General features: G+C 39.8%; 55 protein-coding genes (2 of these 55 running past the window's edge). 39 read left to right on the plus strand and 16 right to left on the minus strand.

Features of this window, described 5'->3' with window-relative positions; genetic code table 11:
• Window positions 1-268: the 5' end (the start) of a bifunctional response regulator/alkaline phosphatase family protein gene (locus B3600_RS24390; protein ID WP_070561696.1), read on the minus strand. The gene continues 1286 nt to the left of window position 1, outside the view; 268 of the gene's 1554 nt are visible here — the first part of the coding sequence; its start codon is at window positions 266-268; its stop codon lies off the left edge, out of view.
• Window positions 269-486: 218 nt separating this feature from the next.
• Between B3600_RS24390 and B3600_RS24395 the strand changes: the two genes are divergently transcribed.
• From B3600_RS24395 to B3600_RS24435, 9 genes are all read left to right on the plus strand, one after another.
• Window positions 487-1737, plus strand: coding sequence for an HD domain-containing protein (locus B3600_RS24395; protein WP_070561694.1), 1251 nt, complete (start codon window positions 487-489; stop codon window positions 1735-1737).
• Between the two features lie 33 nt (window positions 1738-1770).
• Window positions 1771-2811, plus strand: coding sequence for a UDP-3-O-(3-hydroxymyristoyl)glucosamine N-acyltransferase (gene lpxD / locus B3600_RS24400; protein ID WP_046674769.1), 1041 nt, complete (start codon window positions 1771-1773; stop codon window positions 2809-2811).
• A gap of 138 nt (window positions 2812-2949) precedes the next feature.
• Window positions 2950-4350, plus strand: a complete 1401-nt coding sequence (locus B3600_RS24405; protein WP_175441947.1) for a bifunctional UDP-3-O-[3-hydroxymyristoyl] N-acetylglucosamine deacetylase/3-hydroxyacyl-ACP dehydratase — start codon at window positions 2950-2952, stop codon at window positions 4348-4350.
• A 10-nt stretch (window positions 4351-4360) separates the two neighbouring features.
• Window positions 4361-5149 (plus strand): acyl-ACP--UDP-N-acetylglucosamine O-acyltransferase, encoded by a 789-nt coding sequence (gene lpxA, locus B3600_RS24410; RefSeq protein ID WP_286754761.1) that lies wholly within the window; start codon window positions 4361-4363, stop codon window positions 5147-5149.
• Between the two features lie 17 nt (window positions 5150-5166).
• On the plus strand, window positions 5167-5796 hold the full coding sequence (locus tag B3600_RS24415; protein WP_312524535.1) for an ABC transporter ATP-binding protein: 630 nt from the start codon (window positions 5167-5169) through the stop codon (window positions 5794-5796).
• Between the two features lie 258 nt (window positions 5797-6054).
• Window positions 6055-6615, plus strand: coding sequence for an elongation factor P (gene efp / locus B3600_RS24420; protein WP_046674772.1), 561 nt, complete (start codon window positions 6055-6057; stop codon window positions 6613-6615).
• Between the two features lie 257 nt (window positions 6616-6872).
• Window positions 6873-7454: a 5-formyltetrahydrofolate cyclo-ligase gene (locus tag B3600_RS24425; protein ID WP_286754763.1), complete on the plus strand. Its 582-nt coding sequence runs from the start codon at window positions 6873-6875 to the stop codon at window positions 7452-7454.
• A 77-nt stretch (window positions 7455-7531) separates the two neighbouring features.
• Window positions 7532-9274: a helix-turn-helix transcriptional regulator gene (locus B3600_RS24430; protein ID WP_147281992.1), complete on the plus strand. Its 1743-nt coding sequence runs from the start codon at window positions 7532-7534 to the stop codon at window positions 9272-9274.
• A 314-nt stretch (window positions 9275-9588) separates the two neighbouring features.
• Window positions 9589-10326: a hypothetical protein gene (locus B3600_RS24435; protein ID WP_286754764.1), complete on the plus strand. Its 738-nt coding sequence runs from the start codon at window positions 9589-9591 to the stop codon at window positions 10324-10326.
• A gap of 134 nt (window positions 10327-10460) precedes the next feature.
• On the opposite strand, the gene galE is transcribed toward B3600_RS24435, so the two are convergent.
• Together galE and B3600_RS24445 are read right to left on the minus strand one after the other, a co-directional pair.
• Window positions 10461-11492, minus strand: a complete 1032-nt coding sequence (gene galE, locus B3600_RS24440; RefSeq protein WP_046674775.1) for a UDP-glucose 4-epimerase GalE — start codon at window positions 11490-11492, stop codon at window positions 10461-10463.
• On the minus strand, window positions 11492-12484 hold the full coding sequence (locus tag B3600_RS24445; RefSeq protein WP_286754765.1) for a UDP-glucuronic acid decarboxylase family protein: 993 nt from the start codon (window positions 12482-12484) through the stop codon (window positions 11492-11494). Before B3600_RS24445 ends, galE begins: the two co-directional genes overlap by 1 nt.
• Window positions 12485-12549: 65 nt before the next feature.
• On the opposite strand from B3600_RS24445, the gene B3600_RS24450 reads away from it, so the two are divergent.
• Complete coding sequence (locus B3600_RS24450; RefSeq protein ID WP_112373973.1) at window positions 12550-13794, plus strand: 3-deoxy-D-manno-octulosonic acid transferase; 1245 nt, start codon at window positions 12550-12552, stop codon at window positions 13792-13794.
• 74 nt (window positions 13795-13868) lie between these two features.
• Here B3600_RS24450 and B3600_RS24455 read toward each other — a convergent pair whose 3' ends face one another.
• Both B3600_RS24455 and hemW read right to left on the minus strand, forming a co-directional pair.
• Complete coding sequence (locus B3600_RS24455) at window positions 13869-15317, minus strand: glyceraldehyde-3-phosphate dehydrogenase (RefSeq protein WP_286754766.1); 1449 nt, start codon at window positions 15315-15317, stop codon at window positions 13869-13871.
• 137 nt (window positions 15318-15454) lie between these two features.
• Window positions 15455-16582 (minus strand): radical SAM family heme chaperone HemW, encoded by a 1128-nt coding sequence (gene hemW, locus B3600_RS24460; RefSeq protein WP_286754767.1) that lies wholly within the window; start codon window positions 16580-16582, stop codon window positions 15455-15457.
• A 443-nt stretch (window positions 16583-17025) separates the two neighbouring features.
• On the opposite strand from hemW, the gene B3600_RS24465 reads away from it, so the two are divergent.
• Window positions 17026-18165 carry a glycoside hydrolase family protein gene (locus tag B3600_RS24465; protein ID WP_286754768.1) on the plus strand — a complete coding sequence of 380 codons (1140 nt, stop codon included), beginning with the start codon at window positions 17026-17028 and terminating at the stop codon, window positions 18163-18165.
• Between the two features lie 104 nt (window positions 18166-18269).
• Here the strand turns inward: B3600_RS24465 and B3600_RS24470 are convergent, their stop codons facing one another.
• Entirely contained in the window at window positions 18270-20147 is a 1878-nt protein-coding gene (locus B3600_RS24470) for a M1 family metallopeptidase (RefSeq protein WP_070561674.1), read from the minus strand.
• Between the two features lie 159 nt (window positions 20148-20306).
• Between B3600_RS24470 and B3600_RS24475 the strand changes: the two genes are divergently transcribed.
• Entirely contained in the window at window positions 20307-21164 is an 858-nt protein-coding gene (locus B3600_RS24475) for a hypothetical protein (RefSeq protein WP_286754769.1), read from the plus strand.
• A gap of 123 nt (window positions 21165-21287) precedes the next feature.
• Here the strand turns inward: B3600_RS24475 and B3600_RS24480 are convergent, their stop codons facing one another.
• From B3600_RS24480 to B3600_RS24505, 6 genes are all read right to left on the minus strand, one after another.
• Window positions 21288-22685 (minus strand): MBL fold metallo-hydrolase, encoded by a 1398-nt coding sequence (locus tag B3600_RS24480; RefSeq protein WP_286754770.1) that lies wholly within the window; start codon window positions 22683-22685, stop codon window positions 21288-21290.
• 11 nt (window positions 22686-22696) lie between these two features.
• Window positions 22697-23512, minus strand: coding sequence for a sulfite exporter TauE/SafE family protein (locus B3600_RS24485; protein WP_286754771.1), 816 nt, complete (start codon window positions 23510-23512; stop codon window positions 22697-22699).
• Between the two features lie 83 nt (window positions 23513-23595).
• Entirely contained in the window at window positions 23596-24009 is a 414-nt protein-coding gene (locus B3600_RS24490) for a DUF6691 family protein (protein ID WP_070561666.1), read from the minus strand.
• A complete protein-coding gene (locus tag B3600_RS24495) occupies window positions 24010-24570 on the minus strand; it encodes a YeeE/YedE family protein (protein WP_197084072.1) in 561 nt (186 codons plus the stop codon).
• 83 nt (window positions 24571-24653) lie between these two features.
• A complete protein-coding gene (locus B3600_RS24500) occupies window positions 24654-25094 on the minus strand; it encodes a hypothetical protein (protein ID WP_053003767.1) in 441 nt (146 codons plus the stop codon).
• Window positions 25084-26490, minus strand: a complete 1407-nt coding sequence (locus tag B3600_RS24505) for a WG repeat-containing protein (RefSeq protein ID WP_286754772.1) — start codon at window positions 26488-26490, stop codon at window positions 25084-25086. The genes B3600_RS24500 and B3600_RS24505 overlap by 11 nt, the downstream gene beginning before the upstream one ends.
• 401 nt (window positions 26491-26891) lie before the next feature.
• On the opposite strand from B3600_RS24505, the gene B3600_RS24510 reads away from it, so the two are divergent.
• The 26 genes from B3600_RS24510 to groL all read left to right on the plus strand — a co-directional run bounded on the left by B3600_RS24510 (window position 26892) and on the right by groL (window position 51279).
• The gene (locus B3600_RS24510; RefSeq protein WP_115046975.1) at window positions 26892-27572 is read left to right on the plus strand and encodes a response regulator transcription factor; all 681 of its coding nucleotides are present in this window, start codon (window positions 26892-26894) and stop codon (window positions 27570-27572) included.
• Complete coding sequence (locus tag B3600_RS24515) at window positions 27562-28944, plus strand: sensor histidine kinase (RefSeq protein WP_286754773.1); 1383 nt, start codon at window positions 27562-27564, stop codon at window positions 28942-28944. The genes B3600_RS24510 and B3600_RS24515 overlap by 11 nt, the downstream gene beginning before the upstream one ends.
• A 157-nt stretch (window positions 28945-29101) precedes the next feature.
• Window positions 29102-30292, plus strand: coding sequence for a porin (locus tag B3600_RS24520; RefSeq protein ID WP_115046979.1), 1191 nt, complete (start codon window positions 29102-29104; stop codon window positions 30290-30292).
• Between the two features lie 36 nt (window positions 30293-30328).
• On the plus strand, window positions 30329-30631 hold the full coding sequence (gene ureA, locus B3600_RS24525; RefSeq protein ID WP_046674789.1) for an urease subunit gamma: 303 nt from the start codon (window positions 30329-30331) through the stop codon (window positions 30629-30631).
• Window positions 30632-30646: 15 nt separating this feature from the next.
• Entirely contained in the window at window positions 30647-31018 is a 372-nt protein-coding gene (ureB, locus tag B3600_RS24530) for an urease subunit beta (protein WP_070561656.1), read from the plus strand.
• Window positions 31019-31020: 2 nt separating this feature from the next.
• Complete coding sequence (gene ureC, locus B3600_RS24535) at window positions 31021-32871, plus strand: urease subunit alpha (RefSeq protein WP_046674791.1); 1851 nt, start codon at window positions 31021-31023, stop codon at window positions 32869-32871.
• Between the two features lie 10 nt (window positions 32872-32881).
• Complete coding sequence (locus B3600_RS24540) at window positions 32882-33376, plus strand: urease accessory protein UreE (RefSeq protein WP_070561655.1); 495 nt, start codon at window positions 32882-32884, stop codon at window positions 33374-33376.
• A gap of 23 nt (window positions 33377-33399) precedes the next feature.
• Window positions 33400-34086, plus strand: a complete 687-nt coding sequence (locus tag B3600_RS24545) for an urease accessory protein UreF (protein WP_286754774.1) — start codon at window positions 33400-33402, stop codon at window positions 34084-34086.
• A 16-nt stretch (window positions 34087-34102) separates the two neighbouring features.
• Entirely contained in the window at window positions 34103-34723 is a 621-nt protein-coding gene (gene ureG, locus B3600_RS24550; RefSeq protein ID WP_046674969.1) for an urease accessory protein UreG, read from the plus strand.
• Between the two features lie 12 nt (window positions 34724-34735).
• The gene (locus tag B3600_RS24555) at window positions 34736-35677 is read left to right on the plus strand and encodes an urease accessory protein UreD (RefSeq protein WP_286754775.1); all 942 of its coding nucleotides are present in this window, start codon (window positions 34736-34738) and stop codon (window positions 35675-35677) included.
• Entirely contained in the window at window positions 35670-36152 is a 483-nt protein-coding gene (locus B3600_RS24560) for an urease accessory protein UreE (protein WP_286754776.1), read from the plus strand. Before B3600_RS24555 ends, B3600_RS24560 begins: the two co-directional genes overlap by 8 nt.
• Window positions 36153-36194: 42 nt before the next feature.
• On the plus strand, window positions 36195-37244 hold the full coding sequence (mutY, locus tag B3600_RS24565; RefSeq protein WP_070561649.1) for an A/G-specific adenine glycosylase: 1050 nt from the start codon (window positions 36195-36197) through the stop codon (window positions 37242-37244).
• 19 nt (window positions 37245-37263) lie between these two features.
• Window positions 37264-37722 (plus strand): single-stranded DNA-binding protein, encoded by a 459-nt coding sequence (locus B3600_RS24570; RefSeq protein ID WP_046674796.1) that lies wholly within the window; start codon window positions 37264-37266, stop codon window positions 37720-37722.
• Between the two features lie 236 nt (window positions 37723-37958).
• Window positions 37959-38999, plus strand: a complete 1041-nt coding sequence (gene pheS, locus B3600_RS24575) for a phenylalanine--tRNA ligase subunit alpha (protein ID WP_046674797.1) — start codon at window positions 37959-37961, stop codon at window positions 38997-38999.
• A 125-nt stretch (window positions 39000-39124) separates the two neighbouring features.
• On the plus strand, window positions 39125-39700 hold the full coding sequence (locus B3600_RS24580; RefSeq protein ID WP_286754777.1) for a TetR/AcrR family transcriptional regulator: 576 nt from the start codon (window positions 39125-39127) through the stop codon (window positions 39698-39700).
• A gap of 424 nt (window positions 39701-40124) precedes the next feature.
• A complete protein-coding gene (gene rlmD, locus B3600_RS24585; protein WP_286754778.1) occupies window positions 40125-41534 on the plus strand; it encodes a 23S rRNA (uracil(1939)-C(5))-methyltransferase RlmD in 1410 nt (469 codons plus the stop codon).
• Between the two features lie 11 nt (window positions 41535-41545).
• The gene (locus B3600_RS24590) at window positions 41546-41944 is read left to right on the plus strand and encodes a hypothetical protein (protein WP_070561647.1); all 399 of its coding nucleotides are present in this window, start codon (window positions 41546-41548) and stop codon (window positions 41942-41944) included.
• Window positions 41945-42149: 205 nt separating this feature from the next.
• Entirely contained in the window at window positions 42150-42902 is a 753-nt protein-coding gene (locus tag B3600_RS24595) for a hypothetical protein (protein WP_286754779.1), read from the plus strand.
• Window positions 42903-43113: 211 nt separating this feature from the next.
• Complete coding sequence (locus B3600_RS24600; RefSeq protein ID WP_172462318.1) at window positions 43114-43803, plus strand: OmpA family protein; 690 nt, start codon at window positions 43114-43116, stop codon at window positions 43801-43803.
• Window positions 43804-44117: 314 nt separating this feature from the next.
• On the plus strand, window positions 44118-45554 hold the full coding sequence (gene miaB, locus B3600_RS24605) for a tRNA (N6-isopentenyl adenosine(37)-C2)-methylthiotransferase MiaB (RefSeq protein WP_286754780.1): 1437 nt from the start codon (window positions 44118-44120) through the stop codon (window positions 45552-45554).
• Window positions 45555-45590: 36 nt separating this feature from the next.
• On the plus strand, window positions 45591-46865 hold the full coding sequence (locus B3600_RS24610; RefSeq protein WP_070561639.1) for a sigma-54 interaction domain-containing protein: 1275 nt from the start codon (window positions 45591-45593) through the stop codon (window positions 46863-46865).
• A 9-nt stretch (window positions 46866-46874) separates the two neighbouring features.
• Window positions 46875-47390 carry an LptE family protein gene (locus B3600_RS24615; RefSeq protein ID WP_070561637.1) on the plus strand — a complete coding sequence of 172 codons (516 nt, stop codon included), beginning with the start codon at window positions 46875-46877 and terminating at the stop codon, window positions 47388-47390.
• Window positions 47391-47403: 13 nt separating this feature from the next.
• Complete coding sequence (locus B3600_RS24620; protein ID WP_070561635.1) at window positions 47404-48474, plus strand: hypothetical protein; 1071 nt, start codon at window positions 47404-47406, stop codon at window positions 48472-48474.
• Between the two features lie 12 nt (window positions 48475-48486).
• A complete protein-coding gene (gene secG, locus B3600_RS24625; RefSeq protein ID WP_070561633.1) occupies window positions 48487-48900 on the plus strand; it encodes a preprotein translocase subunit SecG in 414 nt (137 codons plus the stop codon).
• A gap of 302 nt (window positions 48901-49202) precedes the next feature.
• The gene (locus B3600_RS24630) at window positions 49203-49478 is read left to right on the plus strand and encodes a co-chaperone GroES (protein WP_028070710.1); all 276 of its coding nucleotides are present in this window, start codon (window positions 49203-49205) and stop codon (window positions 49476-49478) included.
• Window positions 49479-49641: 163 nt separating this feature from the next.
• Entirely contained in the window at window positions 49642-51279 is a 1638-nt protein-coding gene (gene groL / locus B3600_RS24635; RefSeq protein WP_070561631.1) for a chaperonin GroEL, read from the plus strand.
• Between the two features lie 69 nt (window positions 51280-51348).
• Here groL and ggt read toward each other — a convergent pair whose 3' ends face one another.
• The 4 genes from ggt to B3600_RS24655 form a co-directional block, all read right to left on the minus strand.
• Window positions 51349-53049: a gamma-glutamyltransferase gene (ggt, locus tag B3600_RS24640; protein ID WP_286754781.1), complete on the minus strand. Its 1701-nt coding sequence runs from the start codon at window positions 53047-53049 to the stop codon at window positions 51349-51351.
• A 60-nt stretch (window positions 53050-53109) separates the two neighbouring features.
• Window positions 53110-53436, minus strand: a complete 327-nt coding sequence (locus B3600_RS24645; RefSeq protein ID WP_070561627.1) for a nucleotide pyrophosphohydrolase — start codon at window positions 53434-53436, stop codon at window positions 53110-53112.
• 18 nt (window positions 53437-53454) lie between these two features.
• The gene (gene dtd, locus B3600_RS24650) at window positions 53455-53913 is read right to left on the minus strand and encodes a D-aminoacyl-tRNA deacylase (protein WP_070561625.1); all 459 of its coding nucleotides are present in this window, start codon (window positions 53911-53913) and stop codon (window positions 53455-53457) included.
• Between the two features lie 209 nt (window positions 53914-54122).
• Window positions 54123-56558 carry a TonB-dependent receptor gene (locus tag B3600_RS24655; protein WP_286754782.1) on the minus strand — a complete coding sequence of 812 codons (2436 nt, stop codon included), beginning with the start codon at window positions 56556-56558 and terminating at the stop codon, window positions 54123-54125.
• A 408-nt stretch (window positions 56559-56966) separates the two neighbouring features.
• Here B3600_RS24655 and B3600_RS24660 point away from each other — a divergent pair, with 408 nt between their 5' ends.
• On the plus strand, window positions 56967-57671 hold the 5' portion of the coding sequence (locus tag B3600_RS24660; RefSeq protein ID WP_070561620.1) for an amidohydrolase family protein. 471 nt of this gene lie beyond the right edge of the window; 705 of the gene's 1176 nt are visible here — the first part of the coding sequence; it begins with the start codon at window positions 56967-56969; the stop codon falls past the right edge of the window.

Consider the following 57671-nt stretch of genomic DNA (forward strand, 5'->3'; position numbering starts at 1 on the left):
TGACATGTTCTTCTTCGTTTTTTGTAACCAGAACAACAGGGACAGTAGGGTTGATCGATTTGAGTATAGCAAGTGTTTCGAGCCCGGTTAGCCCAGGCATATTTTCGTCTAGGAAAACGAGGTGGAAAAAACCATTCTTAAAGGCTTCAACGGCATCATTTCCATTGTTGACCGTGTCAACTTTGTAACCTTTGCTTTCTAAAAATAAAATGTGTGGTTTTAGAAAGTCAATCTCATCGTCAGCCCAAAGGATATGTGTTTTTTGCATCTTGTTATTATATGTCTATTAGTAGAGGGGAGGATCGGATTTTCGATCTCATGCTAACATAAGCAAATATCGTGCTTTAGATTTTATTTTTAACATTTCTTAACGGTGAACTAACTATCTTTGTTTTAAGTTTATACTAGTGTTACCCAAGGCTTCGTAATTAAAGCGCTCGGTTTCATAATTTATAGTGTTGATGATCGTATTAATTTGTCGCCACGTTGAACAAAAATAAAATTATTAATGATCCGGTATATGGATTTGTCGCTATTCCTACAGGATTGGTCTTCGACTTAGTGCAACATCCTTATTTTCAAAGGCTCCGCTATATTAAGCAGGTGAGCATGACGCATCTTGTCTATCCCGGAGCTTTACATACTCGTTTTCAGCACGCCATAGGGGCGATGCATTTGATGTCAATGGCTTTGGAAACTTTGCGGAGTAAAGGTGTCATCATTTCTGCGGATGAAGAGGAGGCTGTTCTTTCGGCAATTTTGCTGCATGATATCGGTCATGGTCCTTTTTCCCATTCTTTGGAGCATAGTTTGATTGAAGGAGTTTCACATGAGTTATTGTCCTCCCTGTTGATGGATCGTATCAACCAGGATTTGGACGGAAGGTTAAGCTTGGCAATTACAATCTTTAACAATAAATATGAACGCAGATTTCTCCATCAATTGGTGTCGAGTCAATTGGACGTTGATCGAATGGATTACCTCAATAGAGATAGTTTTTTTACCGGTGTATCGGAAGGAGTGATCTCATTTGATCGTATCATAAAAATGCTCAATGTCGTGGCGGATGAAATCGTGGTGGAATATAAAGGGCTGTATTCTGTGGAGAAATTCCTGATTGCACGACGGCTCATGTATTGGCAAGTCTATTTACATAAGACCGTTATCGGTGCTGAACAATTATTGATTAAAATTCTGCAGCGGGCAAAATATTTAACGGCTACTGGTCATAAGCTCTTTTCTACCCCGGCTTTTCATTGGTTTTTAAGCCAGCAGGTCAACAAAACTAATTTTTTGGATGACCCGTTACATTTGGATTGGTTTACTCGTTTAGATGATACGGATATTATGTCTGCGATAAAAACATGGGAACATCATGAGGATTCTATTTTAAGTACAATGTGCCAGCGCGTTATGAAACGTAATCTATATCGCTCTGTCATGAGCAATAAACCATTCTCGCCAGCATATGTAGATTTAGTGAAATCGAAAGTACAAGCTGAGCTGGGTGTGGCTCAGGAGGATATTCATTATTATGTATTTATGCAGGAAATTCAAAACCGTGCCTATAATTCTTCCAAGGATCAAATAAAAATATTATTGAAATCCGGTGAGCTCGTGGATATAACAGAGGCTTCTGATCTAGGGAATTTAGAAGCACTATCGAAAAATGTGGCTAAATACGCCTTATGTTATCCAAAAGAGGTGGGATATGTTGCAATTACTTCCATCAAGTAGTTATTTTTTAATAAAAAAACATAGATTTGTACCATGCAATTTACTGCTCAACAAATAGGGACATTATTAGAAGGACGGATTGAAGGAAATCCAGAAGTTACTGTAGGTAACCTTGCCAAAATTGAGGAAGGTAAAAAAGGCGATCTTTCTTTTTTGTCAAATCCAAAATATGAGCATTTTATTTATACTACTGACGCCTCGATTGTAATTGTGAATGAAGATTTACAATTGACCCAAGCAACTAAGCCGACTTTAACGATCATACGGGTGAAGAATGCATATGCTGCTTTCTCTACTATTCTGAATATGTATAATGAGTTCCGTCTTGACAAAAGCGGACGTGAGGAGCCTCATTTTATACATACTGAAGCGGAGATCGGCCAAGGAGGTTATATCGGTGCATTTGTATATATTGGACGCGGAGCTTCCATTGGAGATAACGTGAAAATTTACCCACAGGTCTATATTGGCGATAAAGTAACGATTGGAGATAATACAACACTCTATCCAGGGGTGAAGATTTATCATGATTGTAAGATTGGGAAAAATGTCGTCGTACATTCTGGTGTTGTGATCGGATCGGATGGATTTGGATTTGCACCACAAGAAGACGGAACATATAAAAAAGTACCTCAGATTGGTTATGTGCAAGTGGAGGATAATGTTGAGATCGGCGCCAATACAGTAATCGATAGAGCAACAATGGGTGCTACAATCGTGCGTGATGGTGTTAAGTTGGATAATTTGATTCAAATTGCACATAATGTTGATATTGGAAAGAATACTGTAATCGCAGCGCAAACAGGTATTTCTGGTAGCTCAAAAATTGGAGAACATGTGGTTTTAGGAGGCCAGGTTGGGGTTGTTGGTCATATTGTTGTTGCAAAGGGCTCTCAAATCCAGGCGCAATCAGGAGTGAATAGATCGATTAAAGAAGAAGGTAAAAAGTGGGGCGGTACACCGGTGATGCCTTATCAGCCCCAATTGCGTTCTAATGTGATTTTTGCACGCCTCCCTGAGTTGGAAAAACGAATCCAAGAGTTAGAAAAGTTAGTAGAAAAAAAATTGAAATAATTATTTTTCATTGAAAATAAACTGTTCTTTAATGGTGATGAAATAAGCATTCCAGGCACGGCTATGGCAACATCGATGTAGCTTAAGGGATAAATGTTTTGTCAAAAGAAGTTTTGATTTAAAAATATGTTATTAGAAATGAATGTAAAACAGCGAACCATCAAAAACGAGGTTGAAATTTCGGGGGTAGGTCTTCATACAGGGAAAATTGTATCGATGACGATCAAGCCAGCTCCGGAAAATCACTGGTTTAAGTTCAGACGTGTAGATTTAGCGGGACAACCAGAAATTTTGGTTGATGCGGATAATGTGACGGATACCTCCAGAGGGACGACAATAACGCAGAATGGGGCAAGTGTGAGTACAATTGAACATTTGATGGCATCGTTAATTGGTTTACAAATCGATAATGTGCTGATTGATATTGATGGCCCTGAAATACCCATACTCGATGGTAGCTCAGCTATTTTTGTGAAGTTGCTGGAGGAAGCGGGATTTGAAGAACAAGATGCTGACCGGGATTATTATGAGATATCCAATAATATCCATTATGCAGAGCCAGATCGCAAAGTTGAAATACTGGGTATGCCGATGGACGGGTATCGTTTGACTTGTATGATCGATTTTAATTCGCCGGTGTTGGGAAGCCAACATGCCGCAATAACATCGATTGAGGACTTTAAATCAGAAATAGCCTCTTCACGTACGTTTTGTTTTTTACACGAATTGGAAATGTTGGTTGATCATGGCCTAATTAAAGGTGGTGATTTGAGTAATGCAATCGTTATTGTGGACAAGGAGACTTCTCCTGAGGAATTGCAGAAATTAGCGCATCTTTTTCATAAAGAAACCGTTGCAGTTGCTAAGGAAGGAATATTAAACAATAATCAATTGCGTTACCAAAATGAACCTGCTCGACATAAATTGTTGGACATGGTTGGAGATTTAGCACTTGTCGGAAGACCTTTGAAAGGGCATATTATGGCTGCACGACCAGGTCATGCAGCGAATGTGGCTTTTGCAAAAAAGATAAAGGAGCAGATCAAAAAAGATAAAACACGTAAAAAAATTAAAGTTTACGATCCCAATATGCCTGCATTATACGATACAGTAGAAATCATGAAGATTTTACCGCATCGTCAGCCCATGCTTATGGTCGATAAAATTCTTGAGTTGACGGAAACACATGTGGTGGGTTTGAAAAATGTTACCATGAACGAAGATCTATTTATGGGACATTTTCCTGGTGCGCCATTATTTCCCGGGGTTTTGCAGGTAGAGGCTATGGCACAGACAGGGGGAATTTTAGTGCTGAAGACGGTTCCTGATCCAGAGAATTGGCTGACCTTATTCCTTAAAATTGAAAATGCACGTTTTAAAGCGCAGGTAACTCCAGGGGATTCTGTTATTTTTAGATGCGACTTGATGGAGCCGATCCGAAGAGGTATCGCAAAAATGAAAGGTGTGGCTATGGTAGGAGAGAAAATTGTGTGCGAAGCGGAGCTTATGGCACAGATCGTAAGAGTAAATAACAACTAAAGTAGTATAGATGATACAGCCATTAGCTTATATTCATCCGGAGGCAAAAATTGCTAAAAATGTGGTCATCGAGCCATTTGTAACCATTTATAAAGATGTCGTCATTGGCGAAGGAACTTGGATAGGATCAAATGTGACGATCATGGATGGAGCTCGAATTGGAAAAAACTGTAAAATATATCCCGGTGCAGTAATCTCTGGCGAACCTCAAGATTTAAAATTTGATGGTGAGATTACGACAGCCGAAATTGGAGACAATACAACCATTCGTGAGTGTGTAACAATCAATAGAGGAACTAAGGATAGGTATAGAACGGTCATTGGAAAAAATTGTTTGATCCAAGCGTATAGTCATGTTGCACATGATTGTGAAGTAGGTGATAATTGTGTTTTTTCGAACAACAGTACACTTGCTGGACATATTACAGTGGGCGATTATGTTGTACTTGCTGGGATGGTCGCTGTTCACCAATTTGTTAAAATTGGTTCGCATGCATTTGTTACTGGTGGTTCATTGGTACGTAAGGATATTCCACCTTTTGTTAAGGCCGCGCGTGAACCGATTTCTTATGCGGGTATTAATTCTGTTGGATTGAGAAGAAGAGGATTTTCGGAAGAGCAAATTGCCGAGATTCAGAATCTTTATCGCATTCTTTTTGTTCAAAACAGAAATCTGGCTAAAGCAATAGAAATTATAGAAGCTGAATATCAGGCAACGGAAATCCGTGATGAAATTTTGGATTTTATTCGAAACTCAGGCCGGGGTATCATGAAAGGATTCAATAATAGAGCGATGTAGTCGCTTTGTCGATTCTAGTGAATTTGAAAATTACATTAAAAGATATTGGTAGGAGGTATAACAATGAATGGATTTTTAGGCATATAAACTATACCTTCGAGTCCGGCAAGAGTTATGCCATCCTTGGCCATAATGGTTCAGGGAAGTCCACTTTCTTAAAAGTGCTTTCAAGTAGTTTGACACCCTCAGCGGGTGAACTGATCTACACCGATGGAGACCAAGTCCTGGGTGTGGATACGATATATCAGCAGCTGTCTCTCGCAGCTCCTTATGTTGAACTGATCGAGGAATTTACCTTAAACGAGCTGATTGATTTTCATTTTAAATTTAAAAATTATCTTCCTTCTTTTGATAAAGCAACTGTTGTAAAGCTATTGGGATTGGAACATGCGCTTGACAGAGAGATCCGTTTTTTTTCATCAGGTATGCGTCAACGTGTCAAGCTAGCGCTAGCTTGTTGTTCTGCATCTGCCTTGGTTTTGTTGGATGAGCCTACAAGTAATTTGGATAGTGCGGGTGAACAATGGTATCTTCGTTTAATTGAGCGTACAAAATTGGAGTCTAGATTGTTTATCGTCTGTTCGAACCAAAAAAAAGAGTATGAATTCTGCGATGAAAGTATTTCTATAGTCGATTTTAAGTCTTAGGGAGATCAACAATTTGTTGCTATCACATCGAAAATAGGCGAAAAGTTCTTGTCCTGTATTAAAAATAGCTACTTTCAATAAAACCGTCAAGACTGTATCATCATGAGCAGCTACGAAAGTGAACTGAAGGTTCCCTCCGGCCAATAAAAACAAACAGGTTCAGAAAAAAAGTAGCGAATGAAATTTTAATAACACAATTAGTTTTTGTACTTTTGACGACTCAATAATGAGATAACCGTTTAAAGTTCAATTCAAAGAATGGCTAAGGCATCAGAGGTAAAATCAGGAAATATCTTAAGATTTAACGGAGAATTAGTATCCGTAGAAGAATATATACACCGCACACCAGGTAATTTACGCGCGTTTTATCAAGCGAGAATGCGTAATGTTAAAACTGGTAAGTTAGTTGAATACCGTTTTAGAGTTGACGAATCTGTAGAAATAGCGCGTGTAGAAACTAGCGATTATCAGTATTTGTATGAGGATGGAGATTTCTTCGTGGTAATGGATAACAATACCTACGAGCAATTCAATATTCCTAAATTTTTGTTCGGTGATTCAGCTCGTTTCTTGAAAGAGGGAATGACTGTAATTATTGCTTTTGAAAGTGATGAGCCTATCATGGCAGAAGCTCCAAAAAGTGTTGAGTTGGAAATTACATATACTGAACCGGCTGTAAAAGGAGATACTTCTACAAATGCATTGAAAAAAGCAACTGTAGAGACTGGTGTTGAAATTATGGTGCCGTTGTTCATTAATCAAGGTGAGAAAGTAAGAGTTGATACGCAAACAGGTAATTATATCGAACGCGTAAAATAATACAAAGATTTTAGGTTTAGGTTGATTATTCGGTCTTGTTAGCGCTCGCTACAAGGCCGTTTTTTTTTACAAAAGTTTCAACTGAGTTGAGCATATGGTTTTCGATTCTGAATAAGAATTTCTAATGGCTTTTGAAGATCAAATAAAAATTGAATTGGGAGGAATGCTATTTTTGATTAATCGTGGCATAAGTGGTAGACTTAAATGGGGATTTTGGTGAAGAAGGGAAATAAAATTTAGAAATAACTATTTTACAAATGAAATCAAAACAAGAATTACGACTTGAGTATAAAACTAAGCGTTGTCAATTGTCTGTAGAGACAGAAACTACGCTCAATGAACGACTACTTTCGCAGTTTACAAAGCTTGATCTGTCGGAGGTCGAATTTTTGCATATTTTCATTCCCATAGGGAAATATCACGAACCGAATACATATTTAATAATCAACTATATTCAAGAATCTTTTCCACAGATAAAGATCGTCGTTTCGCGATCTAATTTTGAGGACTATTCGATGCAACATTTCATATTGGATGAGCATACCCTATTTGAGACGAACAACTGGGGTATTCCTGAGCCAGTATCCGGCATTAAGGTGAATTCATCGCTTATTGATATGATTATAGTTCCTTTGTTAATTTTTGATCTTTTGGGCTACAGGGTAGGTTACGGAAAAGGGTTTTACGACCGTTTTTTCTCGTCCTGTAAAGTTGATGTGCAGCGTGTTGGACTATCTTTTTTTGATCCAATTGATGTTATTGCGGATAAAAATGAATACGATGTCCAATTGACGCAGGCCATTACGCCAGATCATATTTATCATTTTTTTGATAAGTAGTTGGTTGATTTTGTCGCATGCTGATTTAATTAAAATTATTTTTTATTTTTATTGCGAAATTCAATGCCTGCGCCGATATGTTTCGATATCTTCTATTTTTTCTTTTCCTAGCAATCATACCTTGTCATGTGGTCTATGGGATGGATTTAATGGATTCCAATTCCTCGATAGAAGAGAAGAACTTTTACGAAACAATTATAAAAGAATCAGCGCAGTATCAATCCTCCAGTCTGTCGTTGAGTAAATATCTTGCACCATATTTTAGTCAGGCGGTACGAAAAAATGATAAGGCGCTTTTGGCAATCTATTATTGTTTACTGGCGGATCAGTCGTTTAATGACGAAGGCGCAAGAAATAACTTTAGTGATAAATACTATTTAAAAGCGCTGGACCTTGAAGAAGGCTATAGCTACCAAAATGTACGCGTTTGGGTAAAAGTGATGTATGGCTTTTACCTATATCGATGCCTGAAAGCCTCTGAGGCATTACCTTTTATTTTGGAAGGGGAGAAAGGATTAGAAGATGTACCTAAAGAACTTGTTTTAGACCTAACTCAAACGTACAAGAAGCTTGGCTATTTTTTTGGAACCTTAGGTGATTATATTTCTGGAATTAAATATCTGGATTTAGGGCAACGACAAGAACAAATTTCGCCGAGATTGAAAGCTGAAATCTTAGACAATTTAGGTGTATTGACGCTGAAAAGTGGTGGTGATACCTTGCAGGCGATGAAAATTTTTGAATTGGCGCAGACGTTGGCACTTTCAGAAAATGACTCATTACGCTACGCGAAGATTTTAGGTAATCAGGCTGCTGTGTTCGAAGGGATGAAGGACTACCATAAAGCCTTATTGCTCCTCGATAAGGATCTTGAGATCTCAAGATCACTTGGTAATGATAGAAATACAATTTTCGCCTTAATGATGCGAATTCGTTTAGATATAGCGAATAAGGAAACGAAAGATGTCCGTCCTATGATTGCGGAAGCTGAATCGCTTTTGTCAGGCTCGGATGATAAGAAGACCATACTTGAACTGGAAATTCACAAGTTGAATTTGGCCATGCAAAGTAACGATATAGGTCGTGAGCTGAATGCTCGAAGAAGGATAGAACGTCTCCAAGACTCACTGCGCTTTTTAGATGGTGATCCAGTATTGACTCAGTTGAAGTTTATGGCCGATAAGCAAAAGTATGCCGATAAGTTATCGCTGGCGCAAGCTGTTATTAAGAAAAAGCAAGCTGAGAGACGATTATGGGTCATAATAAGTTTGTTGGTACTGGTGGTATTCTTTTTTATTTATAATGCGGTTCGATACCGTGCGAGAAAACGTATACGTGACTATGAATATCAGCTTCTTAATTTAAAGTATACAAAAGCGGAATTGGACAGGGAACTGGTGAGCTCTAAAAGCCAGGTGGAAGAGTACGTCGCTTACCTTAAGCGGAATAATGAACAGATCAATGTGCTTTCTGCTATGCTTGAGGAAAAAGGGAATGTTGTTGAAAAAGATCGTGAGGAACTAAAAATATTGTTGCAGTCACATCTCATTACCGAAGAGAAATGGCAGGAATTTAAATTATTGATTGTAAAAGAATTTCCCAATTTACTGCAGGATATACAATCCAGATTCCGCGACATAACGGAATCCAATTTGAGGGTAATTGTACTTATGAAACTGGGGTTAAATAATAAGGAAGTAGCCAACGTATTGGGCGTCACTCCAGACGCCATAAAAAAATCTATGCAGCGCTTAAAAAAGAAGCTTGGAGATCAAGCCGGGGTGCTTATGGACTATATTTCCGACAAAGAGTTTGTTTAATGTCGATCATCGGTTGGCCGAGGGGCCTTTTGGATGCCAAGTTGAAATCCTATTGTGGTCGACTTCGACCTGTATGCAGGGTGAGTCTACAGTGAGTCCACGTTGAGTCTACCTTTTTAAGTGCTTTCATTGTGCTGGTACGTTTTTTACAAGTTGGGAGCAAGCAGAACATAAGGCGGATTTGGCTATAAGGTATTTGCAAAAAAGACCCTTGAAAATTGCAAGATTTAAAATCCTCGTTTGACTGCTATTTGTAAATCATTAAAAATCAAGTTGATGTTTGGTTTTCAGGCTTTCCCTTAGTAAATTGAAGTATGGGAGTCAATGATAATGGATTTATCAGGGGGCTGGTTGGTCCTCTCGTAAATAGAAAAGTTGGTGACAAAAATTATGTTCAGAGTAGGCCAAAACCTGTCAAACAAAAGGAAGATACAAAAAAAGCAGGGCGGGAGTTTGGAACGGTGAGCCGTGCCGGTGCACTGATTCGAACGTATCTTAGTGAAATCCATCAGCAGCTCCACGATGGGCAGATGGGCAATCGCCTTAATAGGCAGATCTACCGTGCGATAAAGACAAATCTTGATCGCGAAAAAGGCAGTCGAACACTGAGTAACTGTGTACTGGATCGCTTGGTAAATTTTCAATTCAATGAAAACTGTCCAACACAGGACTATCTTTTTATCGATCCTGCCATTTCACTGAGCAAAAAGAAAAAACTGAAGGTATCTTTTCCGGAGTTTGATATGAAAAGAGCCATGATCCTTCCTAAAAGATGTAATGCCATTGTATTCAAATTTCAAGCATTCGCATTCAATTTTGATCAACTTAGATCTGTCGTCATTCAAGACACGGAATGGGAATATGATGTGAAGTATAAAGAGAACATCATACCGGAAAAATCCTTGTCCATAGCATGTGGCGATTTTGTAGGCAGTTCTATTTTTGTTGGCTTTACTATTTTGTATCTGGAGAAGGATCGTCGTCGGCCAAATATACTCAACGAGAAGGATTTTAATCCAGCTTCGATTCTAACTGCTTTTCAGCTTGAATGATGTGGTTGGAAGGATTCGAAAGAAGGGATGTCGAAGGACTCGTACTGCCAAAAATATGACCGTCTTAGTTTTTAAGACGGTCATATAACGTTAAGCTAAGTATTATGCTTTGTTGCCGCACAATAGGCTACTGTTTAATCCAAGGGATTTTCTTTTAGATTTTTTTCCCATGCCCAGGCAGAAGCCATCATTTCATCAATACCAAGTGCTGCTTTCCAATGCAACTGATTAGCTGATTTAGTAACGTCGCCATAAACCTTGATAATATCTCCATCACGACGTGGACCAAATTCGTAATTCAGTTTTTGTCCAGAAGCTTTCTCAAAAGCTTTGATCGCTTCAAGGACAGAATACCCGTTTCCTGTTCCCACATTAAAGACATCGTATTTTCCGTTGGGGTTGCCTTGTTCCAACAATCTGATTGCTGCAACGTGAGCTTTTGCTAAGTCAACAACATGGATGTAGTCGCGGATACAAGATCCATCCGGTGTGTCGTAATCAGAGCCAAATACCGTTAATTTTTCTCTTTTTCCAATGGCAGTTTGTGTGATAAATGGAAGCAGATTCTGAGGAACACCGTTTGGTAATTCACCGATCAAAGCCGACTCATGTGCACCTACTGGGTTGAAATAACGGAGTGCGATAATGTTGTAGTTATCATATGCAGCGGCAGTCTCCTGTAAAATTTCTTCCGCAATTTGTTTTGTGTTACCATAAGGAGAGGTGGCCTTCTTCACGGGAGCACTTTCGTCGACAGGTAAATAGTCTGGCTCACCATATACGGTACAGCTTGAAGAAAAGACAAAATTAATCGGCTTATTTTGATATGCTTCTAATAAGTTGATTAACGAGAAAAAATTGTTGTGGTAATATTTTAAGGGCTTCTGTACAGATTCACCAACAGCTTTAGAGGCCGCAAAATGGATAATGCCCGAGATATCGGTATTGTTTTTTACAAATTCATTCACGCGGTCTGTGTCGCAAAGGTCAAACTGGTGAAATTCAGGTCTAACGCCGATGATCTTCTCAACCTGATCCAAAATTTTGATGTTTGAATTGGATAGATCATCCACGATGACAGGCACATATCCTGCTTGATGTAGTTCGACTACTGTGTGCGAACCGATATAACCTGTTCCTCCTGTGACTAGTATTTTTTTGTTCATTATTGTTGATTATAGTAAGTAAAGTCTTTATGTGATAAGGTATCCAAAGGGATCTTTTTGTAAAATGCTATGGTTTTTTTCAATCCTGTTTTTCGGTCTATTTGAGGTTCCCAGGCTAATTTAGATTTCGCCAGGCCAATATCCGGTTTCCGTTGTTTTGGATCATCAACCGGCAATGGTTCGTAGACGATTTTACTTGAGCTGTCTGTCAATTCGACAATTTCATGGGCCAATTGCAGCAAGCTGATTTCGTCCGGATTACCAATATTTATCGGTGTGACACATGCCGAATGCAGCAGGCGATAAATGCCTTCGATCTGATCGTCAATATAACAGAATGATCGTGTTTGCGAACCATCCCCAAAAATCGTGATGTCTTCACCACGTATCGCTTGTGCAATAAAGGTAGGAATAGCTCGGCCGTCATTGAGGCGCATTCTAGAACCAAAGGTGTTAAATATCCTGACAATACGGGTATCCAGACCATGTGCATTATGATAGGCCATTGTTATTGCCTCCTGGAAACGCTTCGCTTCATCGTATACACCGCGGGGTCCCACGGGATTTACGTTGCCCCAGTAGTCCTCGGATTGTGGCGAAACAAGTGGATCGCCATAAACTTCAGAGGTGGAGGCGACTAATATGCGTGCTTGTTTGGTGCGTGCAAGGCCTAAGAGATTATGTGTTCCCAAAGATCCGACTTTCAATGTTTGTATCGGAATTTTAAGATAATCAACGGGACTGGCTGGCGAAGCGAAATGCAAGATATAATCCAAGTGTCCGGGAACGTGGACAAATTTCGATACATCGTGATGATAGAAATCGAAATTTTCCAACTTAAATAGATGTGCTATATTCTGTAGATCTCCGGTAATCAGGTTGTCCATTCCAATGACATCGTAATCTTCCGCAATAAAGCGATCGCAAAGGTGAGAACCGAGGAAGCCAGCTGCTCCTGTTATCAAAATCCGTTTGCGATGTTTATTTTCCACTCAATGGTTCCGTTTAATGAAATGGGTTTAATATCTTTGACTAAGATAAACATTATTTTAAAAACATGCGTTTGCTTTATTCAATTGGAATCTTTCTTTATGGACTCTTACTGCGTATTTTGGCTCCTTTTCACGCCAAAGCCAAGCTTATGGTAGAGGGGCGAAAAGACTGGTATTCGAGGATGAAACAAACGGTTGATTCTTCCCAAAAACATATTTGGTTTCACTTTGCATCATTGGGCGAATTTGAGCAGGGAAGACCTGTCCTGGAAGCGGTGAAAAATAATTATTTGGATCATAAAATAATTGTAACATTTTACTCTCCCTCTGGCTACGAAATCAGAAAAAACACCGCTTTGGCCGATTATGTTTTTTATCTCCCCTATGATACTGCTCAGCATGCACGGCTTTTTCTCGACCTGATCAATCCAAGTTTCGCTGTGTTCACGAAATATGAATATTGGTATTATTTTTTTGAAGGCCTACATAAACGGGGCATTCCCTTGTTTCTGATCTCAGCAATATTTAGACCCGATCAGATCTTTTTTCAGGCTTATGGTACTTTTTTTCTGAAAATTTTAAGTTTTGTGACTTACTTCTTTGTGCAAAATGAAGAAAGTGTACGTCTTTTGAAAGAATATGGGATACGGAATGCTGGGTTAGCCGGAGATACACGTTTTGACCGCGTGGTAGACATTCCTAAAAATAGAAAAATGATTTCCGAGATCAGCCAATTTGTTGGTGAAAGTCCGACGCTTGTCGCAGGAAGTACCTGGCCGGAAGATGAACAGGCTCTACAGGAATTGCTTCAGGGTTATTCAGACTATAAGCTGATCTTGGCGCCACATGAAATCAATGAATCACATTTGGCGAGCATTTTTAACCTTTGGCCGAAAGCCCTCCGCTTTTCGGAGATGGCTAGCTACGATGCCGCATTAGTTGCCGATTCAAAGGTGCTGGTTATCGATAACATTGGTATGCTTTCGTCTTTGTATGGCTATGGCCAACTGGCTTATATTGGTGGTGGTTTTGGCGTAGGGATACATAACACACTCGAGGCTGCAACGTATGGTATACCGGTGCTATTTGGTCCAAATTTCAAGAAGTTTCAGGAGGCGAAAGAGCTCGTGCAAAATGGATCCGGTTTCGCCATTGGTAGTGCTAAAGAACTTAAGAAAGTCTTTGCTGTTCTACAAGATCAGGCTGTCCGTCAAGAAGCGGGAAAACTGGCCCGTGCGTATGTGCTGCAGAAGGCCGGAGCAACAGCAATTATAATGAAATACCTCAAAAGCAATTCCGTGAAAATATAAGCGGTAGCTGTACTGCCGCCGCCTATATTCTGCAGGTTACGCGTGGTTTCTTATTCTTGATGCTTGACTGCCTCCTAATAATAGGTATATCTTCTTACGCCAGTAATGTGACGCGATAAGCGCATCACCTGATGGGAATATCCGTATTCATTGTCGTACCAGATATATAAAATAACATTCCTGCCATCTCCCGAAACGATCGTTGCTGGAGCATCCACGATTGCGGCGGCAGTGGAACCAATAATATCCGAAGAGACGAGTTCATGATCCTTAGAAAATTTAATCTGTTCGACCAGGTCACCCTGCAGAGATGCCTCTTTTAAAAGTGCATTGATTTCGTCGACCGTAGTTTTGGCTTTAATTTCGAGATTTAAAATTGCCAATGATCCGTTTGGCACGGGAACGCGAATGGCATTGGAGGTCAGTTTGCCCTTTAGCGATGGCAATACTTTTGAAACAGCAGCGCCCGCTCCAGTTTCTGTGATCACCATATTGAGCGCCGCAGCACGACCCCGTCTGGACTTTTTGTGCATATTGTCGACAAGATTCTGGTCGTTGGTATAGGAATGTATGGTTTCGATATGTCCTTTTTCAATGCCTATTTTATTTTCAAGCACCGCCAAAATAGGGGATATTGCATTCGTCGTACAGGAAGCAGCGGAAAAGATCGCATGCTTTTGCAAGTCAATATTATTTTCATTGACTGCATATACGATATTTGGAACACCTTTCCCCGGTGCTGTTAATAAAACTTGGGCGACACCCTTGGATTGCAGGTGACGACTTAGTTCTTGCTCATCTCGAAAAGCGCCCGTATTGTCGACGACCAAAGCATGCTGTATTCCATACTCGGTATAATCGATATCCTCTGGCTGTTTGGCAGAGATAAGGTGGACAGTGATACCATTGATAATAAGTGCCTGATTAGGAATGTCAGCCTGTATGTCGCCTTCGAATGCACCATGTATGGAATCTGTTTTTAATAGTGTCGCTCTTTTCAATATGGACTTGCTGTCATTGGCGTCCCGGGTTACAATGGCACGAAGGCGAAGCTGCTGTCCGGCACCGGCTTTATGCATAAGCTCTCGGGCGAGTAAACGGCCGATACGGCCAAATCCATAAAGAACAACATCGCGTGGTTTTAATTCCGCTTGTTGATTGATGTCCTTTAATTCATTTGTTATAAAACTCGGCAGGTCGTTGTTGTCAATTGCCTGTTTCTTGACCTGTAAGGTAAGTTTTCCGATATCGATACGTGCAGGAGATAGGGTGAGCTTTTCCAATTCCTGTGCCACCTGAAGAGTGTCAAAAATATCGAATGGCTCTTCGGTAAGGAGGACGCTTTCCTTGACCAGGTTAAGAATTGAACTCGATTTTACATCAATGAGTTGATTTCGAAAAAATACAAGTTCAATAGCGCGGTTATACCACAGGTTACTGACAATTTGAATTAAGCTTACGGCAGCGTTTTGTTGCTCTCTGTAACTTTTGATCTCTAAGTCAAAAGATGGCTTGTGTGACATAATAATGTTATAATAGATTATGTTGCAAACATAGCACAAAGAGCCAAAAAAAATAACCTATATTTTTATTTTCGTAATATTTAAAACATAAACACGGTTGTTATTATTGTTTTTGTAATTTTTATCTATTTTATTTATTAATCTTCTATAACAAATAGGTCGGACATGATATGATCGGCCATTAATTTACCTGCATCCGTTAAACGTAATTTACTTTCTTCCAAAACAAGATTGCCCACTTCCAGAAATGGCTCTGCATCCTTCAATACGCGGTTTTTGATAGATTGCCCGAATTTACTTTCCAGCGCAATCAAATCGAGCCCCCACATGGTTCTCAGCGAAGTCATGATACTTTCGTTGATTTGGTCCAATGTTGAAAGCTCCTCAATTTGCAGGGGAAGTTGGTTTGAATTGATTGCGGTCATATATTTCGCGTTGTTGGAAACATTCCAGGCTCTGGAAATTCCATTGAACGAATGTGCCGAAGGGCCTATACCAAGATAATGTTTACCTTTCCAATAATTTGTATTGTGACGCGCATAAAGGCCATTTTTTGCAAAATTGGAAATTTCATATTGTTCATATCCCGCAGCTTTCAATGTATGGATAAGGAGACTCATCTGATCTGCGGCCTGATCCGAATCAATTGCTGGACTTAAGCCTTTTTTAATGAAGTGATCCAATGCTGTCTTATTTTCTACAGTCATGGAATACGAAGAAATATGGGGAATTTCAAAGTCAATCAGCTGTTGCATATTGTGGCGCCATTTCTCGTCAGTCAGTAACGGATAGCCATAAATAAGATCACAGGTAATATTTTCAAAGCCCGCATCTTGCACCCGCATAATTGAAGCCAGTGCTTCTTGTTGATTATGTGCTCTGTTCATCCATTTGAGATCCTCTTCAAAGAAAGACTGTATGCCTATGCTGAATCGATTGATTGCTGTATTCCGTAGACTGTTTACTTTGGCGGCATTTAAATCGTCGGGATTAGCTTCCAGTGTAATTTCAGCATGATTTGCGATGTCAAAATGCTTCCCTATCGTATCGATGATCTGGGCGATCTCATCCGCTTCCAGTAAGGAAGGGGTACCGCCACCAAAATAGATCGATTCGACCTTTTTGTCTTCCAAATAGGATGCCCTGAGTTCAATTTCCCGTCGTATGGCATTGATCATCTCACTTTTGTATTGTAGTGAAGTGCTAAAATGGAAGTCACAATAATGACAAGCCTGTTTACAGAAGGGAATATGGACATAAATCATGGGGACAAATATACCAAGACCTGACCAAATCGCTCCTTATTTTTTCTTCTTTCGAGTATGCATACCTGAAATCTTTTCTAGACTTATGCCTAGATGCAAGAGGAATTTATAGGTTTAACTATTTCCGGTAGCCACTAGCCGAATAAATTCCGGGTAAGATAGCTGTTGGACTTTTCCGCAGTTCATTAAAGGATTTAAAAAGAAAGTGCAATAGGATGGAAGAATCATCCACAAGAAGGTTGACAACGAGCTGGTTATTCGTTATCTTGTTGTCGATATTTTTGTAGAAGTACCAATATAACACCTCATGTCTGATGAAGGAAAGTGAATTCAAGAGTTTCTTTCTAAAAAATTGTGGGTATCAGCCTCGTGTAAATTATTTCATGGGAGCCGATCAAATAGATTAGAAAACGAATTATTTTCTTCTAATAAAAGTAAAATGTATGAAAACCTCCCGTCGAGACTTTCTAAAAAACGTTGCCGGTGTTTCCGGCCTCTTCCTGTTTTCAAACCATGGATATGCGTTTGGGGCTATTCCTAAAGACTCTTTTAATAATCAGGACTCTTTTATCGATCGGTTGTTACCGGCACCAAAAGGCGGCGGATTTGCGATGAAAGATTATTGGATTTGGGATCCTTCGGTTATAAAAGGAGAGGATGGACGATATCATATGTTTGCTTCGCGTTGGAGCAAACAATATGGTTTTGGTAATTGGGTCACAAACTCAGAAGTCGTCAGGGCTATTTCAGATACCCCTGAAGGGCCATACGAATTTGTTGAAGTTGTTTTGCCCGCTCGGGGGAAGCAATATTTTGATGGTTGTACAACACACAATCCGCGCATTGTAAAAAGCGGTGACTATTATGTACTTTATTACTTTGGCAATAATTATGAAGAGCCAACTCCTGCTTTTACAGAAAATGTATGGGAGTCGGGCCTAGGCCAGAAAGCCTGGATGCATAAACGTATTGGGATGGCCTATTCCAGATCAATTGCAGGGCCATGGAAACGAGTTGATCAACCGATTCTGAATCCGCGGAAAGGAGAATGGGATGCCTCCATTACATCAAACCCTTCGCCAGTTGTCTTACCGAACGGAAAGGTTTATTTAGTGTATAAATCTTCCCCACTAAATTATAATCCGCCACTTCTATTGGGAGCTGCACAAGCAGATTCTTTTCTCGGACCTTATCGCCGTTTGTCGGAAAAACCCATTTTTTCATTCCATACGGACCAAAACCATGAAAATGATGTAGAAGATCCATTTGTGTGGCATAATGGTCAGCAGTTTGAACTTATTATGAAGGACCGTTACGGAAAGATCTGCGGTGAAGAGGGGGGCGGGATACACGCTTATTCCAAAGATGGTATAGATTGGCATCTTTCAAAGTCTGTAAAAGCTTATTCTAAAACAATTCAATGGGATGATGGCACAACGAGTCATCAGGCGAATTTTGAACGACCGTTTTTATTATTTGAAAATGGGAAACCTACGCATTTGTTTGCTGCTACGGGAGATGGTTCGGCGCCCTATCAATTTGAACGCACATGGAATATGGTTATTCCTCTTAAGAATACCTAATTCAGGTTAGGTGATTAGCAAAAAAAGCTTCCAAACCAGGTATATGTGAAGTGGTTTGGAAGCTTTTTTTACCCCGATCTGTTCAGATAATGGGAATCTACGAGTTATTTGCTAAAACTGTTGTTTGCCGATTCTACATCCGCTAAGCGTAGTGAAGGATCAATAGTTACCGCTTTTGGTGTTTTCGACACATGGATAGTATAGTCGGGTTTGGTCCAAAACCAATCTTCAAGCACGGTCCTTTTAACACCTTTGTATATGTCAAAATGTTCTTCCGGTTTTTCTCCCCGCATTTCACGCAAAGGAATATAAAATAGTTCTTTACTTCCATCTGTGTATTCTACCAGAACATCCAGTGGCATGGCAAAATTTGACTTATTAGCTAATAAAATGTCGGTGTCTGTTACTTTTTCGATGGCGTAATCAATTTGACGTGTTGTATTGATAAACAGATTGAAATACCATTTTAAGTTTATACCGGAAACCTCTTCAGCAACGCGTTTAAAATCATTTGGTGTCGGATGTTTAAATTTCCAGATGTCATAAAATTTCAGGAAGGTTTTTTCCAAATTTTCCTGACCAATAATATAACCCAACTGTTCTGCAAGCACGGCACCTTTGTTGTATGCTTCGTTGCTGTAGCCGTAGTTGGTGTTATAATAATCTGCCAGTAAGCTCATCGGTTCTTCTTTACCTGAAAGAGCCAATTTATAGTAGCCACGGTAGGCGGCAATTTGTGGGTTGGAGGCAATAGCACCTCTTTTTTCAAAGATATGTTGCATGGCCAACTCTTCGACATAGGAGGTGAAACCTTCATCAAACCATTCATCTACGGTTTCATTGATCCCAAACAATTGTTGGTACCAGGAGTGTGCCGATTCATGGAATATGACACCAACAAGACTTTTTAGATTGCGGCCGCCTGTGATCAGAGTAGCTGTGCCATACTCCATACCACCATCGCCACCCTGAATGATGGTATAAGTTGGCCATGGATATTTACCAAACTTCGCACTACAGAAGTCAAAGAATTCGGTAGAAAGGCCTATTGCCGTTTTCCAATTTGAAATAACTTCTTTGTCAGTTGGCAAGAATACGGTATATACTTTTATACCATTTTTACTTGAAGCGGAATCCACAACAAATTTGGGGTCTGCGGCCCAGACAAAATCATGGATATTTTGGGCTCTATAGTGCCAGGTCGCTTTATTGTCGATGGCTTTTACTTTCGCTTTCTGTTGATAACCTTTGACCTCTGATGGGTTTTGAAGAACACCTGAGGCACCAACAACATAATTTTTATTGAGGTGTATGGTGACGTCAAAATTGCCAAAAGGAGCAATAAATTCACGACCTGTATATTCATCCAAATGCCAGCCGAATTCATCGAATTGGGCCATCTTCGGATACCATTGCGCCATAGATAATGCTACACCTTCGGCAGAATTCCGGCCAGTTCTTCTGATTTGTTCCGGAACTTGTGCGGTCCACTCCATATCAAAACGTGCTGTTTCGCCATCTTGGATAGGAGTTGGTAAAGCGACCTCCAAGATCGTTCCGTCAATTTTAAATGATGCGTTAGCCCCATTCATTGTTAAGCTTTTGATTTTTTGATAACCAATTTGATTGGTCTTAAGCTCTCCGATGCGGCTTTGATATACCGGCTTTTCTTTTGTGCCAAGGTTGGTCACCATGCGCTTGTCTGGATCACTGATGTTTTTTAAGCGGTAATCCATCATCGATCCTGGTTGAAAAGCATTGAAATATAAATGGAAATATACTTTTTTAAGTGATTGCCCTGAATTATTGCTGTACTTCAAGGTCATTTTTCCATCGTACTGATATGCTTTTTCATCCACGTTGACATCCATATGGTAGTCAACTTTCTGTTGCCAGAATCCTTTTCTTTGGGCCTTCGCTACTGCCCCCCAAATATTCAATACACATGCAAGTGTAAAAAAGGATATTATTTTGATTTTCATGCCCCAAACTTACAAAATTGTCTCAATAAATGGCACTTAAACGAATGTAACGAAGTTAATGTCATCAAATCTTGACGAAAGTTGACTGTTCTTTAGGAATTGGCTTGGTTTTGGTTAGGGAATTTAACTGTTAAGTTAAAAATCAATTTTACTGTTTTTATGGAAAATCTATATTATAAGCCCTCGGGAAAGGCTCCTGCTTTGGCATTTATCGGATCTCTTGTGCTAGGCACAATTAGTGCCGTTGTATTGGCAATTGTTTACATCGCTTTGCAGTGGTTTATCCCTATTATTTATTTTAATGTATTTATTACATTGGGATTTGGTGCTGGGATATTCTATGTGCTGAATTTCTGTTTCAAAAAATGGAAATTAAGAAATAAGGGCATTGCACTATTGATTACTTTGCTAGTCGCGCTTTTAGCCTTTTATGCGCAATGGGCTCTTTTCGTTTCGCTGATGTACAATGCGGAGGGAACCATGGGCGGAGATACCTGGGTAAAATCATCTTTCAATCTGGAAGGGTTCAAAGCCTTTTTCTTACACCCTTCATTTATTTGGGAAGCGATGCAAGGTTTAAACGAAGTCGGTACCTTTACCTTGAAAAAGAGCCCGGTTTCGGGTGGTATGTTGTGGGCCGTTTGGGCGATTGAGATGGGTATTATTCTGATTACGCCGCTTATTATGGCTTTCCGCGGTATTACTTTTTATCCTTTTTCTGAAAAAGACGAAGTATGGATGAATAAGCGGACATTGCCCGGAAGGTTGAAATTCGTGGCGGATAAAGATGCCGTCGTAAGCTCCTTGGGGAATCATGATTTTGCCTATGTGTATGATCATCTTTCAGATGAAGAAGAACATTTCTCTTTTGCCACGGCCGAATTATATGAATCTGAAACGGACGACCATCAGTATCTGACCATCTATAATCATCAGTTTACGGAAAAGAAAGGCAAGATGGAAGAGAAGAAGGATGAGGTTATCGAATTCTTGCGGATCAATAGAAATAGTCTATAAACGAAATATACTGCCGAGTTGAGTTGCTCCTTATCATGCATTGGCAGCTCAAATTCGATGGTATCGTTTGGTTCTCTAAAAAAAGATCCCAGGAATGTTTATTCTGGGATCTTTTTCTTAAGGTTATTGCACCAAAGTTCCGCCCTTTGATTTCCATTCATTGATGGAAGGACTGTAAATTTTGACGTCCTTAATACCGTTTTTTGCCAATATGGATGCTGCTATTGTTGCGCGGTCTCCAGACTGACAGTGCAGGTACAGCTGTTTGTTCTGGTCAATTTTGTGGAGATTGTCTGCAATTGTACCGACAAAGATATGAGTCGCATGGGGTAAATGCCCCTCTGCAAACTCACTAGAATTGCGTACATCAAGTATTTGGATATCGGATCTGCCCAATACACTATTCATCTCTTCGAAACCGATGAGTTGCTGGTGCTCCAATTCAATTCCCAAATGCGGGATCGTATCTGGCGTAACATATCCAGCGACTTGATCCAATCCAATGCGCATAAGCTTGCGGGCAATGTCGTCCAATTGACTTTCCGCTACAATGAGTATAAACGGATCTGTGTAATTAAGGATCCAGCCAGCCCAGGTATTAAATGTTTTGTTGTTCTGAATATTGATGCTATTGGGGAGATACCCTTTGGCAAAATCAAACTTGTAGCGTGTATCAATGACGGTTGTTCCTTGCTGGTATAAATCCAGAAAAGTTTCGTTCGATAACTTGTTGTACTGAGGAACTGCCGTTTGCAATGGCCGCGCTATTTTGTTGAGTTTTTTCATCATGGCAAAATAGCGTGGCGGTTCGGGCTGTCCTGATAATAGTTCTTCCACGAAGGCTGTTTCGTTGTTTTGGTATTGAAGTGCCCAATTGCGTATTTTTTCATAACCAACCGTTGAACTCGGAACGGCGCCCAGCGCCTTTCCACAAGCGGATCCGGCCCCGTGTGCGGGCCATACCTGAATATGATCAGGTAGTGCCAGGAAATGTTGCAACGATCGGTACATTTGGTGGGCCCCAATTTCCTTGGTCCCGACCATTCCCGCTGCATTTTCCAACAGATCTGGGCGTCCGATATCGCCAACAAACACAAAGTCACCTGTAAATAGCATGACCGGCTCCATGGTTGCAGGCGTATCAATCAATACAAAACTGATACTCTCGGGCGTATGTCCAGGTGTATGGATAACCTGGAAAATCAGATTTCCAACGTGAAATTGATCGCCATGTTTTAATCCAATATGTGGGAATTCATAGTGCCAATCTTCTCCACCTTCATCGGATAGATAAGGTTGGGCGCCTGTCAATGCGGCTAACTCTAGCGTACCTGAAAGGTAGTCGGCATGGATATGTGTTTCCGCAATATGCGTTATGGTCAGATTATTCTTTTGTGCAATCTCAAGATAGCTGTCTACATCTCTTTTAGGGTCAATGACAATAGCGACACCCTTGGCTTGACAACCAATGATATAACTTGAATGTGCTAAAGATGACTCAAAAATGTGTTGAAAAAACATAGCGTGTGATTTTAATGATTTACAAATTGAATGAATTCGAAAGCAAAGATTAGGATGCCAATACTAATTAAAAAGTACCCAAAAATACCTTTCAATTTTGCTGCATCTAATTTGTCTTTCCATTTGGAACCAATTTGGAGGCCTATTAAAGTGATTAACGTAAAGGTAACCAATATAAACCAATTCATATGTTCCAGGAACTGATAATTCGCGATCAAACCGAATGAAGCGTTTAAACCGATGATAAACAACGAAGTGGCAATGGCCTGTTTAAGTGGGATTCCTAAGAGTAAAACGAGGGCAGGTACAATGATAAAGCCTCCTCCCGCGCCCACCAAGCCAGTCATGATACCGACGAGCAATCCGACGAGGACAACGTTGAAAATCTGACCAATTCCGCTTCTGAATTGATCTTGCTGAACCTGTTTACGTTTTCGCACCATTGCTGTTGCAGAAATCAGAATCACCATCGAGAAAAGTAACATGATGATATGGTTTCTGGAAACCGCTATTTCGCCCAGGTGAAATGACTCTGGTATGGCTACAAGCAGATAACGCTTGGTCAGAAAGACAGAAATTAGCGATGGAAAGAGAAAAATGGCCGTAGTTTTCAGATCAATTTCTCTTTTTTTCAACGGAGAAATTGATCCGACCAAGGCTAATATTCCTATAGAAAACAGCGAATAGTCCAATGCATATTGAGGTTCTATATGAAAAATATAAACAAAGATGGGCAATGTTAGAATACTTCCGCCGCTACCCATCAAGCCCATTGATAGCCCGACCAGAACAGCTAATATAAAACCAGCTATAAATATTAATTCCATGTTCTCTTTCTAAAATTTAAACTCCAGGTACAGGCCTCAGATTTCGGATATATGAGGTAGTTTCATAACAAAGTCTGTTCAACTTAATGCGGCAACTTATTGCGCAACAGCCCATAAAGCCAAGTACCTAACAAAGCAAAAAGAAGGACGATTCCAATAGTCCAATAACCGGCACCGATTAGGGCAAACATGGGGCCCGGACACGCACCTGTCAATGCCCATCCCAAGCCAAAGATTGTTCCTCCGACTAGGTATCGTGTAATACTTTTGTCTTTGTCATAGAATGCTATTTGCATCCCGTTACTATCTTTGATTCGCTTTCTCTTGATGATCTGTACGATTATAATTGCTGTGGTCAGTGCTGTACCGATGATGCCATACATATGAAAGGAACGAAATTGAAACATTTCGTAGATTCTATACCATGACGCGGCCTCCGATTTGTATAAGATGATTCCAAACAATATACCGATGAAAATAAATTTTAGTGCTTTCATTTATGCGAAAATTAGTGGGAATAAAAAATGAACCATGATGATCCCGCCTAGGAAGAAACCTATAACGGCAATCAAAGAAGGAAGCTGAAAATTGCTAAGCCCAGAAATAGCATGGCCTGATGAACATCCACCAGCATAGCGTGTTCCAAATCCAATCAATACACCGCCAATACTTAAAATTAGAAACTGAAACAAAGATCCGTCGAAAACGAATATGGATTCAGGAAGGTAGCCTTGTAGTTGGTCGATAATACCCAGCTCTTTTAGATCGGCAACACTTTTGGGATTAATCTGGCTTGCAGTGCCATCGCTCAGAAAATGATGTGCAATAAAACCGCCAATGGCTGTCCCGAGTACCACCAATAAATTCCATGATTGGGTCTTCCAATCGAATCTGAAAAAAGAGGAAGTTTTTCCGGCACCTAATACAGTACACATGGTGCGTAGGTTATTGGACATGCCAAAATCCTTCCCCTGTTTGAGCAGCAGGTACATGACCAGCGCAATTAAAGGTCCTGAAATATACCAGGGCCACGGTTGTTTAATGTATTCCAATAGCATAACAATGTTCTTAAGTGATGTTACAAAGGTACATACTGCCTTTGCAAAAGCCTGTAACAAATGTTACCGAAGGAAGAAAGAATTTATAGGTCGTAATATTCGATGTCTGCGGTCTTTAGGGCTTCGGTTAGCAGAGGAAGATCATCTTCTTTTTGAAACAATTTGTTGCGCCAAGTACGAAAAGCCGGTCCTTTGTTTTGGTTGATAATGATCAGGTTTCCGCCAGAACGTTTAAGATTCCTGATATGAGAAATATTATTCAGAGGGAAAACGATTGTTTTTTTAGCATTGCTTATCTGCAGTGTATTTTCGTCCAAGACCCAAGTCGATGATAAAGTCGAACACTTTATGGCCAAATACAGTGCTAAAGGGATCATTAAAAGAGCAACAATAATCTTGAGAATTTCTTGTATGGGAACTTTAGACATGACCATTCCGATCAAAAAGATTGAAACCAGCAAGATTAACATGTATTTTCCACGATGCAATGTCGACAAGTGGAATGTCTGTGGATTACTCTTCATATTTCTTGATAAACTTCCCTTTTGCGTCAATATAGTAAAAATTCTCTAGATCCTCTGTTACAAGCGCTAGCCCGTTTTCAAAAGCTTGGGCATTCTGAAATTTAATTGGGACCACGACTTTTCCTGTGTAATCAATGTATCCGTACTTGTCGTCTTTAAACGCCAAAAGAAGTTTCTCTCCTGCAAAAGACAGAAATTCATAATCCGTCTTAAGTTGATTGTGCCCCGTTTTATTAATAAGCTGGTAGGATTGGTTTACTATAATTAACGCGAGATTATCGCGATAATCTGAAATGGTCTCATATTTGGCAGGAAGTAAAACGGTGCCTTTTTGATCAATAATACCCGTGTATTCTCCTTCCGTAAAAAGTCCATATGCTGGGCTAGGTACTGAAATAAAGTCATACTTCGCCTTCAGCAATATTTTACCGTTTGTATCCAGAAGTCCATACTTAAGATCGCTCATATAAACCACAGGACCGCCTTCGGTTTCTAAACTGAGCGATTCGTATTGACATGGAATAACTTCTTTGCCATGGAGATCTATCAAGCCAAACATTTGCGCTGCATCGTTTACGATGGCATAGTCTCCTACATAGCTATATATTGCCGTATATTTTGCTGGTGTTAATTTGTTTCCTAAGCTGTCCTGTACACCAAAATATGATGTGCTGGAATCTTGATACCAAGATAGATGGTCGTTTAACGTGGAATCTACAGCTTCATCTGTAGCTTCACCTTCTTCGTAATCCGCTGGAATTTCAAAGAGCGATTGGTCGAATGGTATCTCCTCGACTTTAGTGGCCTGAATTCCTAAACCCGCCGATCCGATATAGAGCGCTGCCCCAGGTACTTTTTCGAGATAATCGTAAGTGCCCCAGTATAACTTTGGTAATTTGGGTGCATACCAAACGGTAATTTCCGTTTGTGGATCTTGACTACCTGTTAGATTGAATGTTGCTTTTTCGCAGGTGATTCCTGCAATTATCTTCTTTTGATTGGGAATCAAGCTGATCTCAAAGTCCCCTGAATAGGCGTAATTATCGCCTTCGTTTGCGGAAGTCTCAATGAGTTTGCCCGTAGCCAGTTCTGTTGCGGTATAGGTTTTATTTATTTCATCCAGTAGAAAAGAACTCCCTTCGCTGATATTGCTGATCTGTATCGATTTTCCGAATAATAGACTTTCAATGCGCATCTGGTCTTTCGCGATGAAGGCCTGCATTAATACTTCCTTATTTCCAGCCAATATTTTGATGAATTCTGAAGATGCTGTATCTGTGCCCGTTTCAGGGTCAGCAAATTGATATGAAATTTTATATAGTTTCTCTTGAGCGTGTCCTTGTCCTATAAGGAGTAAAAATGCCAGCTGTAAACAAAGAATAAATTGTTTCATCATGTGATTTTGAGCTACAAAAATATTGAAATTCAATTGATTTTTGAAATAATCTTTCGTTATTTGTGGAAATTCTTTCAAAAATAGATATTATTGTATTTGAATGCTTAAATCCGGTTTTTGGTCTGTGCTTATTTTTTTGGGGGATAGACGTAGCCTCGTCCTTTGAGTAGAGACCTAGAGGGGGACATATTTTTTATATCATGTAAAGTAAATTGATATTAGGGCGGTGGTTAAGGGATCTTGAGGGTGTATGTGTTTTTATACTTATTTTATGTGTTATTATCATATAATCGTCAAGAAAAAGCGAAAATAATTTAAGAATGTAGCTTTTTGAGAAAAGGTGACATGTTAATTTTGTATTTTACAAACCTCGAATTTTTTACTGTTTAAAAGAGATACCTGTGGAACTATTACTAATTGAGGACGAACCATCTGTCATATCATTGATCGAAAGAGGCTTAAAAGAAGAAGGCTATCATATTAGTATTGCTATGGACGGTTATACTGGTCTAAAAATGGCGGGATTGAATCATTATGACCTCATCCTGTTGGATGTAATGTTGCCTGGTATGAATGGTTTGGATGTCTGTAAAAACATTCGGATGTCAAACAACGAAGTCCCTATTATTATCTTGACGGCATTAAATCAAACGGAGGACATCGTCGAGGCATTTGACAGGGATGCGGATGATTACTTGACCAAGCCCTTCCGTTTAGAGGAATTAAAGGCTCGAATCAGCCGCTACAGCCGCAAATCCAAAACAGTGACCGAGCAGAAAAATATATTGGTATTTGACGATCTTCAATTGGATAGAGACAGCAAATCGGTTCAACGTGCCAATTCTCCTATTATTCTTACCGCTACTGAATTTCGTCTACTTGAATTTTTAATGCTCAATCGAAATAAGGTATTGAGCCGGATCGATATCCTGGAGGAAGTATGGGGTATGGATGTTGACTTAAGTACCAATGTTGTTGACGTATATGTGAATTACCTGCGGAAAAAGATCGATAAACAATTTTCGCGTAAACTTATCCATACAGTGATTGGTATGGGCTATGTAATCCGTCATGAAAATTAGGACCAAAATAGTTCTTCTATTTTCGATCATCAGTACCCTGCTGCTTGTTGTTTTTGCCATTTATGTGTCTTATTTCACGTACGACAGTCTGCAAACTAAATTTTTTCATCGGCTAGAAGAGAATGCCGTGATTGTTGGAGATCACATCGTCCATCAGAAGGATGAAAATAGAGCGCTCTATATTCAGGTAAAACGTAAATACCTGAAACAGTTATCTGAGGGAACAGACCATCTTATTCGTGTTATTAAAGGAAGTGATCGTGTTCAAATGCGGCCTGAGTTGCCCATGCCCGAAACATTCTATACCGACGTAATTCGCCATGGAAAGGGAAGATACATGCATGGTAAGACTGCTTTTGTAGCGGTATTCTTTCAAGATCATCTTCACCACGAGAATTTGATTGTTGTATCGGAAGGGATCGATGATTACGGTCATGAGGAACAGCGTCAATTGGATCAGACACTGATCACAGGTGGGATTTTGGCGATTTTTTTAATCGTACTCATGTCTTTTTACTTTGCTGACCGATTATTGAAACCTATTAAAGATATCAACAATGATTTAGATAAAGTTGATATCGCCCATTTAGACCATCGCCTGTTCAGTAAATTCAGTAATAGCAAAGATGAATTGGGTGTTTTGATTGCGAACTTAAATTCAATGCTTAACCGATTGGATATTTCGGTTCAATCGCAACAGAGTTTTATCGGAAATGCCTCACATTCGCTAAAGACCCCACTTACAATTATTGGGGGAGAAGCCGAATTGGCGCAACAGCTCTTGTCGAAAGAGCATGAAGCCTATTATTCCCTGGAGACTATCGCAAAATATGCGGATAAAATGGAGTTGATTATCAATAATCTTTTGCAGCTATCTCGCATGGGTTTCAAGGGGGAGGTGGACAATAAAGAAAATATTCGAGTTGACGAGTTACTCTATGAAATTTATAAAGCTGAAAAAAGTATTCATAAGGACCTCAAGCTTTCTTTTGATCTAACGGAAATCCCGGAAGATAGTGATGAACTTACGGTTTTGGCGAATCCGGATCTGTTTTTTATTGCCTTTAGCAATATTATTTCAAACGCATTTAAGTACGGCAATGGACTGCAGGTTGGCGTAGCAATAAGTAGCGATAGCAAAAATATTACGATAAAAGTGTTTGATCAAGGGATCGGTATTCCTAAAAAAGACCAGCCACATATTTTTACCTCTTTTTACCGCGCTTCTAATGTCGGTGATATCTATGGCAATGGTTTGGGGCTTGTTTTAGCCAAAAATATCTTTGACCTCCATGGTGCTGAATTGCTCCTCCATTCAACGGAAGGTCAAGGCACTTTGGTCGTTGTTACAATCCCAAAAACTCCTTTCTAATTTCATTTTAATCTCATCCTTATTCCATTTTTAGGTGGCTGTGATATACTTGTACCGGAGATAAGTATAAAGCATGGATCTATCTTGTTGTTTTGAATCGAATTCTGTTTTGAAACCGCGGGATGGCTTCTTTACCCTAGAAGAATACACTATAAGGATGAAAAAAACACGTTTACTTTTTACAACACTTGGGATTGGCGTAGCATCATTGCATGCGCAGGAGCAGGTCCAAACGGACTCTGTTCAGGCACAGAGAAGCAGCTTGCTACTGAAAGAACCCGCGAGAGCAAAATCATTTCAATTGGATGTCCTGTTAAGAGCAGGTCTGCAAACGGACAATGGCGAGGGTGCTTCTCAAGCAAAAGCAAACCTTGATGACGCCCGTATTCTGATGAGCGGGGAATACAATGATCGATTATCCTATAAAGTACGTTTTCGCCTCAATAGGTCATTTGCTCCAACGAGTCAGGATAATGGATCGCGTGCTTTGGATATGGCTTATATTAAGTACAAGTTTGGCAAGGATCTCAAATGGTCTGTTACGGCCGGTAAACAAAGTGCAATGGTCGGGAGTTATGAGTTCGAAAATAACCCAATTTACGAATATAAGTTCACAGACTATGTAGACCGTATATTGAATCTCTTCGTCGTCGGAGGAATGTTATCCTATGAAGTCAACCCGAATCATTCGTTGCATGCCCAAGTTTACAACACAACCAATGATAGTTTTATGGAGCTTCATACAAAAAATGGTTTTGCTGTAGGTGATTTGGAACGCTCTACTGTGCCTATGGGAGCCTATTTCACATGGGTGGGTGCATTTATGGACAAACGTTTTAATACGAAATGGTCTTACAACATCGCTCAGTTCGCAAAGGGACATACCAATCATGCCATTTCATTAGCGAATAAATTCAAAACAGCAAAGCAGATGCTATATCTTGATTTACAGTACTCTTATCTTGCTGTCGATCATGCAATGATTGCATCTTCCGCGATCAACGAATTTTATGGTCGAACTGGCGAGAACCGTGTATTGGCCAAAGATGTAAACTACAGCTCTGCCATACTGCGCTATGATCAATTTTTGAGTAAAAAATGGGAGCTGGCGTTGAAAGGTGGCTATGAGATTGCGGGATCGCGGGATGATAAGCAACTCGGCAAGAATTTTCGCCAAAACTGGACCTATTTTGCGGCTTTGCAACATAAGCCGTTTCATAACCAGGATCTGCGGTTCTATCTAGGTTACGTCGGTAACACCGTAAACTATAAGGGCTATATGGATATGGCCAAGAGTCAGTACAACCGCTTAGCCTTTGGGGCATATTTTACCATTCCAGTTTTATAATAATTCCTTTAACAAATTAACAAATAACTATTTTTTATGCGTTTAACACCGAGAGAAACAGAAAAGCTGCTGTTGCATTTGGCCGGCGAATTGGCGGCTAAGCGATTGAAACGCGGGGTAAAATTAAATTATCCAGAGTGTATCGCTTACATCAGTGCCCAGATCATGGAGGAGGCTAGGGACGGAAGGTCTGTGGCGGACTTAATGTCTTATGGTACTACTTTATTGAAAAGGAGCCAAGTCATGGAAGGAGTGCCCGAAATGATCCATGATGTTCAGATCGAAGTTACTTTTCCGGACGGTACTAAATTGGTGACTGTCCATGATCCTATTCGTTAATAAATATTGAATGATATGATTCCAGGAGAATACATTTTAAAAAAAGAGGAAATCAAAGCTAATGTTGGGCACAGAACCACAAGCATCGTTGTGAAAAATGAAGGTGACCGACCTATTCAGGTGGGTTCACACTATCATTTCTTTGAAGCCAACAAGTTGCTTTCCTTCGACAGAGAGAAAGCGTTTGGGATGCGCTTGAATATTCCAGCCAGTACCGCTGTTCGTTTTGAACCAGGGGAACAAAAATCAGTTGTTCTGGTTGAATTTGGCGGAAGTAAGGAAATCCACGGTTTTAATGGATTGACAAATGGTAAGTATACAGATCAATCGGTGAAAAGCAAAGCCATTGATAAAATGAAAAAATTAAAATTCAGACAATCGAAGTAACTATGGGAGGATGGAATAGACGCGAATGGATTAAAGTCGTAGGACTCACCACGTTGGGTACTACTGTTGGTCTACATGCGCTTGGTTTAGATAAACTAGGTTTAGATAAATCATCTGTAAAATATGTTGATGGGGAACTTTATATCCCAAGAGACAAATATGCTGCTCTTTTTGGACCCACCACTGGAGATAAGGTTCGTCTGGCAGATACAGAGCTTTTCATTGAAATTGAAAAAGATTTCAATGTTTACGGAGAAGAGAACAAGTTTGGCGGTGGTAAAACCATTCGTGACGGTATGGGACAATCTGCCCGTGCCTTGCGTGATGAGGGGGTATTGGATTTTTGCATCACTAATGTCATTATCATCGACCACTGGGGTATCGTAAAAGGTGATATCGGAATTAAGGATGGTAAAATTGTCGGTATTGGTAAAGCTGGAAACCCAGATGTACAGGATGGTGTAACCGAGGGCATGATCATCGGTGCGTCTACGGAAGTACATGGGGGAGCAGGCTATATACTAACTGCCGGCGGTATTGATACGCACATTCACTTTATCTCGCCGCAACAGATTGAAACAGCCCTATATTCTGGAGTAACCACGTTCATTGGTGGCGGTGCGGGACCAGCCGACGGAACACTGGCCACGACAGTGACTTCAGGAAAGTGGTATATCGAGCGTATGTTTGAAGCTTTTGAAAACCTTCCTATCAATGTTGGCTTTTTCGGAAAAGGTAACGTATCGACCACTAAACCTATCGAAGAACAAATTGAAGCTGGAGCACTGGGCGTCAAAATCCATGAAGATTGGGGGGCTACTCCGGCAACAATTGATGCGGCATTGAAAGTTGCTGATAAATACGATGTACAAGTCGCAATCCATACCGACACGTTGAATGAAGCCGGTTTCCTGGAAGATACTGTTGCCGCCATAGATGGTCGTGTAATCCATACTTTCCACACGGAAGGAGCTGGCGGTGGACACGCTCCGGATATTATTAAGATCGCCATGTATCCCAATATCCTCCCTGCATCTACCAATCCAACAAAACCTTTTACGGTAAATACTGCTGAAGAACATTTGGACATGTTGATGGTCTGCCATCACTTGGATAAAAATGTGAAGGAAGATGTGGCATTTGCTGATTCACGTATACGTCCTCAGACCATCGCTGCCGAAGATATTTTGCAAGACATGGGTGTATTCTCCATTATGAGTTCGGATAGCCAAGCGATGGGACGTGTGGGAGAGGTTATTTCCCGTACATTCCAAACGGCCCATAAGATGAAAATCCAACGCGGCCCTTTAGCTGAAGATAAAGGCAAAGAAAATGATAACTTCCGTGTCAAACGTTATGTATCTAAATTTACAATCAACCCTGCTAAAGCACATGGTATTGATCAATATATCGGTTCGATTGAAAAAGGAAAGTATGCCGATTTGATCCTTTGGAAACCGGAATTATTTGGTGTAAAGCCAGAGTTGATCATCAAAGGCGGTATGATTTTGGGCGCTAAAATGGGGGACGCCAATGCGTCAATTCCGACACCACAGCCAATTATTTATAGGCCAATGTTTGGAAATTACGGTAAAGCAGTTTCAAAACTATGCTTCAATTTCGTTTCGAAAATTTCGTTGGAGAACGGAAATATTCAAAAATTGAATTTATCGCGTAAATGTCTGCCTGTGGAGGGATGTCGTACGGTGATGAAAAAAGATATGGTACATAATCATGCTACACCAAATATCGTCGTTAATCCAGAAACATACGAAGTAACAGTAGATGGTGTGTTGGCAACCTGTGAACCGTTGAAGGAACTTCCAATGGCCCAACGGTACTTCTTATTCTAATTGGTTATTTATGTTGTTAGCAAGAGACATTAAGGGGAATATTTGGACCGATGGCACCGATCAGGACGGCGTTGAACTTGATTTTTTGGAACTCGAATGGTTCGATACGGAAAGACGTATTATCCGGGGGTTCACTGTTGCAGGCCGCGAAATAGGCTTTAAAAATTTAGGAACGGAATCCTTGTTCGACGGTGATATTTTGTTTGAAACAAAGGACCTGCGTATCGCTGTTCGAATATTGCCCTGTCCTTGCCTTGTCGTACGCCCCAAAAACCTCTTGGATATGGCTCGGATATGTCTCGAAATTGGCAATAAACATATCCCTGTTTTCATAAACGCTGCACATGAAATTATTGCAGCGTATGAAAACCCCCTCTGGGAAACCTTAGAAAGGGCCGGTTTTACACCGACGAAAGAGTTACGGGTGATTGAAAGAACCCATACTTTACGCATACATCAGTATGCTGTAGTCCAGCATAAAATTACCTTGGCCAAGGGGCTTTAATACTTAATTAATAACGATTACATATGAATCCATTGTTGACATTAATGCAGATTAACGACTCTGTATTTCCGATTGGAGGCTTCACACATTCCTACGGCTTGGAAACCTATATCAATAAAGAGATTGTACATGATGCTAAAACAGCAAAAGAATATGCACAGACTTTATTGGAGCATAGCTTCTATTACAACGATGCCGCTTTTTTTCATAAGGCCTGGCAATTGTGTGAATCAAGAGCAACCAGGAAAAAGATCGCTGAACTGGATGCATTGATTACTGCTTTCAAAGCCCCTTATGAGATTCGGGATGCCAGTAAAAAATTGGGAATACGGTTTTTGAAATTAACAGAAAAGTTAAAACCGGTCAAGCGTTGTTCGGCTTATCTAAAGGCTATCAATGCGCAAGAACTGCATGGTCACTATGCAATGGCATTTGCCATGTTTGCCCACGCACAGGAAATTAGTTATGCAGACGCACTGAGCGCTTTTTATTATAATTCTTTGAATGGTATTATGACGAATTGTGCCAAACTGGTTCCCATTAGCCAAATGGATGCACAGCAGATTTTGTTTAAACTGCAGCTCTTGATTAATAAATTGGTCGGATTGCAGCCCGAACTGGATGAGGATCTGATTGGAAATTGTTGTATCGCTCAGGATATTCGATGCATGCAACATGAAAAATTATACACGAGAATTTACATTTCGTAAAAAAATTGAAATAAAGATGTCTAAGAGAAATTACGTGAAAATTGGTGTTGCTGGTCCTGTGGGCTCTGGCAAGACGGCACTTATTGAACGGTTGACACGTTCGATGTCGGCAGATTATAGTATTTGTGTTGTAACGAATGATATTTATACGCGTGAGGACGCGATGTATCTACAGCAGAATTCGGCACTGCCCGCTGAACGTATTATTGGTGTTGAAACAGGAGGTTGCCCGCATACGGCAATCCGTGAAGATGCTTCGATGAATATTGAAGCTGTAGAAGAATTAGCGCATCGTTTTGAGGATGTGGAACTGATATTTGTTGAAAGTGGGGGTGATAATCTGACAGCCACGTTTAGTCCGGATCTAGCCGATTTGACCATATTCGTTCTTGATGTTGCTGAAGGCGAAAAAATGCCACGTAAAGGCGGGCCAGGTATTACGCGCTCGGATCTGTTGTTGATCAATAAAATAGACCTTGCCCCTTATGTAAATGCCGACTTGGAAGTGATGCGTCAGGACACCATCCGCATGCGCGGTGAACGACCATTTATTTTTACAAACTTAATGACTTTAGAAGGTTTGGAAGATGTAAAATCATGGATCAAAAAGTATGCTTTGTTGGAGCCTGTAGGCTAAATTTTATCGTATATGGATAGCAAAATCGTATTAAATGTTGCCAAAGAGGACGGCAGAAGCAGATTGAAGGAGAGTTATCATAATGCACCTTATAAACTAACGCATTATGGCGCGGCAGGATTGACCAACCATTTGGAAATGATCATCATGAGTGCATCGCCTGGTATTATGGATACGGATTATTTGCATATTGATGTTCGTGTGAAAAAAGATGCACAATTGAAGCTTTTTACACAGTCCTTCAATAAGCTTCACCCCATGAAAACGGGAGCAAAGCAACATACGGATGTGCATGTGGATGCCGGAGGCCTATTTCATTATATTCCACATCCAGTAACGCCGTTTAAGGATTCTATTTTCAAGGCTAGCAATCATATTCACTTGGCTGAAGATGCGGTTTTGATGTGGGGGGATATTATTAGTGTGGGTAGAATCCACATGAAAGAGGCATTTGAGTTTGATAGTCTGCATACGCAAACCAAGATTTTTAGAAATGGTAAACTGTCTTTTATTGACAATCAGGTTTTGCGGCCCAAAAGTCAGCCGATACAGAAGATGTTGTTTTTTGAGGGATACACCCATCAGGCCACTTTTGTGTTCTCGTCTCTTTTTGCGCAAGAATTAAAATATGAATTGGATGAAATCTTAACTGTCGAATACAACGATATTTCGTACGGTTTTACACAGGCTTCAAAAGATGTGGTTATCCTGCGTGCTTTGGGTACTGATGGAGAGTTATTGTACGACTTCTTACACATGTTGGGCCAATTGTGTTGGGATTTTACACAACATAAGCTTTCTGAAAAGAAGGAAGAGACAACAGTTGAAGCGATAGCGGAAGATGAGAAATTGAAGGCCGAGGAAATCAGCGTCATTAAACAGCGCAAACCCCGTCGAAAAAGTAAGCCCGAGTTGATGGAAGCTGTCGTGGTGGAAGGAACTAACTATGCATAAGGAGAGCCTGCACGAGGAGATATGGATTGATGTTATCCCTGATTTTGACCAATTGAAGCTGGGCCGCGATTCAGATATTTTGGATCTTTCCTATTATGAAGTAAATAAGCGCGTTATCCAGCGAAAAACAAGAAAGGGTAATCTGGTGCGCATACAGCGCGATGATAGCAGCGCACTGCGTTCAGGACAGTGTATTTATCATCGCGGTGATTTATTTATCCAGGTCAACATTTTACCTTGTCTTTGTGTATTGTTGGATTGTCAGAATCTATCAGTTGTGGGCGAGTTCTGCTTCGACGTGGGCAATCGGCATCTGCCGGTTTATCTCAAAGTAGATGGGCGATTTGCTGTTTCCTATGACGGACGTCTCTATCAGGCGCTAAAAGAAAAATACAAGGGCTTTATCACGTTGGAAAATACGATTTTGGAACCTGATGAGCAGATTACCTACATTCGTAGGCCTATCCTCGAATGATGAAATGCTGGTTTTAGCGAAAAATTGCGCATTTTTGTCGCTATGAAATTTGGCGAGGAATTGCAAGCATGGTATCGACAGCATAAACGAGATCTGCCGTGGCGAGAAACAAAAGATGCCTACAAAATATGGCTTTCTGAAATTATTCTGCAACAGACTCGTGTCGAACAGGGCTTACCCTATTATGTACGTTTTGTCGAGCGATTTAAGAATGTTGTGGAATTTGCGAATGCAGAAGAAGATGATATTCTCCATCTTTGGCAAGGTCTGGGTTATTATTCTCGAGGACGGAACATGCATAAGGCTGCCCGAATTGTTCGCGATCAGTATCAGGGTGTCTTTCCGGTAGATTATCAAACATTAATTACGCTTCCTGGAATAGGTGAGTATACTGCTGCGGCGATATCTTCTTTTGCGAACGATGAAGCCCAGGCGGTATTGGATGGAAATGTGTTTCGTGTACTAGCGCGATACTATGGCATAGAAACACCTATCAATTCTACAGAAGGAAAGAAGATTTTTACAGCTATCGCTAAAGAAAATCTTGATCGTAAACACCCGGCATTGTATAATCAGGCAATTATGGATTTTGGGGCTACCCATTGTAAGCCCAAGCTGCCTTTATGTGAATTCTGTATGTTTCGTCCTTCCTGTTATGCGCTGAGTCAGGGGCAGGTAGAGCAGTTGCCTGTAAAGCTTAAAGCTAAGGCAAGTAAAGATAGATACTTTAATTATTTTATCTTGAAGGACAACGATCGGATACTGATGTCCAAACGCGGTGCAAGTGACGTTTGGCAGAACCTATATGAGTTTCCGCTTTTGGAGTCTAACTACAGCTTGTCTATTCCGGATGTTCTTAGCGATGAGTGGTTTATTTCCTGTTTCGGCCCCGATGCACAACTTTATGTTTTACAGCAGCAGACAAAACATATCCTGAGTCATCAGAATATCTACGCGACATTTTTTGAGGTGCGGTTAAAAGGCGATCTAATTCAAAAAAAATCCAATTGGGATTATGTATTTCTAAAAGATTTAGATAAATTAGCTAAACACAAGTTGATCTTTACCTTTTTGGAAAGGTCAAATTTTTAACCATTTATGCTTTTAAATTATGTCAGGAGTTAACAAAGTCATTTTAGTGGGACATCTTGGAAAAGATCCCGAAATTCGCTATTTAGAAGGTAATGTCTCTGTTGCCAGTTTTCCATTGGCAACATCAGAAACGTATAACAAAGACGGGAAAAGAGTAGAACAAACCGAATGGCACAATATTGTAATGTGGCGAGGTCTGGCTGACGTGGCTGTAAAATATCTAACAAAGGGGAAGTTAGTTTATATTGAAGGTCGACTGCGGACGCGTACTTATGAGGATAAGGAGGGTATTAGACGATATGCTACAGAGGTTGTCGCTGAAACCTTCACGCTTTTAGGTCGTAAATCGGATTTTGAACCGAATGCTGGTGTAAGTGCTGGTAATACAGCAAACACGCAGGCGCAAAAAGTCGAAGATAAGGAAGTGGAGGTCGATTTTACGGAGAATGATCAGGAGGATAATCCATTACCATTTTAAGCTGAAGAATTTGAGATTATGTAAAAACTTTACATGTATAATAACTATTGTAAAATCATCGATAAAACAAAAGAGCAGGCAACTAAGCCCGCTCTTTTGTTTTATCAGCGTTTTAGCCGTATAATCTGATTCCTTTCTCCCAAGCGAGCATGCTGTTTCTGTTGTGATGTTTTTAATGCCCGGTCGAAGTTCAAAATTTCTTTTTGGTGGAAATTTTGGCTATGTTTGCTCTAATTATGTTGCAAGATAGAATTACGCAGTATACTGAAGAGATTAAGGCATTTGCGCCAGCTTCTTCAGCCGATGTAGAAAATTTCAGATTGAAGTTTTTGGTTTCCAAAGGGATTGTGAAAAATCTTTTTGATGAATTCAAAACAGTTACGCCTGAAGAGAAGCGTACTTTGGGAAAAGTGTTGAATGAATTTAAGCAGTTAGCAGAAAATACATTCAAAGAAGCACAAGAAAAGTTCGGGTCTGGTGAGAAGCAAAAATCCCAGGAACTAGCGGGTGATTTAACATTGCCTGGTCAAGGTTTTCAGCTGGGGTCTAGACATCCCATCTCTTTAGTTCGTAAAGAAATTGTTGAAATTTTCAAGAAATTAGGCTTTATTGTATCAGAAGGTCCGGAAATTGAAGATGATTGGCATAATTTCTCCGCACTAAATTTTCCGCCGGAACATCCTGCGCGTGATATGCAAGATACTTTCTTTATCAAAAAACAAGAAGGTAATGACATTACATTGAGAACGCACACCTCTTCGGTTCAGGTGCGTTTAATGGAAGCCGGTAAACCGCCATTTCGTGCGATAATGCCTGGACGTGTTTATAGAAATGAAGCTATATCAGCCCGTGCGCACTGTTTCTTTCATCAGGTAGAAGGTTTATATGTAGACGAAAATGTTTCTTTTGCCGATTTGAAACAAACGTTATATCATTTTGTTCAAGAGATGTATGGTGAAGGTACCAAAGTGCGTTTCCGTCCGTCCTATTTTCCTTTCACTGAACCTTCGGCCGAAATGGATATCTCCTGTACAATCTGCAAGGGGGCAGGGTGTAACTTGTGTAAGTACTCTGGCTGGGTAGAAATTTTAGGTTGCGGTATGGTCGATCCTAACGTGCTTGATAACTGTGGTATCGATAGTAAAAAGTATTCTGGTTTTGCTTTTGGTATGGGAATAGAACGTATCACAAACCTTAAATATGTGATTAAAGACTTACGTCTTTTCTCAGAAAATGACACACGTTTCTTGTCTCAATTTGAGACTGAATTAATATAAATTATTCATTGTAAAGATTGTGGCATCACATTATTCTCTACGATAACTAGGCAAGAGAACAATGTGATGCTTTTTGGTCTTTAGGCTTTGTAGATGACTTTCAACATTCGTACGATCTAACGTATATGGAACCAGATTATATTATTGAATCCATAAAAAGAACAGCACGTGAGCTCTTTCGTCAAAATGGCTATCATAAAACCAGTGTGAACACATTGGCAAAAAAAGCTAAGATTGCGAAGGCGACAGTGTACAAGTATTTTGATAGTAAAGAAATGATCCTGCATGCCATTCTCATGGATTATCTTCGTGCGAGTCTGCAGGATATTTTGAAAACAACCAAATATGAAGATGATATGGCTTCGTTTTTGGCGTCTACAATATTGCGGGTAAGCCGACTGACCTATACGGCTTGCAATGAATTGATCGGCTGGGAATTTATCCGGGAATCTGCAAACGCACAAGAATATTTAAAAACGCTGTCTGATGATTTGGAGTTTCTGCTCTTAAGTACATTCATTCAGAATGAAAAGATAAATGAAGCGATTAGCGAAGAGAAGCTAACCTTTTTGATCAAGTCCAGTAAAAGTATTGTGTTTTCTTTTGCTTTTACGGCTGTCTCAGATGCCGATGTGCGGAAAAACTTTATTTCATTTCAGAAAGAAATCCTTCCTTATCTTGTTCAGGCAACAGTTCAGTAAAGTTGTTATAACGCGCGCATCCCTTTCTAATTCGCGACGTTATGTCCATTCCTGAAAAAGGTTTACATCTTATCTTTTTTGCATGCTCACTTTTTTATGATGCTCTGCAACGTTCATGCTGTTGCCGGGTTGTATTCGTATTGTGTTCGTACCACCTTCGGAGATGAACACTCTTGCAACTATTATTGACCTGACTCTGAACAGATAATTCCTGTTTAGAGTCAGGTCAGAATCTGGTCAGTATTGGTACACAATCTGTATCGCATCCGAATAAGGTACGAACAATGTCCGAATCTGATCCCCGTATTCTATTCGCTTGAAACTTATCATACCCGTCAGGTACTCGTTTATGCCAGTGATAATCAATGGCTATAAATCATTTATGCAGATGAAAAATCGGTATAAATTTGTATTTTTGCACCCTATGAGTAGAAGAATTCCGCAAGAGAAAAAGTTCTTGAAAGATATTGCCATCATTGATATTGCCGAAGAGGGTAGAGGTGTTGGAAAAACCGAAGATTTGGTTTTGTTTGTAGAAAAAGCTGTTCCCGGTGATGTTGTTGACGTGGAGCTTATGCGCAAGAAAAAGAATTTTGCGGAAGCTCGGGTAACCAGTTTAAAAAAGGCTTCATCTTATCGCGTAGATCCGTTTTGTGAACATTTCGGTGTGTGTGGTGGATGTAAATGGCAGCATATGACCTATGATGCTCAATTAAAATTCAAGCAACAATCTGTCGATAATGCCCTATCGCGTATTGGGAAAGTGGATACTTCAGCGATGGAAAGTATCTTGGGCTCTGCGCAAACGGAATACTATAGAAATAAATTAGAATATACATTTTCCAACAAAAAATGGTTGACTTCGGTTGATGAAGATGCGTCCCAATTGGAAATGAATGCACTGGGTTTTCACGTGCCAGGGCGTTTTGATAAGATTTTAGATATTGATCATTGTTTTTTGCAAGAAGATCCGTCAAATGAAGTTCGCAACAGCATTCGTGATTTTGCGCTTAGTCAAGGTATGACGTTCTACGATCTGCGTGAACACACCGGTGTATTGCGCAATTTGATTATCCGTATCTCGTCTACCGGGGAGATGATGGTGATCGTTGTGTTTGCATATCCTGAAGAAGGACAGGTTGAGTTGTTGATGGAATTTGTTAAAGAAAAGTTTCCTCAAGTCGCTTCCCTGTTATATATCGTAAACCAGAAACGCAATGATACAATCTTCGACCAGGATATTCATGTATATGCCGGTCGTGACTTTATCTATGAGGAGATGGAGGGCTTGCGTTACAAAGTAGGGCCTAAGTCGTTCTATCAAACAAACTCTGCACAAGCGTATGAGCTGTATAAAATCACACGTGACTTTGCCAATTTAAAGGGGGATGAGCTGGTGTATGATTTGTATACAGGAGCAGGTACAATTGCAAACTTTGTCGCTAAGAAGGCAAGAGAAGTTGTGGGTGTAGAGTATGTTCCCACTGCCATTGAGGACGCTAAAGTGAATTCGTCGATCAATGATATCACGAATACAAAGTTTTACGCCGGTGATATGAAAGATGTGTTGACCCCTTCCTTTATCGCCGAACACGGTAAACCGGATGTGGTTATTACCGATCCACCACGTGCAGGAATGCACGCTGACGTTGTAGCGCGTTTGTTAGAAATGGAATCGCCGCGTATTGTATATGTCAGTTGTAATGCTGCTACACAGGCCCGCGATTTGGTGTTGTTAGGCGAAAAATATGAGGTGAAGCGGATCAAGCCGGTAGATATGTTTCCGCATACGCAACACGTTGAGAATGTCGTTTTATTGGAGTTAAAGAAGTAATAGGATACCATATGGAAGTAGAAGATTTATTTGCAGGATCTGCAAGAGAAGAAAATACAGCGTCTACAGCGCAAAGTCCATTGAAGAGTTTGCAGGTAGATCTCGATTTTTATAGTGAATCAATCCGTGAGGTAGCGCAGGAGATTGTTGAAGAAGGTTATTCTGACTATCCTATTTTTGTTGCACATCAGCATGAAGTTTCTGTTGGTGAACTGATATTGGATCGTAAAGAATTGGAAACAAAATGGAGTATAAATGCCTCTACATTGGAAGAGTTTGTAGAAATGGATATTATTCAAGAAGATCGTAAGGCTTCTTTTATTCAGAACTATAAACCTGCGAAAGACTATATGTGCTTATTTGTTGTCGTTGCGGAAGGCGCTAATTTTGTTTTTTATCCATACAAGTGATCAACAAAGAATATTTAAACTTTTTTAACAGTACAAGTGTCAAACTATTACTACTTTTAGCAAAGTAGGTTAGGTGTAACAGGGAATTAATAAATTGAAATAAATTATAAACTGTTCTTGCGGAAATAAATGTTTGACCCAATAAAATTGTTGAGAATCACAATCGCACTGAAACCAATTGGGGTAATTGAAGAGAAATATTAGGATGAAAATAATAAAGATACATATATTAGGGCTTTTTTTACTGTTATTCACCTATTTCGGTGCTACTGCGCAACAGTTGCAGAAGGTTTCGGGGATGGTGCTGCAAAAAGGTAACGGTAATCGCATTGGAGATGCTGTGGTGCTTAATATGCGTACACACAGGTCTACGTTGAGTAACTCTTTTGGTGTTTTTACGATTGATGCATCGGTAGGAGATTCCTTGTCTTTTACAAAAGTTGGGTATTCACCGGTTAAAACTGTGCTGACCAACCTGAACGAGTTTTATGTGGAGTTGCAAGAAGGTATCCGATTGGAGACTGTCATCGTTGAACGAAAAACAAAGGAGGCCGAATTAAATGATGCCATGAGTAATTACGCTAAAAAGGGCGTTTATAATGGGGGTAAAAATAAGTTCGGGACCTATCTGGGTAGCCCGGCAACAGCGCTTTATAATCTTTTTGGACGGGAAGCCAAGAACGCCAAACGCTTTGGGCGTTTTATGGATAGGGAGAAGGATGAGTTGCAAGTTGATCGTATTTTTTCTCGGGAGGCTGTTAAAAACCTGACGAAACTGGATAGTACAGAATTAGATGCTTTTATGATACGCTATCGTCCATCGTTTGATCTTGCTGAGCATTGGGGACAGTACGATCTAATGCATTACGTACAGCAGTCTATGGACGACTTTAATGCCAAGGGAAGGCCTAAAGGGGCTCTTTTACCTGATATTGAAGTAAAGACTCAAGAAAAATAAAAACATTTTGCTTTTGTTACTGTTAGCTGATTGTAAGGTCGGAAAAGGTGATTTAAAATTTTGTAGCGTATCAACGTCATTTTCGGAAGTTTTAAGGGCCTTTTTTCGTGTTTTGTAACAAAAAAGTTGATAAAAATATCTTTTGGCACTTTGTTTGATTTTAGTAGACCGGTATTTAATTGGAATATTAAAAGTCTTAGATAGCATACATATGAAAATGAATAGAAAATTGGCTGTATTAGGTTTGACAGTTGCAACCTCAGCTATGTTATTTGGAAGTTGTTCTACCATCCAAAATACAAATAATACAACTAAAGGCGGCGTAATCGGTGGTGTTGCCGGTGGTGCATTGGGTGCATTGATCGGAGGTAAAGCTGGTAATACGGCAATAGGTACTTTGGCTGGTGCTGCCATTGGTGGTGCTGCAGGTGTATTGATCGGTAAAAAAATGGATAAGCAAGCCGCTGAGATTTCTAAAACTGTTGAAGGCGCGGAAGTTACACAATCTGCGGAAGGAATCGTGGTTAAGTTTGATTCAGGTATTTTATTCGATTTCAATAAATCAGATTTAAAAGCATCAGCTAAAGATAATATCGCAAATTTGGTAACAACCTTGAACAAAGAACAAGGTACTGAAATCCTGGTTATCGGACATACAGATAATGTAGGTACGTTGGCTGCGAATGAAAAAGTGTCTTTGGACCGCGCAAATTCTGTACGTGCATTTGCGGTATCTAAAGGCTTAGCGTCTTCGCGTATTAGAACTGAAGGTAGAAACTTCTCTGAGCCAATTGCAAGTAACGATACGGAAGCAGGACGTGCTCAAAATCGTCGTGTTGAAATCGTGATTGTGGCAGGTGATCAAATGAAGAAAGAAGCAAAACAACAAGCAGGTCAATAAATCTGATTCAGGACTTTGGTCTTTTCGGAGTCTGTTTGACTTGATTGCGAATCATAGAAAAAGCGCTGATAAATTCAGCGCTTTTTTTGTGGAATACAGCCGTCCGAATTTTTATACGGCCCATTTACGCCTAAAATTTGACAAAGTATAAACCATATTTCTGTCTGACAAACTGTCATTATATGGATTTAAATTTCTAACTTTGTAGTCTTTGAAATAACTAAGGGCTTGAAATCAGATCAGCAAAAGATGAGTATTTGCATTAGTTATTCCATCGAAAATAATAAAAATTATATTCTATTGAATATCGAGCTATGCTAGATTTAACACATACCACTAAGGAACACGACGAATCTCGTCAGGGTGAGGCATTATTATTAGAACAGGATCCGATTTTAAGTAATGGACGCAAACTGTATATTGAAAGTTACGGTTGCCAGATGAATTTTTCGGATAGTGAGATTGTTGCTTCTATTTTGTTGGATAAGGGATTTGAAACAACCAAGAATTATCAGGAAGCTGATGTGGTTTTTATTAATACCTGTTCAATCCGCGAAAATGCAGAACAGCGGGTACGCAATCGTCTAAAGGAATTTGAAGTTGCTAAAGCAAAAAATCCCGGAATGATCGTTGGTGTGCTGGGCTGTATGGCGGAGCGTTTGAAATCGAAATTTTTAGAAGAAGAAAAGTTGGTGGATGTCGTGGTGGGGCCAGATGCTTATCGCGATCTACCAAATTTGATTGATAAAGTTGACGATGGAGCTAAAGCTGTAAACGTTTTATTATCTCGGGAGGAAACGTATGCCGATATTAATCCTGTCCGTTTAAACTCGAACGGTGTGACAGCTTTTATTTCGATTATGCGCGGTTGCGACAATATGTGTTCTTTTTGTGTTGTTCCTTTTACACGTGGACGTGAACGTAGTCGTGATCCACAATCTATCGTGAAGGAAGCCCAAGATCTTTTCAATGCAGGATATAAGGAGGTTACGTTGTTGGGACAAAATGTGGATTCGTATAAATATACTGCTCCAGTAGCTGAAGGGGAGGAACCGGGTGAAACCATAACATTTGCTAGCTTGCTTACAATGGTTGCTGAAATCAGCCCGCTTTTACGTATTCGCTTCTCTACTTCCCATCCAAAAGATATTACAGATGAAGTTTTATATGCAATCGCTTCGCATGAAAACATCTGTAATTATATTCACTTGCCAGTTCAATCAGGGAACTCTAGAGTATTGGAATTAATGAACCGTACCTATGACCGTGAATGGTATATGGAGCGTGTCGATGCCATCCGTCGTATTATTCCGGATTGTGCTATTTCCACAGATGTTATTACAGGTTTCTGTACTGAAACAGAAGAGGAGCATCAAGAAACATTGTCTATGATGGATTATGTCAAATACGATTTCGCCTATATGTTTGCTTATTCAGAAAGACCAGGTACATTGGCGGCAAAAAGATACGCAGATGATATTCCTGAAGATGTTAAAAAACGTCGTTTGACAGAAGTGATCAATAAACAGCGCGATCATAGTTTATACCGTTATCAACATTTTATTGGCAAAGTTTGTAAAGTGCTTGTTGAGGGATTTTCGAAAAGATCTGAGTTTGATTTCTGTGGCCGTAATGATCAAAATGCATTGGTGGTATTTCCAATTGATCCTCGATTTAAACAAGGCGATTATGTGAATGTACTTATCGAGTCATGTACCTCTGCGACATTATTGGGAAAGATTGTTGATTAAGAAAACTTAGATTGTTTTATTTCCAACTGGAAATTTATGGATAACCAAGATATAAAGAATAGATTTGGAATTATTGGTAATTCGCCTTTGTTGAATCGTGCTATTGATATTGCACGACAAGTGGCTCCAACTGATATCTCCGTACTAATACAAGGTGAAAGTGGGAGTGGTAAAGAGGTTTTTTCGCATATTATCCATCAATTAAGCTCACGTAAGCATGGCCCTTTTATTGCGGTCAATTGTGGAGCTATACCAGAGGGTACCATTGACTCTGAGTTATTTGGTCACGAAAAGGGTTCCTTTACAGGTGCCCATGAAGCCAGAAAGGGATATTTTGAGGTCGTTGACGGTGGAACAATCTTTTTGGATGAAGTAGGTGAGTTGCCTTTGGGTACGCAAGCAAGATTATTACGTGTATTGGAGTCAGGTGAGTATATACGGGTAGGGTCATCCAAGGTACAGAAGACAAATGTACGTGTGGTTGCTGCGACAAATGTGAATGTATTTGAAGCTGTACAAAAAGGTAAATTTCGCGAAGATCTTTATTATCGTCTGAATACTGTACCGTTGCGTGTACCGTCATTACGTGAAAGACCTGAAGATATCAACTTATTATTTCGTAAGTTTATTGTAGATTTTTCTGAGAAATACCGTACACCTGGGGTTCAATTGACAGAAGATGCACAAAATATGCTGCGCAACTATAGCTGGCCCGGAAACGTACGTCAACTGAAAAATGTTGCGGAGCAAATTGCAGTTTTGGAGAAAGAACGCGTTGTCGATGCCTATACACTTCAAAATTATCTACCCAATGAATCCCGAACGAGTTTGCCAGCGGTAGTTCCTTCAAATAATGGTGGAAAAGAGGATTTCTCCGAAAGAGATTTGCTGTATAAGGTCTTATTTGATATGAAGAAGGATATGGTTGATCTGAAAAAACTGGTGGTTGAATTAATTCAGAAAGGTGTCGATTCGAGCACATTTGATCAAAATTCCCCTTACATTAATCAGTTATACCAGGAGATTGAACCACAATTGAAAGCAGAACCAGAAAATTATAATACAACCCCAACGCTCACCATACATTCTCCAGCAAATACAACAAACGTATTAAAAAGTCCTGTTGCACAGGATGAATACCTGCAGGATGCTCAAGAAGTTGAGGAATCTTTATCGCTTGTTGATAAAGAGTCTGATCTGATTAAAAAAGCGCTGAAAAAGCACCGAGGTAAACGTAAAGCTGCTGCGCAAGAGTTGGGGATTTCTGAAAGAACTTTGTACAGAAAAATTAAAGACTTAAATTTAGATTAAGGTTTACAGATGTTGTCAAGAAAAATTTTATATGCTTTTCTCACCACAATCTTTTTGTTTGTAATGAATAGTTGTGGGGTAAAATATGGATTTACTGGTGGATCCATTCCTGAGGGAATGAAAACAGTTAATATTCAATATTTCGAAAATATAGCTCCTTTGGTTTATCCAACCTTAAGTCAGAATTTTACGGAGGCACTGAAAGAACGTATCCGTAACCAATCTCGATTGAGTCAGGTGAATCAAGACGGTGATGCTACCTTTGAGGGATTTATTACAGAGTATTCGATAAGTCCTGCAGCTGTTGAAGCTGGGACAGATCGTGCAGCGATGAATAGGTTGACGATTACAATCAAGGTTAGTTATCATAATAAAATTAATCCGAAGGATGATTTTGAACAGCCTTTTACGCGATTTAAAGAGTTTGCAGGTAATCTTCAGAGTGCACAAGAAGAGACCTTGGGTAAAGAAATTATTCAAATGCTAACTGAGGATATATACAATAAAGCGTTTGCTAATTGGTAATTCTATTTCCAAGATGAATCTTAATATATCATTATCCAATAACGAGCTTTTTTTTCAAGCAATCAATCATCCCGACACTGTGGCGGAAGATGTTGTTTTAGCATTGATTGAAAAATACCCTTATGCCCAAAGCCTGCGATTTATCTATGAACGCAAAGTTTTTGGCAAGCATAGTTCAGTTCAGAATTTATCGTCTACTTTGCTCTATGCATCTTCTCCGAGTTGGTTGTATGAATTTATGCATTGTAAACCAACGACAGAGCCTGATGTATTCATGCCGTCAGATGAAATTCCAGTGGATGGAGCACTTCGCGACGATGATGGGACTATCGAAATTGAAGCTGAGCGTGAAACGGTAGCTGAACCAGTTTTATCCAAGATTGAGGTTGATGAATTGGATCGTTTGATTCAAGCCGGGGTTGCAAAAGATTATTTTCGGTCAAACGATCAGCAGCAAGAAAATAGTGTCGATTCAGAGGAACCTGCATTAGTAGCACCTGTTGTAGCGGAAGCTGTTGCCAATACAATGGATGATGGTCAGGAGCGTGTTTCGGTCTATGATGATGATACCATGCCCTACAGTTTCTTGTGGTGGTTGCATAAGACGAGATTAGAATATGCTGATACCTATCAGCCCTATGTAAAATCTCCATTACGCCCAATGACGCCCTCGAATGACGATATTGCTAAAATTCATGAGAAGCTGGATAATCAGCTACTCGATCAACAGATCCGGGAGAATATCTTTCATTTACAATCGCCTGAAGCAAAGTTAAGTGATGAGGTTAAAACGACAATCTCTTTTCAAATACCGCGTAAAACAGACGAGGTAATCGAAAAATTTATTCGTGAAGAACCTATGATTCAGCCCCTGCAAGCAGAAAAGTTAGACTTGGAGAATAAAGCTAGAAAAAGTTCGGAAGATCAGCATTCACTTGTTACCGAAACACTTGCAAAGATCTATGTGGAACAGGGCTTATATCCAAAAGCAATAGATGTTTACAAAAAATTAGTTTTGAAATATCCAGAAAAAAATGCTTACTTTGCGGCACGCATAACAGAATTAGAAAAGAAATTAAATTAATAACATAAAGAGATGCAAGGATTATTAATCGGTCTAATCATATTAGCTAGTATTATTTTAGCGTTTTTGGTTTTAATCCAAAATCCAAAAGGAGGAGGTTTGTCATCTGGTTTTTCAGGTGGAACGAATCTTATGGGAGTAAAACGTACAGGTGACTTTTTGGAAAAAGGTACCTGGATCATGGTTATTGCCATTATGGTATTTAGCTTAGGTGTAAATGTTATTGGTACGTCTCCAAGTACATCTAAAGGTGGATTGGGGGGTCAAATCGAAGCGCCTAAACAACAAGGTCCATTGAACTTGGGTACTGGACAACAACCTGTTGGCGCTCCGGCGGGACAAGGGCAAGCTGCTCCGGCTCAATCGCAAGAAAAGGCTCCAGCGGCTACACCGACAACAAAACCAGCAGAAGAAGCTAAGAAATAGTTGTCAGTAAAAAATGATGAGCCCCGTTTGTTTGTACAGACGGGGCTTTTTTATGTTCGATATTTTGTTTAAGACAGGTATGTAGCGATAAATTTATTAGTCTGTCTGTCGACGGAAGTAAGACTGACAGACTGGGAATGACAGTGTGACAGCAAAATGAATTTTTGTCGATGGAGATATTAACTTTTCTGTGAAAAATTGTCTTATAAGCTGTCTTAATTACAATTGGCATAAAAGATGATGTGTTTATAGCGATTATAACATTAAAATAAATTCAATAACAGATAAAAAGTAAATTAATTATGGCATTAAGTATCAAACCTATCGGAGACAGAGTAGTAGTAGAAGCTGCTCCAGCAGAAGAAAAAACAGCTTCAGGGTTGTATATCCCCGATACAGCAAAAGAAAAACCATCTCAAGGTACAGTAGTTGCTGTAGGTACAGGTAAAGTTGACGAACCGTTAACTGTGAAAGTTGGTGACAAAGTATTATACGGAAAATACGCAGGTACTGAAATTACTTACGAAGGAAAAGAGTACTTAATTATGCGTGAGTCTGATATTTACGCGGTTATCTAATTAATAGGAACAGTTTATTTAAAACGAGCTTACTGGCTCAATTAAAAATTCAATAGGTTATTTTAGTGAAGCTGTAAAATTGGACGTGTAAAAAATAAATCGGTTTACGGTTTAATTTAAACTCGAATTACACTTCTTAGAAATACTAAATACTCATATAAAAATGGCAAAACAAGTAAAATATAACGTTGAGGCTCGCGAGGCCCTTAAAAAAGGTGTAGATACTTTAGCGAATGCAGTTAAAGTAACATTGGGTCCTAAAGGACGTAACGTAATTATTGAGAAAAAATTTGGTGCTCCAGTAATTACTAAAGATGGTGTTTCGGTAGCGAAAGAAATCGAATTGAAAGACGCTTTAGAAAATATGGGTGCACAAATGGTAAAAGAAGTAGCTTCTAAAACAGCTGATCAAGCTGGTGACGGTACGACTACTGCTACTGTATTGGCACAAGCAATCGTTGCTCCAGGTATCAAATCTGTGGCTGCTGGAGCTAATCCAATGGATCTAAAACGTGGTATTGACAAAGCTGTTGCAACTGTTGTTGCTAACTTGAAATCTCAATCTCAAGAAGTTGGTCAAGACAATAATAAAATTAAACAAGTTGCTACTATTTCTGCAAACAACGACGAAGTAATTGGTGCTTTGATTGCTCAAGCAATGGAAAAAGTAGGTAACGACGGTGTTATCACTGTTGAAGAGGCAAAAGGTACTGAAACAGAAGTAAAAACTGTAGAAGGTATGCAATTTGACCGTGGTTATTTGTCTCCATATTTTGTGACCAACTCTGACAAAATGGAAGCGGAATTAGATAATCCATACATTTTGATCTACGACAAGAAAATCAGCAACATGAAAGAATTGTTGCCTATCTTGGAGAAACAAGTTCAAACTGGTAAACCATTATTAATCATTGCTGAAGACTTAGATGGTGAGGCATTGGCAACATTAGTTGTTAATAAAATCCGTGGTTCGTTGAAAGTTGCGGCTGTTAAAGCTCCAGGTTTCGGTGACCGTCGTAAAGCAATGTTAGAAGATATCGCTATCTTAACTGGTGGTACTGTTATCTCTGAAGAAAGAGGTTTCAAATTAGAAAATGCTGAGTTATCTTACTTAGGTCAAGCTGAAAAAGTTCAAGTTGACAAAGATAACACAACGATTATCAATGGTTCTGGTAATGTAGAGGATATTAAAGCACGTGTTGCTCAAATCCGTTCACAAATCGAAACAACAACTTCTGACTACGATCGCGAAAAACTACAAGAACGTTTAGCAAAATTGTCAGGTGGTGTAGCCGTGTTATATGTCGGTGCAACTACTGAGGTTGAAATGAAAGAGAAAAAAGACCGTGTTGATGATGCTTTACACGCAACTCGTGCAGCTGTTGAAGAAGGTATTATCGCTGGTGGTGGTGTTGCCTTCATTCGCTCAACTGAAGCTTTGGTAAACCTTAAAGGTGACAACGAAGATGAGCAAATCGGTATTGACATCATCAAACGCGCTATCGAAGAGCCATTACGTCAGATCTGTAATAACGCTGGTATCGAAGGCGCAGTAATCGTTCAAAAAGTGAAAGAAGGAACTGCAGATTTCGGTTACAATGCACGTACAGACCGTTACGAAAACTTAATCGCTGCTGGTGTAATTGATCCAACTAAAGTATCTCGTGTAGCATTGGAAAATGCAGCTTCAGTTGCTTCAATGTTATTAACTACAGAGTGTGTATTGGCTGACGAAGCTGAAGAAAACCCTGTAGGTGCTGGTGCTCCTCCAATGGGTGGCGGTATGGGTGGAATGATGTAAGATCATCCCATTTCTAAATAAAAAAGAAAGGCTCATTTGGAATTCCAAATGAGCCTTTCTTTTTGTTCTTTAATAGCCTTTTGCCGTATCGTCTCCACGCGGGTCGGCTCCTGTCTGTAATTTACCATTTGGTAATACAAGTATATTCTCCACGCGGCCGATTGTCCCTCTCGGATTTATCGTATAGCCATCTTTTGTCAATCGATCACGTAGATTGACATCGATTGCGTTATTTTCAACGTCAATACGATCAGGAAGCCATTGATGATGAAATCTTGGCAGGCTCACAGCTGATTGGGCATTTTGTCGGAAGTCAATAACATTGAGGATGGTCTGAAAAACAGAGGTAATGATGGTTGATCCTCCAGGGGTTCCTACAACCATAAATAGTTTGCCATCTTTTTCTACAATAGTGGGTGTCATGGAGCTGAGCATCCTTTTGCCGGGCTGAATCTCGTTCGCTTTTTCCCCAGTAAGCCCATACATGTTTGGGATACCGGTCTTTACGGAGAAATCGTCCATTTCATTATTTAGGAGAAAACCTGCGCCCTCCACAAATACTCCTGAGCCATAAGAATCATTAAGTGTTGTTGTAATGGATACTGCATTCCCTTGCTCGTCTACAATATTGAAATGCGTCGTTTGTTCACTTTCATAACCCGGAATGACATCTGCATTGACATCTTTGCTTGATGTCGCTTTATGGAAATTGACTGAATGGAGTTTATGCGCATTTGAGCTTGAGTCAATAAGCTGTTCGACAGGTACCTTAATAAAATCAGGATCTCCTAAATATTTAGCCCGATTGGCATATACATAGCGTTCAGCTTCGACCATAACACGAATGGTTGAATCGGTTTGGAAGCCCCAGCGTTGAAGTGGAAACTGTTCGACTGATTTGAGCAGGGCTAAAAGAGATGTTCCCCCACTCGAAGGTGGTGGCATGGAAATAACTTTGTGGCCCCTATAATTTGTGGAAATTGGGGTACGCCAAAGTGCCTGATAATCCAGTAGATCTTGATGATTAATAATGCCTTTCCCTTTGTCCATTTCGGCAACAATTAAATCGGCCGTTTTACCTGTATAGAAACCGTCTCGGCCTTCGATTGCGATTCTTTCCAGTGTTTTTGCAAGTTCCTCCTGGATAAATAGATCACCTGCTCGCCAAACTGTGGTTTTGATAATTGCAGCACCAGCGGGATTCAGTTTGACAAAACGCTCTTTATGGCTTTCAAACTCATTGGCTTGTCGTTGACTGATTTTAAACCCTGTTCTGGCTAGCTGTATTGCTGGGAGTACGAGATCTTTCCATTGTAATTTGCCGTACTTTCTGTGGGCTTCCCACATACCAGCAACAGATCCAGGGATACCAGAGGCCAATTGACTATAAAGGCTCAACTCCGGAATAACATTGCCTTGGGCATCGAGATACATATCCCGGGATGCTTTTAGGGGAGCCTTCTCACGAAAATCTAAGGCATCTAAATTACCCCGATGATCGCGGTAGAGCATAAAGCCACCGCCGCCAATATTTCCTGCATTGGGATAAACAACTGCAAGAGCAAATTGTACGGCAACTGCAGCATCTATTGCATTCCCACCTTGTTTTAAAATCTTTACCCCGACTTCTGAAGCCAAAGGATGTGCTGTGACAACGGCAGCCTTATTAAAAGTACTGGCCTGCTCAACCTTAGTATTTAGCTGCTGTCTTGTCGCACAAGAGGCAAAGCATATGCTTGCTATGAGCGAATAGGTTATGAATTTATACATCGTACGTGATTTAAAATTAAATATTATCTCAAAGAGGTGTACAAACAATACTACTCTTGGTTATTTAAGTTTTTCGTTGTTTTTATGGCGGTCGGCATCCCGAATTGATTTCTTTTGAAGATTTTGTTCCAAAGCCGCTGTTAGATCAATTCCCGTTTGATTGGCAAGGCACATCAAAACGAATAATACATCGGCCATTTCATCTGCTAAATTAACTTCTTTGTCTGACTTTTTGAAAGATTGTTCTCCGTATTGCCGAGCCATTATTCGGGCAACTTCACCGACTTCTTCCATGAGTATGGCGGTGTTTGTCAACTCGTTGAAATAACGTACTCCGGTACTATTGATCCATTTGTCAATAATCTCTTGTGCTTCTTTAATAGTCATCTTGTGTTCAATTAAAAATTAAAAGTTGTCCTTATCTTTTGTGTCCATGACGATGGTAACTGGACCATCATTCAGTAGGTCGATTTTCATATCGGCTCCGAATATGCCAAGCTGAACCTCTTTTTGGAGCAATTGACTTAGCAGTAAAGCCATCTCTTCATACATTGGTTTGGCTTTGTCCGGTTTTGCTGCTCTGATAAAGGAAGGCCTGTTTCCTTTTTTTGTTTGAGCAAAGAGCGTGAATTGTGAGATGAGTAAGATATTTCCGTCTACATCTTGTATCGACTTATTCATCATACCCTGTTCATCCTCGAAGATGCGTAAGTTGATGAACTTCTGTCCTAACCATTTCAGATCTTCCGTTGTATCTGCTTCTTCAACTCCTAATAAAATCATTAGACCCTTCTGGATCTGGCCTGTTATCTGATTATCTACCGTACAAGAAGCTTTGGTAACTCGTTGTATAACTGCGCGCATAGTGAAAAGTATAAAACCAAAGGTAAAAATTCCGATTGTCAAACACGATGGGAAATTCAGTTTTCTCCAAGGTATATATAGAAACGTCCCTTTCTCCCGAAGGAAAAAGGGACGCTAATTATGCTAAAGGATTTGATCAGAAGCGACCTTCAGTCCGCCTTCCCAGCTACTAATGCGTTTGGAATCAGGAGGCTTTTATAAAGGGTGGTTTAGAATTTGAAATTCAAGCCCAATAGGAAATTCGTTGGGGCTTGTGGGAAATAGAAATTATAATACTTCCGGGTATCTCCTTCCATCCAGCCAAAGGTGTAGCCATTGGCCTCGTACTTCTCGTTCAGTATATTGTTGACCTGTAAGGTTGCACTGATATTTTTGATACCTAATGCTGTAAAGTTATAGTTTGCTAACAGATTGTTGACAAAATAAGCGGAAATGCTTCTTTCTTTCGCAGAAGAATTATCCAGGTATTGTCTTCCTACAAATTTGGATAGAAGCGAAAATGTAAGTGATGTTATTGGACTATAAGAGAAATTACTTGACAAAATAGTTCCCGGTGATAAAGCAATGTTTGTTTTCGAATAAAATATCCTTGTATCGCCGATGACCTCTTCAAAGTCCTTAATTTTATTTTGGCTGAAACTAGCTGTTGCTTTCCAATTGAACTGCTTGCTGATGTTCCATGACCCATCGAATTCAAGACCTATTCTATAGCTATCATTGACATTTTGTCGAATTGGAGAGCCTGTATCACTAATTTCACCTGTTGGGATCAACTGATCCTTGTAAAACATGCCATATCCATTTAATCCGATGTTGAATTTTTCATTTGTAAAACGATAGCCCAATTCAATGTCCTGCATTTTCTCTGGGGTAGGATCTGGTAAGGCGCTATTTTTCTCTATAAAATCCTTTCGGACAGGTTCTTTTTGTGCAAAGGCATAAGAAGCGTATACATTTGAATGGTCATTTAGCAGATAAGTTGCACCGGCTTTAGGATTCAGGAAATTAAACTTAGGATGATAATTATAATTTTTTACCTTATCATCATCACCATACATGTGGTAATCTACATTCCGATATTGAATATCGGCCATTAATATCCATTTGTCTAGTTTGTAATCGATTTTTAAGAAATTGCTGAAATCATTTTTTTGTGATTTCCCAAAATAATATTTGTCGTCAAGAAATCCTGTTGATGCATATTGTGCCCAAATCACCTGGCCATAATGTTTTCCTTTGTATTGATTATAAGCTCCACCCCAAGTAATTTCAAGCTGATCGTTTGGCCTGTAATTCAGAGCATAAGTCATTCCGTAAAAATAATTATCCAGCCATCTCCTGCGGACAAGATCTGTTTTTTGAATGGTGTCCTTACCAATAATGACGTTAGGCAAACCGTATTTACTTAGTTTATCTCCCGGTCTCATTTCTTCATAGTAACCATAACCTCTTGTATAGTGTAAGGCTGTATTGAGCGTCAATTTGTCGTTCAGTATATTGGTATAATGAAGTTGATGATGTTTCTGCGTATAATTATCTGTTTGATTGTTATACGTGTATAGGTTATAATTACGGCCAGCGTTCATGAAACGATCCTTCTCGGCACCGGAAATTTCGAGTGCATTATCTGCATAATCATCCATGCGCGACCGATCTCCTGTAATCAATGGTTCAGGAACGCCATTCCAGGCTTGATAGGTCTTTTCTTTTCCCCAGAATACAATTCCTTTTAAAATATGTTTCTTACCATAATACCCTCCGTCCACATAGAAAGATTGTAAGTCTGAACTACCTCTTTCGATGTAACCATCGCTACTTATTCGAGATAATCTGGCATTGAAGGCAAATTTGTCGTCAATTAGTCCGGTACCGACTTTGACCGTATTTTTCCAAGTATTATAAGAGCCAAATGAATTGTTAAGTTCTGCGTAAGGAGTTTCTACTAGAGTATTGGACTGGATATTTAATGAGGCTCCAAATGATCCGGCGCCATTCGTCGAGGTCCCAATACCACGCTGAACTTGGATGCTCTCGGTAGAAGAGGCAAAGTCGGGAAGGTTTACAAAAAAGGAACCCATGCTCTCTGCATCATTTAAGGGGATTCCATTGAGTGTTACGTTGATTCGTTGATTGTCGGATCCCCTGATCGTCATTCCTGTATAACCTATACCCGCACCGGCATCGGAATTTACCTGCACGGACGGGGTCTGATTTAAAAGAAATGGGATATCCTGACCGAGGTTGTTACGTGTTATTTCTTCTTTGGAGATGTTTTTAAAGGTTGTAGGAGCATTTCTTTTGGCACGGGTAGATTGAACAAGGACCTCTTCCATTTGAATTGTACTAGGTTCTAATGCTACCGTAAGTTCCAAATTGTCTTTAACATCCACATTTCGGCTCCATGTTTTATATCCAAGAGAAGATACCTGAATCTGATGCTTGCCTGTATTGATACGATATAGTTTAATCAGTCCGTTTTTGTCCGATTGGCCAGCGAAGGATGCTTGTCCGTCTATGGATATGGAAACGTACTGTAAAGGGGTCTGATTGGTATTGTCTACAGCTTTAATTGTCAGATTTTGTTGCGCAATGGCAATTTGACTTGAAATAGTAGCTAAGGAGCTACAAATCAAAAATTTGATCATGGTAATGTATTTTGTTTGAGTTAAACAAATCATAGCAAGGGGTTACTATGACCGCACTATTTAACTAACCTCTCCCTACGCCAGCATTATCTGGATCAGGTGTACAGAATTTAATCTGTTGGGTATAATCTCAGCCTTTATTTGTGTTCCTGACAAAACAAGGCACCCCTATTCGATGCTGCGAATATATAAATTTAAAATTGAAATGAAGTATAAAGAAGTAATTTATGACAAATACAAAAGAGTGGATTTGCGGCTTTATTTCTTTTTGGTTAAAAATTTGTGCAAATTGTTGTTTTTGGTATTTATTGTTCTTTTTAGGTACCTTGGCATGAATTTTTCTACTAGAGGTATGTATTCATACAGGTCAAAAATTTTTAGTTACTAAATTGATAGTGAGGAGATAAAATGTTAAAATATTTAAGCGCTAATTATATTCTGCCGATTACTTCAATGCCAATAAAAGATGGTATTGTTTCGGTAGATGAGGAGGGGGTAATTCAAGGTATCTATGACCCAACTTCATTTACACCTTCAGACAAAACGAAGGTTGAGAGATATGAAGGAGTGATAATTCCAGGTTTTATCAATGCACATTGCCACATTGAATTGTCGCATATGAAAGGTATTGTTCCTAAAGGTACAGGACTTCCGAGCTTTCTCAGTAAGGTGATGACAACGCGGTCGGCGTCGATGAAAAAAATAGACGACGCTATGGCAAAAGCCGATCGAGAGATGTATGAAAATGGTATTGTTGCAGTCGGAGATCATGCCAACACAGATAATTCCTCGAAACTGAAGGAAGATTCTCAGATCTTATATCATACGTTTGTGGAGGTGCTCGGAATTGAACCTGACGAAGCTGACTTTAAGTTAAAAGAGGCTAAATCGTTGACTCAAGAGTTTAGGAATGGGCATGTATCCATTACGCCACACGCGCCATATTCTTGTTCGAAAGTACTTTTCAAAAAATTCAAGAAGATGGTTCCGGAAACAAATATTATCAGTATCCACAATCAAGAAAGTGAAGAGGAGAATAAACTGTTCCGTTATAAAATGGGGGAGTTCCTGGACTTTTATAAAAGTATAGGAAAAAACGCCGATGCGATTAAG

This window comes from Sphingobacterium sp. UBA2480, from assembly GCF_002341965.1.
In the GTDB taxonomy this organism is placed as follows: Bacteria; Bacteroidota; Bacteroidia; order Sphingobacteriales; family Sphingobacteriaceae; genus Sphingobacterium; species Sphingobacterium multivorum.

What these genes read in the sequence shown, in the direction of transcription:
- ureB (WP_070561656.1), top strand. Translation starts at nt 30,647, where the DNA reads ATGATTCCAGGAGAATACATTTTAAAAAAAGAGGAAATCAAAGCTAAT.
- ggt (WP_286754781.1), bottom strand. Translation starts at nt 53,049, where the DNA reads ATGTATAAATTCATAACCTATTCGCTCATAGCAAGCATATGCTTTGCC.
- B3600_RS24520 (WP_115046979.1), top strand. Translation starts at nt 29,102, where the DNA reads ATGAAAAAAACACGTTTACTTTTTACAACACTTGGGATTGGCGTAGCA.
- efp (WP_046674772.1), top strand. Translation starts at nt 6,055, where the DNA reads ATGGCTAAGGCATCAGAGGTAAAATCAGGAAATATCTTAAGATTTAAC.
- B3600_RS24470 (WP_070561674.1), bottom strand. Translation starts at nt 20,147, where the DNA reads ATGAAAATCAAAATAATATCCTTTTTTACACTTGCATGTGTATTGAAT.
- B3600_RS24465 (WP_286754768.1), top strand. Translation starts at nt 17,026, where the DNA reads ATGAAAACCTCCCGTCGAGACTTTCTAAAAAACGTTGCCGGTGTTTCC.
- miaB (WP_286754780.1), top strand. Translation starts at nt 44,118, where the DNA reads ATGCTAGATTTAACACATACCACTAAGGAACACGACGAATCTCGTCAG.
- B3600_RS24555 (WP_286754775.1), top strand. Translation starts at nt 34,736, where the DNA reads ATGGATAGCAAAATCGTATTAAATGTTGCCAAAGAGGACGGCAGAAGC.
- B3600_RS24490 (WP_070561666.1), bottom strand. Translation starts at nt 24,009, where the DNA reads ATGAAAGCACTAAAATTTATTTTCATCGGTATATTGTTTGGAATCATC.
- B3600_RS24515 (WP_286754773.1), top strand. Translation starts at nt 27,562, where the DNA reads ATGAAAATTAGGACCAAAATAGTTCTTCTATTTTCGATCATCAGTACC.
- B3600_RS24600 (WP_172462318.1), top strand. Translation starts at nt 43,114, where the DNA reads ATGAAAATGAATAGAAAATTGGCTGTATTAGGTTTGACAGTTGCAACC.
- B3600_RS24475 (WP_286754769.1), top strand. Translation starts at nt 20,307, where the DNA reads ATGGAAAATCTATATTATAAGCCCTCGGGAAAGGCTCCTGCTTTGGCA.
- B3600_RS24430 (WP_147281992.1), top strand. Translation starts at nt 7,532, where the DNA reads ATGTTTCGATATCTTCTATTTTTTCTTTTCCTAGCAATCATACCTTGT.
- ureC (WP_046674791.1), top strand. Translation starts at nt 31,021, where the DNA reads ATGGGAGGATGGAATAGACGCGAATGGATTAAAGTCGTAGGACTCACC.
- B3600_RS24435 (WP_286754764.1), top strand. Translation starts at nt 9,589, where the DNA reads ATGGGAGTCAATGATAATGGATTTATCAGGGGGCTGGTTGGTCCTCTC.
- B3600_RS24540 (WP_070561655.1), top strand. Translation starts at nt 32,882, where the DNA reads ATGTTGTTAGCAAGAGACATTAAGGGGAATATTTGGACCGATGGCACC.
- ureG (WP_046674969.1), top strand. Translation starts at nt 34,103, where the DNA reads ATGTCTAAGAGAAATTACGTGAAAATTGGTGTTGCTGGTCCTGTGGGC.
- hemW (WP_286754767.1), bottom strand. Translation starts at nt 16,582, where the DNA reads ATGATTTATGTCCATATTCCCTTCTGTAAACAGGCTTGTCATTATTGT.
- B3600_RS24495 (WP_197084072.1), bottom strand. Translation starts at nt 24,570, where the DNA reads ATGCTATTGGAATACATTAAACAACCGTGGCCCTGGTATATTTCAGGA.
- B3600_RS24480 (WP_286754770.1), bottom strand. Translation starts at nt 22,685, where the DNA reads ATGTTTTTTCAACACATTTTTGAGTCATCTTTAGCACATTCAAGTTAT.
- B3600_RS24455 (WP_286754766.1), bottom strand. Translation starts at nt 15,317, where the DNA reads ATGTCACACAAGCCATCTTTTGACTTAGAGATCAAAAGTTACAGAGAG.
- B3600_RS24505 (WP_286754772.1), bottom strand. Translation starts at nt 26,490, where the DNA reads ATGATGAAACAATTTATTCTTTGTTTACAGCTGGCATTTTTACTCCTT.
- B3600_RS24570 (WP_046674796.1), top strand. Translation starts at nt 37,264, where the DNA reads ATGTCAGGAGTTAACAAAGTCATTTTAGTGGGACATCTTGGAAAAGAT.
- lpxD (WP_046674769.1), top strand. Translation starts at nt 1,771, where the DNA reads ATGCAATTTACTGCTCAACAAATAGGGACATTATTAGAAGGACGGATT.
- B3600_RS24645 (WP_070561627.1), bottom strand. Translation starts at nt 53,436, where the DNA reads ATGACTATTAAAGAAGCACAAGAGATTATTGACAAATGGATCAATAGT.
- B3600_RS24485 (WP_286754771.1), bottom strand. Translation starts at nt 23,512, where the DNA reads ATGGAATTAATATTTATAGCTGGTTTTATATTAGCTGTTCTGGTCGGG.
- dtd (WP_070561625.1), bottom strand. Translation starts at nt 53,913, where the DNA reads ATGCGCGCAGTTATACAACGAGTTACCAAAGCTTCTTGTACGGTAGAT.
- B3600_RS24425 (WP_286754763.1), top strand. Translation starts at nt 6,873, where the DNA reads ATGAAATCAAAACAAGAATTACGACTTGAGTATAAAACTAAGCGTTGT.
- B3600_RS24545 (WP_286754774.1), top strand. Translation starts at nt 33,400, where the DNA reads ATGAATCCATTGTTGACATTAATGCAGATTAACGACTCTGTATTTCCG.
- rlmD (WP_286754778.1), top strand. Translation starts at nt 40,125, where the DNA reads ATGAGTAGAAGAATTCCGCAAGAGAAAAAGTTCTTGAAAGATATTGCC.
- B3600_RS24560 (WP_286754776.1), top strand. Translation starts at nt 35,670, where the DNA reads ATGCATAAGGAGAGCCTGCACGAGGAGATATGGATTGATGTTATCCCT.
- B3600_RS24595 (WP_286754779.1), top strand. Translation starts at nt 42,150, where the DNA reads ATGAAAATAATAAAGATACATATATTAGGGCTTTTTTTACTGTTATTC.
- groL (WP_070561631.1), top strand. Translation starts at nt 49,642, where the DNA reads ATGGCAAAACAAGTAAAATATAACGTTGAGGCTCGCGAGGCCCTTAAA.
- B3600_RS24615 (WP_070561637.1), top strand. Translation starts at nt 46,875, where the DNA reads ATGTTGTCAAGAAAAATTTTATATGCTTTTCTCACCACAATCTTTTTG.
- B3600_RS24580 (WP_286754777.1), top strand. Translation starts at nt 39,125, where the DNA reads ATGGAACCAGATTATATTATTGAATCCATAAAAAGAACAGCACGTGAG.
- B3600_RS24620 (WP_070561635.1), top strand. Translation starts at nt 47,404, where the DNA reads ATGAATCTTAATATATCATTATCCAATAACGAGCTTTTTTTTCAAGCA.
- galE (WP_046674775.1), bottom strand. Translation starts at nt 11,492, where the DNA reads ATGAACAAAAAAATACTAGTCACAGGAGGAACAGGTTATATCGGTTCG.
- mutY (WP_070561649.1), top strand. Translation starts at nt 36,195, where the DNA reads ATGAAATTTGGCGAGGAATTGCAAGCATGGTATCGACAGCATAAACGA.
- B3600_RS24450 (WP_112373973.1), top strand. Translation starts at nt 12,550, where the DNA reads ATGCGTTTGCTTTATTCAATTGGAATCTTTCTTTATGGACTCTTACTG.
- lpxA (WP_286754761.1), top strand. Translation starts at nt 4,361, where the DNA reads ATGATACAGCCATTAGCTTATATTCATCCGGAGGCAAAAATTGCTAAA.
- B3600_RS24405 (WP_175441947.1), top strand. Translation starts at nt 2,950, where the DNA reads ATGAATGTAAAACAGCGAACCATCAAAAACGAGGTTGAAATTTCGGGG.
- B3600_RS24590 (WP_070561647.1), top strand. Translation starts at nt 41,546, where the DNA reads ATGGAAGTAGAAGATTTATTTGCAGGATCTGCAAGAGAAGAAAATACA.
- ureA (WP_046674789.1), top strand. Translation starts at nt 30,329, where the DNA reads ATGCGTTTAACACCGAGAGAAACAGAAAAGCTGCTGTTGCATTTGGCC.
- B3600_RS24500 (WP_053003767.1), bottom strand. Translation starts at nt 25,094, where the DNA reads ATGAAGAGTAATCCACAGACATTCCACTTGTCGACATTGCATCGTGGA.
- pheS (WP_046674797.1), top strand. Translation starts at nt 37,959, where the DNA reads ATGTTGCAAGATAGAATTACGCAGTATACTGAAGAGATTAAGGCATTT.
- B3600_RS24630 (WP_028070710.1), top strand. Translation starts at nt 49,203, where the DNA reads ATGGCATTAAGTATCAAACCTATCGGAGACAGAGTAGTAGTAGAAGCT.
- B3600_RS24655 (WP_286754782.1), bottom strand. Translation starts at nt 56,558, where the DNA reads ATGATCAAATTTTTGATTTGTAGCTCCTTAGCTACTATTTCAAGTCAA.
- B3600_RS24610 (WP_070561639.1), top strand. Translation starts at nt 45,591, where the DNA reads ATGGATAACCAAGATATAAAGAATAGATTTGGAATTATTGGTAATTCG.
- secG (WP_070561633.1), top strand. Translation starts at nt 48,487, where the DNA reads ATGCAAGGATTATTAATCGGTCTAATCATATTAGCTAGTATTATTTTA.